Origin of the sequence: Collinsella sp. AM42-18AC (genome assembly GCF_003467965.1) — a bacterium.
GTDB lineage: Bacteria > Actinomycetota > Coriobacteriia > Coriobacteriales > Coriobacteriaceae > Collinsella.
The window spans coordinates 1-56,976 of sequence record NZ_QSFY01000015.1 but is presented as its reverse complement, the minus strand read 5'-3'; the positions used below and the strand labels follow the sequence as shown (position 1 = coordinate 56,976).

Genomic DNA, 56,976 nt, shown 5'->3' with positions numbered 1-56,976 from the left:
TTTATTCAGTCCAAGTTTCGGGGCGCAGTTCACAGACACCTTTGTGGTGGTTTATGCTTTTCCGGGTGGAAGGGAGCGAGCAATGGCGTCTGAGGGCTTTTTTGATCGGGTGTACGAGGTGGTCGAGCAGATCCCCGAGGGGATGGTCGCCACGTATGGTCAGGTGGCGCTGCTTGCCGGTCGCCCACGAAGTGCGCGGTACGTGGGGTATGCCCTGCATAGCAATCCGCGCCCCGGCGAGATTCCCTGTCACCGCGTGGTGTTTGCCGACGGTCGCATTTGCGAAGGCTTTGCCTTTGGCGGCCCCGATGCTCAACGTGAGCTTTTGCTAGGGGAGGGTGTGGCGTTTAAGGACGACATGCACGTCGATCTGGGCGCCTGTCGCTGGCCTGCCGGACTCTAACGGTTCTGCCGTGGCTAAAACCGCCACAAAGGTGCCTGTCCCCTTTGTGGTGTGGTGGTTTTAGTTTACCCGGGCTAACTTATGGAGAAGGTATGGCGGCGCATATTGACGCTAGAAAGTAAACCACGGTGAACTATATTGGTTTCAGCAACGGAGCAGGCAATAGGCGATGAAAAAGCCTGCCCTGTTGAGTTTGATTCGCATTCCTCCCCTCTGTGCGATTCAACGGTGTACTTCGGGAACAGGCCCGCTGGCAACTAACTGCCGGCGGGCCTGTTCCTGTTTGTCGGGGGAGTGCGATGGACGGAGCCGAAGCGGTCCGGCTCCAAAAAAGGCGGACGCCGTAGCGCCCGCCCTATAGCAATCGAAAGCTCAAGCCAGCAGATCGGTCTAGTACACCATGCCCATGGCGTCCTGAACCTCTGCCAGGGTCTGCTCGGCGATCTCGTTAGCACGACGGTTGCCCTCGTGCAGCACGTCCTTCACGTAATCCAGATCGTTCTCGTAGCGCTGGCGACGCTCGCGGATCGGTGCGAAGTACTCGTTGACGGCCTCGGTCACGTACTTCTTGAGCTGGCCGGAGCCGCCCATGCCAATCTCCTCGGCAATCTCGACCTCGGAACGGCCGGTGCAGATGGCGGCCGTCGAAAGCAGGCCAGACACACCGGGGCGGTTCTCGGGATCGAACGTGATCATGCGCTCGGAGTCGGTCTGGCTTTTCTTGATGCGCTTGGCCGTCTCCTCGGCGGTCATCGAAATATTGATGGCGTTGCCGTAGCTCTTGCTCATCTTGCGACCGTCCAGGCCCGGCAGCAGCGGGGTCTCGGACAGCAGCGCGTCGACCTCGGGGAACACCTTGCCGTAGCGGTTGTTAAAGCGGCGGGCGATGGTGCGGGTAAGCTCGATGTGCGGCAGCTGGTCGCGACCGACGGGCACCACGTTGCCCTTGCAGAACAGGATGTCGCAGGCCTGATGCACCGGGTAGGTGAGCAGAAGGCCGGTGAGCTCGTGGCCCGAGGCCTCCATCTCAGCCTTGACGGTGGGGTTGCGCGCCAGTTCGGCCTCGGACACCAGCGACAGGAACGGCAGCATGAGCTGGTTGGCTGCGGGCACGGCGGAGTGTGCATAGATCATGGTCTTGTCGGGGTCGATGCCGCAGGCAAGGTAGTCCATGACCATGTTGTACACGTTGTCCTGGATGTGCTCGGTCGTGTCGCGGTCGGTGATGACCTGGTAGTCGGCGATGAGCACGTTGGTCTTGGCGCCCATGTTCTGCAGCTCAACACGGCCCTTGAGGGTGCCGAAGTAGTGGCCCAGGTGCAGACGGCCGGTGGGGCGGTCGCCGGTGAGCATGGTGAACTTCTCGGGCGTCTTGGCCAGGCCCTCGCGAATGGCGTTGCTCTTTTGCAGCGCGACTTCGTAGCTGTTCTCGTTTGGCATGATTGCTCCTAACGTATGTTCATGGGTCAAGATGATAACGCGTTTATTGGAGGGGCGGTGCGTAAGTAGGCGAGGGGCGGGAGAGGGACGCGCGTGGTGCGGCATGTGCGATGGGTGCGGCGCGGCCGCGCTTGGCTAACGGTGCTTTGGCACATCCTCGGCAGCTTGCCCTAGAGCTTGTGGTGGCGCTCTTCTTTGCGCTCCTCGGCTGCCTGCTCCTCCAGCTTAAAGGCGGGGTCGTCGGGGGTGACGAGCTCGTCCTCGTGCGTGCGCTTGTTGTAATGGTGGCGTAGCACGGGTTCAAACAGGTGCAGGTGCTTGGCGAAGGCCGCCGAGCCAATGGCGAGCACGGTAAAGATGAGCACACGCATGGGCACTTCGACCTGGTTAATCGCGGCGGCGCCGGCCGAAAGCATGATGCACCAGGCATAGATGAGCAGCACGGCCTGTTTTTGGTTGTAGCCTTCTTGGATCAGGCGGTGGTGGATGTGGCCCTTGTCGGCCTGCCCAATGCTAATGTGGGCGCGCCTGCGGCGCACGATGGCGCTAAACGTGTCGATGATGGGCACGCCGGCAACGATGAGCGGGATGATAAGCGAGGTGAGCGCGGCGGTGCGGCTCACGTTGAGCAGCGAGATGGAGCCCAGTGCAAAGCCCAGAAGCAGCGACCCCGAGTCGCCCAAGAAGATGCTTGCGGGGTTGAAGTTGTAGCGCAAAAAGGCCAGACAGGCGCCAAAGAGCGCAATGGAGAGCGCGGCGGCGTCGATGCGGCCCGAGAGAACGGCCATCGAAAACATGGTGAACGAGGCGATGCCGCAGATGCCCGTGGCCAAGCCGTCGAGGCCGTCGATGAGGTTAATGATGTTGGTGAATGCCACCAGATAGATTACGGTGATGGGGTAGGCGAGCCACCCGAGCATGATTTCGCCGGGGGCAAACGGGTTGACGATGACGCCGATCCGCAGGCCGCCGATACAGGCGATGAGCGCGGCGAGGACCTGTCCGGCCAGCTTTTGCTTGGGCTTGAGCTGGAAGACATCGTCGATAGCGCCGGTCGCAAAGATGACGGTAAAGGAGAGTGCCAGCATGGGATAGCTAATGTGAAGGCGCGGGTGCGGCACCAGGACGGGTGGCCAGCCTAGGTGCCAGGTGCCTAAGATTTGCACAATGCAGGCAACGACCAGGCCCAAAAACACCGCCGTTCCGCCCAAACGCGGGATGGGCTTGGTGTTGATGCGGCGCTTAGAAGGATAGTCGACGGCATCGAGCTTAATTGCCAAGCGCTTGACCAGGGGCACCGCGAGGAAGGTCGTGATAAAGGCCGCCGCTGCCACGCATAGGTACGGTATGTAGCTCGGGGATGAAGCCATGAATCTAAAAACCGCCAAGCGTCGAAGGAAAAGGTCAGAAGAACGCCATGCGCAAAGGGCATAGCCGAACCATAATACTCGACCAAGGGGGGTGCATGTAATTGCACGCAGCGATAATCACGCGCTTACCAGATATTGGGATGTCGTCGATGGCTTGTCGGGATGCCGGCGGGAATCCATATGGACTGTAATGGTGATTTTCGGCAAAAGAAAACCACCCCCCACGTTACGAAAATGAACCCACCTAAAACAGGTGGGTGCCCTCATCGACCGTTCCAGCGTCCTTAACAACGAAGGATACCTGTACTAGGTACGACTGTGTGGGCTCCCTAAATAAACGCGACGGTTCACCCAGTTGCTCCGCGGGGGGCGGAATACCTACATCATAAAGCGGCACTTTGTGGATTCCAGTCTTGACATTACAAAAATCGTGTCGGACGATTACGGCGCCTTAGGGACGGAGTCGTCTACGCGGCCTGGCCCTTTACGTTTGAGCTGCTGAATCGTTGTTTTGGAGCATGTTTTTATGCCGACGTCGTTGACCGAACTTTTTTCGCCCGCCTGCCATTTGTGTCCGCGCCGTTGCGGTGCGGCGCGCGATGAGGGTGCGCGCGGCGTATGCGGTGCCGACGACACGCTCAAGGTGGCCCGCGCCGCGCTTCATATGTGGGAGGAGCCGCCTATCTCGGGCGAGGCCGGTTCGGGCACGATTTTCTTTAGCGGCTGCTCGCTCAAATGCGTCTATTGTCAGAACCACGAGATCTCGACCGGCAATTTTGGCCTTGAGATTTCACCTGAGCGCCTGGTCGAGATTATGCTGGAACTGCAGGATCAAGGTGCCAACAACATTAACCTGGTGACGGCGACGCACTACGCGCATCTGCTGCCGGCCGCGATTGCCGCGGCACGGGCGCGCGGGTTGGTCATCCCAATCGTCTACAACACAAGTGGCTATGAGCGGGCGAGTGCCGTAGCTGCCCTGGGTGACCTGGTCGATGTGTGGCTCACCGACTTTAAATATGCCGATGCCGGGCTTGCGCAGTCGCTTTCTCATATTAAGGATTACCCGCGCGTGGCCGTGTCGGGCCTGGCACAGATGGCGTGCGAGATCGAGCGCCGCGGGGGAGAGCTGGTGGACGAGGACGGGCTCATGAAGCGCGGCATCATCGTGCGCCACCTTGTGCTGCCGGGGCATGCGGATGACTCGTGCCGTGTGTTAGACCTGGTGTGGCAGACGGTGGGCGACGTGCCGATCTCGGTCATGAACCAGTACACGCCCAATGCGCTCATGCGCGAGCAGGGCGGCGACCTGGCACGCGCCGTGACGCGCGAGGAGTACGAGCAAGTGCTCGACCATGCCGACGACCTGGGCTTTACGACGATGTTCTGGCAAGAGGGCGGCGCGGTAGACGAGAGCTTCACCCCGGCCTTCGACACTACCGGCGTCCTCACCAGCGCAAAGTAGTGCGCTCGCCGATGATTTTTCTGGGACGGGGATTAAAAAATCATCGAGAGGATCGCCTGCTCGGAAAGTTGTCAAAATAGCCGCGCCCCAAAAAGACTGGTTATTGGGCGTTGACAGTTGGCGAGCCGTAGGTAAAATATCAACTTGTCCTGGGGACGTAGCTCAGTTGGGAGAGCGCTGCCGTCGCATGGCAGAGGCCGAGGGTTCGACTCCCTTCGTCTCCACCCTTGGATTTGATAAGCCGCTGACATTGTGTCGGCGGCTTTTTTTAAAAGAAAGGGCTGTACCATGGCCGAGCTTGAGTCCCAACCATTGTCCGAAGAGGAGCGCGCTGAGTTGGAAGAGCTCCGCGCCGAGAAGGCCCGCCGCGAGGCTCGGGAAGAGGCCCGTCGCGAGCGTGAGGAGCTGGCTGCCCTGCGTGCCGAGCGTGCGAAGGCCGAGGAGGCCGCTGCGAACGCCGCATCCGCATCGGCGCCCGCGCCCGCATCCGAGCCCGCTGCTGCGAAGCCTGCACCTGCCGCGCCCAAACCTCAGCCAAAAAAGGCCGCTCGTCCCAAGTCCGTCGAGCCCAAGCCGAGCCGTCACGAGATGACCTTTGCCCAGCGCATGGTTACCTCCAAGGAACCTACGGGCGAGAACGAGATCCCTGGCATGGCGCCGGCTCAAAAAATCATCATTGTCCTTGCCCTCATCGCGTTTGTCATCTTTATGGGCTACACGATCCTGACCAGTATGGGCCTGCTCTAACCGATTTACATCGGGCGTCATGTCCGAACACTCTGCCCTTGTCCAACCCTCAACCTCTGCACAACGCATCCGAAAGGTCGCCCCATGGCTTTGACCGACATCTCGTATCCCACCGACATTGCAATGCTCACCGATCTGTACGAGCTCACTATGGCCCAGGGCCTGTGGGAGAGCGGCAAGGCCAATGAACAGGGTTGTTTTACCGCGTTTTACCGCGACCATCCCTTTGGCAGCGCCTATGCCGTCATGTGTGGCACCGCCGAACTGCCCGAGCTGGTCGAGAATCTACGCTTTACGCCCGAGGACATCGACTACCTCGCCTCGCTTGAGGCCCCTGCCGGCGGCGCGATGTTTAAGCCTGGATTCCTCGACTACCTGCGTGATTTTCGTGCGCACGTAAACATCGACGCCGTCCCCGAGGGCGAGCTCGTCTTTCCGCGCGAGCCCATGGTGCGCGTCACCGGCCCCGCGCTGGAGTGCCAGCTGCTCGAGACGGCGCTGCTCAACATCGTCGGGTTCCAGACGCTTGTCGCCACCAAGACGGCGCGCGTGGTGCTCGCCGCCGACGGTCGCCCCGTGGCGGAGTTTGGCCTGCGCCGAGCCCAGGGTCCCGATGGCGGCCTGGCCGTTGCGCGCGCGAGCTACGTTGCCGGCTGCTCCTCTACGTCCAATGTGCTCGCCGGCCGCCGCTACGGTATTCCCGTCTTTGGCACACATGCGCACAGCTGGGTGATGAGCTTCGATTCCGAGCTCGAGGCCTTCCGTGCCTTTGCCAAGTCGAGCCCCAAGAACTGTACGCTGCTCATCGACACCTATGACGTGCGCGAGGGCTGCGAGCATGCCATTACGGTTGCCAAGGAGATGGAGGCGGTGGGCGAGCGTCTATCGGCTATTCGCATCGACTCCGGCGACCTCGCCAAGCTCTCCAAGTATGTGCGCGGTCGTTTTGATGCCGAGGGCCTGCCCTATGTGGGGATCTCGGTTTCTAACGATCTGGATGAGTACACGATTCAGTCGCTGCTCGACCAGGGCGCGCCCATCGACAGCTTTGGCGTGGGTACCAAGCTCGCGACCTGCTATGACCAGCCGGCGCTGGGCGGCGTGTACAAGCTTTCCGCCCGCCGTGCGAGCGAGGCAGATCCATGGACGCCGGTGGTCAAGCTCTCCGAGCAGCCCTACAAGCGCACGATCCCGGGCGTGCAACGCGTGCGCCGTTATTACGACGGCTTTGGCGGCCCGGTCTGCGACATGATCTACGACGAGGACCATCTGGCGGGGGAGGGCGCCGCGCGCGGCAATACCCTCGTGGCCGTGAATGATGCCGCCCTGGTGACTGACGTGTCCGAACTTGAGTATCGCGAGCTGCTGGTGCCGATCGTGCGCGATGGCAGTGCGGTGGCTCCGCGTGAGAGCATCCAGGACGCGCGCGAGCGCTGTGCTTGGGCGCTCGATCATCTGGACGCAGCTTTCAAGCGCTTCCTGTACCCGCAGACCTATGTGGTGGGCATGGAGCAGGGCCTGGCTCAGGTGCGCGACGAGCTCGTACGCAAGAACATGGCCGCGGCCTCTGCTTTTCCCTGGGCTCACTAATTCCTTGGGCGGTAGGGGCGAGTCACGCTCCCTTGGCCGCCAGCTCGGCCGTTCGCTGAACAGTTGATTGGTTTGACGTATGACGACTTCTTATAAAACGATGGTGGTAAAGATCGGTTCGTCCACGGTGGTGGGTGCCGATGGCAAGGTCAACCGCGCCTTTATCGGCGGACTTGCCGATCAGGCCGCAGCGCTGCGCAAGCTCGGCTGGCGTCTGGTCGTGGTGAGCTCGGGCGCTATCGCCTGTGGCTATCCCGTGCTGGGCTTCGAACGCAAGCCGGTCGGTGACCTGCCGAGCTTACAGGCCTGCGCCTCGGCCGGTCAGTGCATCATCTCGTCGGCCTACGACGAGGAGTTCCATGCGCGCGACCTGCTCACCTCGCTCGTACTGCTCACGCGCCACGACACGGCCCGCCGCACGTCCTACCTGCATGCGCGCGACGCCCTGCTGCGCCTCGTGGAGCTTGGCGTGGTGCCGGTCGTCAACGAGAACGATACCGTTACCGTCGATGAGATTAAGTTTGGCGACAACGACACACTGGCGGCGCTTGTGAGCTGCCTGGTTTCTGCCGATCTGTGCGTGACGCTCTCGGACATCGATGGTCTCTATACTGCCAATCCGCATGAGGACCCCACGGCCGAGTTTGTTCCTGTCGTGCATAAGATCGATGCCAAGATTATTGCCTCGGCGGGCGATTCTTCCACATCGGTGGGCACGGGCGGCATGATTACCAAGATCCGCGCGAGCCGCATCCTGATGACGGCGGGCATTCAGAGCGTGATTTGCTCGGGCGAGGAGCCCGATGCGCTCGTGCGCCTCGCCCGCGGCGAGAGCGTGGGCACGCTGTTCGATCCGCCGGCGGAGCGTCTGGACATCGCACCCCGCAAGCTGTGGATCGCACTGGGCGACAAGGCGCATGGCTCGGTGACGGTCGATGATGGTGCTGCGAAGGCGCTGGTCAGCCGTGGCTCTTCCTTGCTTGCGGTGGGTATTCGCGAGGTCGATGGCCAGTTTGCCGAGGGTGATGTGCTCGATGTGTGCGACCCGAGCGGTATGGTCGTCGCCCGCGGTATCGCCGAGGCCGATTCGGACGTGCTGGAGCTTGCCGCCGGCCGCCGCCAGGACCAGATTGCCAGCAACCGCCTGCTCGCAGACCTGGCCGAGAAGCCCGCGATCCATAGGGACAACTTGATAGTGTTTGCATAAAGAGAGGCAGCGCTGCGGCTCGTTTTGCCAGCAGTGCTGCCTCTCCTTTTCCGGCACTTGGGGACGTTCCTTATGTGCCGGCACTTTGGGACACTCCTTTGCTAGAAGATCTGGCGCAGGTCTCCGCGGTTGAGGGCTTCGTCGAAGAGGTGCTTGAACACCACGCTGCCGTGCAAGCCGTCGTGCTCGAACTCGTTGGTCACCCAGGCATGCGAGTTGCCCACGCGACTGAGCGTATCGAGCTGCATGCCCGAGTCCACGTACATGTCATCGAAGTACACCGCGGCCTGCAGGGGCACCTCGTTGCACGCCAGGCGCTGCGGGTCGTAGATCTTGTCCCAGCTTGTGTCTTCCATAAGCAGATCCATCGCCGGCTTGAAGGGCTTAAGTTCGGGCATCTGCTCAAACATCCACGGGAACATGGCCTCGCCGGTAAACATGAGCGGTCGCGTGAGCGTGTCGAACTCGGCACGACGGGCCTTCTCTTCTGCCGCGGCCCAGCGAATGGGCATGGTGTCGCCGTCGGCGTAGATGAACTCCTGAAGCGTCCAGTACAGCGGATTCGTGCGCGTGTTGGTGCGCTCGAAGGCGCGCATCAAAAAGCTGTCAGATACCGAGGCGCCGCAGGCCAGCGTGCCGTCGCCGTCAACAAAAGCATGATCGATAATCCAATGCATGCGCTCAAAGCTCGGCTTCATGCCAAAGTCGCTGCCCATGAGCTGTAGGCGTTCGACCGTCATCGGCGAGCCGTCGGGTAGCACGGGCTTTTGCTCCTCGAGGGCATCTGCCAGGGCCGCCACGCGCTCGACGTCGGCGGGGTAGCGGTTGTAATACTGCTGCGTCTTGGCGGCCATGCGCGGGAAGGTGTGCGCGTAGACCTCGCTTGCGCTCGCCGGTACGTGGGGGATGCCGCCGCAGGTAAAGCTTGCCGCCACGCCCTCGGGGAAGAGCGACAGGTAGCTCAGCGTCAAAAAGCCGCCGTAGCTCTGCCCGAGCGTGACCCAGGGCCTGCCGCCAAAGCCCACCAGGCGCAGGTACTCAAAATCGCGCACGATGGAGCTGGCGAGGTGGCGCTTGAGGAAGTCCGCCTGCGAGCGGGCAGCATCGGAGCCGGCCGCCTCGGCGCGCTCGCCCAGTGCGGCAATCGTGCGCCCGTCTACACAGCTGCTGCGCCCGGTACCGCGCTGGTCGGGCAGCACGACGCGGAAATGCTTGACGGCCTCTTCGATCCAGCCATCGCTTGTGGGCGACAGCGGACGCGGGCTCTCGCCACCGGGGCCACCCTGCAAAAAGAGAAGGAGCGGCAGGTCGTCGTTGATGCGGTCGGGTGCGCAAACCACGCGGTAGAAGAGCTTGATGCTCTCGGGCGCGCCGGCGATGGGTGTCGGTATAGCGCCGCGGCGCATGGTGCTGCCGACGGCCAGGAGCATCGGCTCCAGGCCGCGCCAGTCGAGGGGGACGTCGATGCTGTGGTCCTCGACATACAGGCCGGGGACGTGGTACGAAGTGATGAGGGCCATGTGAGTCTTCCGTTCGTTGCGGTGTTTCGGGTTGACCAATTCTACCGCCGCGGGCGAGGCCATGCGCAAATCGGCTACCATGGTTGCAAACTTCTAGGAGAAAGGGCCGCCCATGTCGGTCGATATAGCCACGTATGTCCACGATCTTGCCGTTGCCGCTAAGGCAGCGTCGGCCTCGCTTGCCACGGCGAGCGACGAGCAGCGCCAGGAGGCCGTGCGCGCCATGGCCGCAGCACTGCGCAACGGTGTCGACTCCATCGTCGCCGCCAACGAGCTCGATATGTCCGCCGCGCGCGATGCGGGGACCTCGGCGGGGCTCCTCGACCGTCTGCTGCTGACGCCCGAGCGCGTCGAGGGTATGGCCGCCGGCCTGGAGAAGCTCGCCGAGCTGCCCGATCCTGTCGGCCGCGTGCTCGACCACCGCGTGCTCGCAAGCGGCGTGGACCTCACCCGCGTGAGCGTGCCGTTGGGCCTAGTCGCCATGGTGTACGAGGCGCGCCCCAACGTGACGGCCGACGCCGCGGGCATCTGCATCCGCACCGGCAACGCCTGCATTCTGCGCGGCGGCTCGCTGGCCTATCACTCGTGTGCCATGATTGCCGAACTGCTGGCCGATGCGCTCGAGGCCAAGGGCTTCCCGCGCGAGGCCGTGTCGATGATCGAGTCTACCGACCGCGAGGCCACCGGCGAGCTCATGAAGCTCCGCGGCGTCGTCGATGTGCTCATTCCGCGTGGCGGTGCGGGCCTGATCCAGCGCTGCGTGCGCGAGTCGCTCGTTCCGGTGATCGAGACGGGCACGGGTAACTGCCACATCTACGTGCATGAATCCGCCGACTTCGATAAAGCACTCAACATTATCGTCAATGCCAAGACCCAGCGCGTGGGCGTGTGCAATGCTGCCGAGTCGCTGCTGGTCGACCGTGCCGTGGCCGATGCGTTTTTGCCCGCGGTCGTGGCCGTGCTGCATGACCACGGCGTGCTCATTCACGGCGACGAGGCCACGTGCGCCGCATGCGCCGACGCCGGGCTTGCCGAGGGCGATGACTACGTTGCCGCGACTGAGGAGGACTGGGGTCGCGAGTATCTGGCGCTCGAGATGAGCGTGAAGGTCGTGGCGAACGAGGACGAGGCCATCGCGCACATCAACCGCTACGGCACGATGCACTCCGAGGCCATCGTTGCAGAGGACACGGATGCTTGCGAGCGCTTCCTGGACGAGGTCGATGCCTCGGCCGTGTATGCCAACGCCAGCACGCGCTTTACCGACGGCGGCGAGTTTGGCCTGGGCGCCGAGATTGGCATCTCGACCCAAAAGCTCCACGCCCGCGGCCCCTTTGCCGCCGAGGCCCTCACCACCTACAAATACAAGCTCCGAGGCACCGGCCAGGTCCGTCCCTAAACCTACCAAAAAGGGACAGGTTTATTTTGGCAGGTTTTATCTGCGGTTTTGCCGGGCGACACGTTCGCCCGGCTTTTTTCTCCGCATAACTTTTTTGCCTTTCGGCTTGAGCCGCGGCGATATACGATAGTGACACCGTGTCCTAACATCGACTCACCTGGAGGTATTGCCATGTCCCAGACGCTCACCGCCGGAATCACCCGCGACCGCGCATTCGAACTGCTCAACGAGCACAACAAGGACCCGTTTCACATTACCCATGGCGAGACGGTTGAGGGCACCATGCGCTACTTTGCGCGCGAGTTCGACCCCGAGAACGAGGAGTTCTGGGGCATCGTCGGTCTGCTCCACGACCTGGATTGGGAGGAGCATGAGGACGACCCCATGAACCACACCATCTACGCTGCCGAGATTCTTAAGGGCGAAGGTGCGTCTCCCGAGCTCATTCGCGCCATCCAGACGCACACGTCGGACTTCAACACCTCGCTGCCCAAACCCGAGCTGCAGATGGAAAAGATCCTGTTTGCCTGCGATGAGCTCACCGGGCTGATCGGAGCCGCCGTCATCATGCGCCCGAGCAAGAGCGTCATGGACTTTACGACCAAGTCACTCAAGAAGAAGTTCAAGGACAAGCGCTTTGCCGCCGGCTGCTCGCGCGACGTGATTTCGCAGGGCGCCGAGATGCTCGGCTGGGAGCTCCCCGAGCTCTTTGACCGCACCATCGCGGCCATGCAGTCCTTCGCGCCCGACCGCGACACCTTCCAGGCCTAACCTGCCAAAAAGGGACAGGTTTATTTTGGTAGATTTTATCTGGGAAAACGCTTCCGTTGGATGTTATTCAGCGGAAGCGTTTTCTGTTTGACATGGTGAAGCTGGCGAATGGCGGCGCCTCGCGGCAGACAGCTGCGCTTCGCCGTATCCGTAACTCGGCAAACGCGACGCTACGACGCGTTCTTGATAATCCATGTTCCCAGTCCGGTCAGCAGCTGAACCTGCTTAATCGTTAGCCCTTGTTTTCGAAGCGCGAGAATCGCCTCATTGCGAAGTGGCTTGGAGGCGGATTTGAGTTCCGTCGGAGCACATCCTGCGACACTCTGCACGATTGCCGTGCCAAATTCGCATAGATCTTCCTCGCGAACCTTGGCTGTTGCGCTGGGGCGATAGGGAAGCGACGGCGTACTTTCCATGAGCCGAAGGTATGAGCGAGGTGTTGGGAATATAACACCGACAACGCTGCCGGTAACATGCGGCCGTGACCTGGCACTCATGAGATACTCGCGATGGCTGCTCCAGGGATATTCGTCGTATGCTGCCAGTCCCGCTTTTTGTGGATTCAAATGAATGTATCGAATTGCCTCGAGTAAATATACTTCTGACTTAATGGGCGAATCCCAAAACCGCTCCTGAAACACGTGGCCGATATGCCCCGTCCGCGCATTGTACCTGCCCGCATACGATACGGCTATCGCATGCATCGCGTCGCTCTTGCGGTCGTCCGGATCGTCGATGAGCAGATGAATGTGGTTTCCCATAAGGCACCAAGCGATAAGCTCGATATTGTGTTTGGGGAGGATCGCATCGAGGATCTGAAGCATGGCGATTCGGTCCTCGGCATCGTCAAACAGCAATTGCCCTCCGTTTCCACGCAACGTGATGTGGAAATAACCGGTTGGTGACTTTGAACGAGGTTTTCTCGGCATGGCCCCTCCTTTAGCTTGGATGGGCTGAAGATACCTCATTCGGGGGCTTCGGTTGTCGAGATTCAGTTCACCGACTATAGCTGCTACCTGCCGAAATATAATTGCGTTTTCAAATTGATGCTTTTTAATGGTAATTGAGTAAGACGGGCGCGCTTGTTGTGGATGCGGGCGTTGGTTACGTCGATCTGGACGGCCCTCGCGTGATGTCATCGCAAATGGGCTTCACGCATTTTTGCGGCGATAGAAAAATGGTCGGGCGCTCTTAAACAAAACGGAGCACCTGACCATTTACTGATTGTTTGTTGATGTTTGGCCAGATAGAACCTGCCAAAATAAACCTGTCCCTTTTTGGCAGGTTAGTTGAGGGCGGCTTGGGCTAGGCGGGCTTCGGCGGCCTCCTCGGTGACGCCCAATGCCACGGCGAACTCCTCGATGGAGCGGCGCTTGGCTTCCTTGAGTACACGCATATAGTAAGAGCTGGGCTTTTTATCGGCTTCCTCGGCCTGGCGAATGCGGTGCATCATGGTCTTTGCCACGCGGACCGTCTCGGGCGCGCCCAGCTTGAGCTGCTGCTTAAAGTGTGTCTCTTCAAGCGAGCTGTTGCGCTCGGTAAAGGTGTCGCACTCCAGCTCGTCATAGTGGCTCAGCAGATGCTCGGCATCTTGCTGAGAGATGGCGGCATGCAGACGGTCGGCCTGCGCCACGGGGTACATAAGGATCGTCTGCGCATGCCCCTGCTTGGCCTCGAGCAACAACATGGGCTGCGGCGTGTCGTCCCTAAAACCGACGACGGTGCAGACTCCCTGACCCGGATGAATGACGTGTTGACCGATTGAGAACATGCTACCTCCAACTTATACGAATTTACGTATGTCTAGAATAACACGCTGACGTGCGCAAATCCTCGCTTTATGCAGGAAAAGCACACAACTCTGATAGGTAAGAGTATTCGATAAAAGACACAGCTCATTCACACCTTTATGCATTTTCAACGCGTGCATAATCTGCAGGCAGACCGGCATCTTTGAGTGACTCCATACAAGCTGTAGTCAATTTTGTGCATATGCAATTTCGATTGGCTTTACCCTGCGACAGTGCCCCTCGCTTGTGATAGAGTGCTACAAACTCTGGCTTTTGCCCTACGAGTGACCAAGAGCTCGGGGGCTTTAACACAAGGAGGATCTATGCCCGAGAAGATTGAAGAGCTGGTACGCGCTGCGCTTGCTGCGGCCCAGGAGGCCGGCGACCTTTCCGCATTTGAACTTGACGATTGCGCTATCGAGCGACCGGCTGACACTTCTCATGGCGAGTGGACCTCTACCATGGCCCTGAAGTCCGCCAAGCTGGCCCACTGCGCCCCGCGCAAGATCGCCGAGGCCATCGTTGCCCATATGCCCGAGGACCCCGCGATTGAGAAGGTCGAAATCGCGGGCCCCGGCTTCATCAACTTCTACCTCTCCGTCGCCGTCAAGAATGCCATCTTTGGCGAGGCTCGCGAGAAGGGCATGGACTTCGCTAAGTCCAACGTCGGTGGTGGCCTGAAGACCCAGGTCGAGTTCGTTTCCGCTAACCCCGTCGGCCCCATGCACATCGGTCACGGCCGCTGGGCCGCTCTGGGCGACTCCCTTTGCCGTGTTATGGACCACGCCGGTTACGACATCCAGCGTGAGTTCTACATCAATGACCACGGCTCTCAGATGAACACCTTCGGCAACTCCATCAGCACGCGCTATATGCAGCTTGCCGACATCATCGCCAAGCAGGGCGTGGATATCGACGAGGCTCACAAGCTGCTGATCGCTGACCGCGACGCCTTCGTTGCCGATGAGAACGACGAGCATCCCGAGACCCATCCGTACCAGGACAACTTTGCCGAGACCCTGGGCAAGGACTCCTACGGCGGCGACTACATCATCGATGAGGCCGCCGAGTTCTGGCGCACCGACGGTGACAAGTGGGTCGACGCCGACCCGCAGGAGCGTATGGAGAGCTTCCGTGAGCGCGGCTATGTGAAGATGGTCGACAACATGCGCGACCTCTGCCACGCCGTCAACTGCGACTTCGATCGTTGGTACTCCGAGCGCTCGCTGTATGTGAAGGACACCGAGGGTGAGACCGCCGGCACCTCCGCCGTTGACCGCGCTTTTGAGAAGCTCGACAAGATGGGCTACCTCTATACCAAGGACGGCGCCCTGTGGTTCCGCTCCACCGACCTGGGCGATGACAAGGACCGCGTCCTGATCAAGTCCGACGGCGAGTACACCTACTTCGCCTCCGACGTTGCCTATCACTGGGATAAGTTCCAGCGCGTCGACCACGTCATCGACATCTGGGGTGCCGACCACCACGGCTACATCGAGCGCGTCCGCTGCGTCTGCGACGCTCTGGGTTACCCCGGCAAGTTTGAGGTTCTGCTGGGCCAGCTCGTCAACCTGCTGCGTAACGGCAAGCCTGTCCGTATGTCCAAGCGCAAGGGTACCATGGTGACCCTGCAGGAGCTCGTCGACGAGGTCGGCTCCGATGCCGCTCGCTACACGCTCATCTCCAAGAGCTCCAACCAGATGGTCGACTTCGATATCGAGGCCGTTAAGAAGCGCGACAACTCCAACCCGGTCTATTACGTGCAGTATGCTCACGCCCGCGTATGCTCCATCCTGCGCCGTGCCGCCGACGTTACGCCCGAGCAGGCTGACGAGATGGGTATGAAGGCCGTCGCCGCCAAGGCCATCGGCGAGAACGTTGATTACTCGCTGCTGACCGACCCGACCGAGCTCGCCCTTTCGCGCAAGCTCAACGAGCTCACCGACCTGATTGCCAGCTGCGCTCGCGACCGCGCCCCGTTCCGTCTGACGCACTTTGCTGAGGAACTCGCCGGCGACTTCCACAGCTTCTACGCTGCCTGCCAGGTTCTGCCGAGCGAGGGCCGTCCCGTCGACCCCGAGCTTTCGCGTGCCCGTCTGGCCGCTTGCGACGCCGTCCGCGTGACGCTCGCCCTGGTGCTCACCCTCGTTGGCGTCTCCGCTCCCGAGCAGATGTAACCTGCGGGTCATTTGACCGTGTAGGTTTGGTTTAACTGAGCCCTATAAGCCCGATCTCCTACGGAGGTCGGGCTTTTTTCGCAAACGCCGACGTATTGATGAATTTGGAACTGCTGGAAATACGAAACTATGCCGGTTTACTACGATGAATTGAGGAATTCTAACCACGCCGGCTTTTTGCTAAAAAGTGCAAGGCATCTACCTGCGGTTTTAGTTCAACAAGTTTCGGAGTGGTCGCGGTTGAGCGATTCATCGTAGTAAACCGCCATAGTTTTGGCGGAGGCAGTCAGATTTGTGGGTGGCAAACAAAGAGTGTCCCTTTTGACTAGTCGTTTAAGAACGTCCCCCCAATGACTAAGTTGCAGGTGGCGGCGGTTGTGTTACACTAACGCTGCGTAGTTGACGCAATCATCTCGATACAGATCAATGATGTCCGTCGTTTTGAACGGAACTAGACTGTTTAGCCGCCCTGAAGGTTTATGCAGGGAGCATGTGATCACAGGGCTTGAAAAGAAAGTTGAGCAAACACTGTGTCTGATCAACAGCAAGAAAACGAAATAACGACGACGCAGGCCGCTCCCGCTGCACCGGTTGCGTCGGACCAGGTCGCGGCGCCCGCGCAAGCCTCGGCTCCTGAGACGCCTAAGGCTGCTTCGACGCCTATGCCTGTAGCGGCTGAGAAGGCCGTGCCTGCAACTGGTGAGGAGGCTGCTCCGGCAAAGCCCAAGCGCATGCGCCGCACGGCCAAGCCTGCCGCTGACGGCGAGGAGGTCACCAAGCCAAAGCGCCGTACCACGCGCACGACGCGCGCCAAGCTCACCGTTGCAGCTGACTCCTCGGCGCCGATTTCCGATGAGGTCGCGCAGGCACGTGCGTTGGCGCAGATTAGCGAGGCTCAGGTGGTGCGCGCCCGCCGTCGTGCTGCCGAGCGCGAGGCCGCGGCTCTGACCGAGCTTGCAGCTCCGTCTGTGCCCGAGACGCCTGCCGCCACCGAGACTCCTGTCGCCGACCAGCCGACCGAGAAGCCGGTACCGCGCACACGCCGTCGCACGGCTGCTAAGGCCGAGCAGGTTGCTGAACAGGTAACCCCCGAGCTCACTGAGGCTTCGGTCCGTTCCGCGGCAGGGGAGGGCACATCGCCTGTTGAGCCCGCTGCGCCTGTCGAGGCCAGCGAAGTTCCCGTTGTCGATCCGGCTTTGCGCCCGCACCGTCGCGGTCGCAAGCCCAAGGCCTTTGTCGAGGCCGAGAAGGCCGCAGCCGCAGCCGCCGCCGCTCGGGATGCTGCGGCGACCGCCAAGTCCTCAACTGCTGCCGATGAACCCGTCCAGGATGCTACGACTTCCGAGGCCGTTTCTGCCGATGCCGAGCCCGCCGACGTCCGTCCCGGTCGCAGCCGTCGCACTGCTGCTAAGCGCACGTCCAAGGCTAAGGCTGCCAAGAAGGGTGCGTCCGAGGATTCCGCCGAGACGACCGCCGATGCATCGACTGATGCCGTCGAGCCCCAGGACGTCGAACAGCCTGCATCCGAGAAGCCCAAGCGCGGTCGCAAGAAGTCCGTTAAGGCCAAGGCCGCCGAGCAGCATGCTGATGTCGAAGCGCAGGTCGATTCCGGCGCCGAGGCCAATGACGCCGCTGCGGCCAATGTTGACACCACCGCAACCGATGGTGCCGCCCCCGCCGAGGGCGAAGACGGCGCTCGCCCCAACCGTCGCCAGCACAAGCGCAACGAGGAGCGCAACGAGCGCAAGGACGAGCGCAACAACGACCGTCGCAACCGCCAGCGCGATCGCAAGCAACGCAACAAGGAGCGTAATGCCGCTCCCACCGAGCCCACGCTTTCGCGCGAGGAGCTCGCTGCCATGAAGGTCGCCGAACTTCGCGAGAAGGCCAAGGAGTTCGAGATCGAGACGACCGGCAAGAAGAAGGCCGAGCTCGTCGAGGAAATCTACGTCACCGCTGCGAAGGCCGAGGGCTTCCGCGACATCAAGGGCATTCTGCAGATTCGCCCGGACAGCTCCGGCATCATCCACGCCCATGGCTACATGAAGTCCAACGACGACGCCTTCGTGCCCGCCTACCTCATCCGCTCCGCGCGCCTGCGCACGGGCGACGTCATCGAGGGCTCGCTGCGTCCTTCGCGCGGCGGCGACAAGCGCGCCGGCCTCGCCAAAATCACGACCGTCAACGGTCTGGACCCCGAGCAGATTCGCAACCGTCCCAAGTTCGGCGACCTCACCCCGGTCTATCCCAACGAGCCGCTGCGCATGGAGCACGGCAAGGACTCTATTACCGGTCGCGCCATCGACATCGTGTCACCGATCGGCAAGGGCCAGCGCGGCCTGATCGTGTCCCCGCCCAAGGCCGGCAAGACCACGATCCTCAAGAAGATCTGCCAGTCTATCTCGATTAACAACCCCGAGGTGCACCTCATCTGCCTGCTCGTCGACGAGCGCCCCGAAGAGGTCACCGATATGCAGCGTTCCATCAAGGGTGAGGTTGTGGCGTCGACCTTCGATATGCCTGCCGACAACCACACCCGCGTGGCAGAGCTCGTCATCGAGCGCGCCAAGCGCATCGTAGAGCTGAGTGGCGACGTCGTGGTGGTGCTCGACTCCATCACGCGCCTCGCCCGCGCCTACAACTTGGCGGCGCCTGCCTCGGGCCGCATCCTTTCGGGCGGCGTCGATTCGGCGGCACTGTATCCGCCCAAGCGCTTCCTGGGTGCAGCCCGCAATATCGAGAACGGCGGCTCGCTCACCATCCTGGCCTCTGCCCTCATCGACACCGGTTCCAAGATGGACGAGGTCATTTTCGAGGAGTTCAAGGGCACCGGCAACATGGAGCTTAAGCTCGACCGCGACCTGGCCGACCGCCGCATCTTCCCGGCTATCGACCCCGTTGCCTCCGGTACGCGTAACGAGGACCTGTTGGTCGACGAGCAGATGCGTCCGTTTGTCTTTGGTCTGCGTCGCATTCTTGCAGGCATGAACAACACCGAGCGCGCGGCCGCATCGTTTATTAAGGGTCTTAAGGGCACCAACACGAACCAGGAGTTCCTGGTGCGTTCGGCCAAAAAACACAGCGACTACGAGCAGACGTTCTAGGTTGTCATCCACGCGCAGCGATAGTCATCAATGCGATAAAGGGTCGGGGCTTTGAGCCTCGGCCCTTTTCCATAGCGCCGCTCCGCGCTTATTTTTGACCGTAAGACCGACGAGCAGCAGGTTTCCCGTTTCAATCCGACATCGTCGCTTGCAATCGACAGGGCGGTTTCGCATAATAGCTTTTAAGCTTCGCGACGGAAAACGCAGATGAAACGAACCATATACCGTTGCTTTGGGGCATAGCCCCGCTTCATCTTCTCTCGCGCAGCCAACTGAATGATGCGATTTGGGTGCTGGAAGATGGGGAGAGCTCATGGCTTCTTCTGATGCAACACAACGAGCAGTCCTTGCCGGACTTTCGTGCGGGATCGGCCTTGCCGCTCCCGTGGTTATGTATGCCGCGACGCTGCCGTTTTCGTCGGTGAACGAGACGGTCGTGGCGGGTGCGGTTCCCTTCGCCGTGGGCGCGGTGGCGGGCGTGGGCATCTATGCCGCCTCGCTGGGTATCTCCGAGTATCGTGCGCAGCGTGAAGAGCGTCTGTTCCAGCCCGATGCCATGGGCGGTGCCGCCAATCTCAATCAGCATCAAAGCGAGTTCAAGACCGCCTCGATTCCAGCTCAGCAGCAGGATGCGACTCCTTACGCTGCGACTTCTGCTTCTCAGGCTCAGTCGGAGCAGTCTACCTCGGCATTCCTTTCCGGCCTGACTGGTGCGTTCCAGCGCCGTCATGCCGATGATGGTGTCCCTACCATCGCTCGAGCCGCAGATGCTATGGACGAGGACGAGGCTTGGTCTATGATCGACAGTATGCTCGACGACGATTCGCCGGTGAGCTGCGACCCTGCACACTCGCGCGACGTCTATCAAGTCGCCATCGACGAGCTCACCAACGGCGGGCAGTCCGGCTCCTTCAATCGCGACGACATCGCCGCCGCGGCACGCGCCGTGTCTGGCTCCCAGGCCGCCCCTGCGGGCAGCACGGCGGCTTTCGTGGCACTCGTCGCCAACGCGGCAGCCAATAACGCCTACAGCGCTACCTCGGCGGACGCGAACGCTTCTGCCGATAATTCGTACGTTGATGAAGCCATGACCGCGGACGAGGAGGCCGTTGCCGCCCGCCGCGCCGCCGAAAGCTCGCTTTGGGGCGCTCCTGCCCAGCAGCAGGCGGCTGAGGCTGCGCCGTACAACGCAAACCTCGCCAGCATGCCTATCATCTCCGGTGTCGCGGACATCGATCTCGATGACCTCGATGAGCCTGCAGCCATCACCGCATCGATTGATGCCCAAGATCGCATCGACACCGGCGACCTTCCGGACGCTTCGCTCGAGGTTGATGTCCCCATGGCCGATTACTCAGGCCACGAGGACATGTGGGCCGCCGCCACCGCGATTCTGGATGAGATTGACGAGCCTGCTCCTGTTGCAGCCCCCGCTCCCGTCACTGCCCCTCAGCCTGCTGCCCCCGCCTATGTCGGCCGTCACAGCGCTGTGTTCCCCGAGGATACCGCCCGTATCTCGCGCGAGGGCATCGAGCGAGCCGAGGCTATTGCCGCCGGCATTATGGAAAATCGTCGTCACGAGCGCGTCAATCAGATCCTCGAGGAAGAGATCGAGCGCCTGCAGTCCTCTACCGCCAAGCGTACGGGCCGTGCCTATCTGAGCGTTATCGAGGGCGGTACCGCCAGCTTCGCGCCACTCCGCGCGGAGGCATAACTTCTGCATGGTTAAGATCAATCGAAAATGGGCGGTCGTGACCTGCCTGATGGCGCTCTTGATCTGGGGCAATTCGCTGGTTCCCGGCTCGGGGTCGGGCTCGCTGAGCCTAACGGTCATGGAAGCTATCCGCGATTTCCTGCACGGCGTGGGACTTCCATATGCATGGGTGACCAACTTTGTTGTTCGCAAGTGCGCGCATTTTACCGAGTATATGGTGCTCGGCATCCTGGCAACGCATGCCTTTGATTATGAGGGGCGGCGCACCTTTGACGTGCTGCTGCCCACGGCGGTGTTCCTGCTGCTGATTCCTTCGATCGACGAGACGATTCAGCTCTTTGTGCCGGGACGCGCCGGCATGATCACCGATGTGATGATCGACTGCTGTGGAGCGGCAACGGGCGTTGTGCTCCGATATCTCTTACGGCCGCTGATGCGCGCCAAAAAAGCCGCCTAGGACGTATTGTTTGGTCCTAGGCGGCCTTTTTTATTTGAGGGCTTATATGAGGCGTGGTGGCGTCGTTCCGTAGGTCGGATTTGCCGGGCGCGCCACGCCCTGTGGGTGCGTCTGCTACTGAAGCGCCTGAGCGCCCAGGGCCAAGCAGCCCATAATGCCCTGTTTGCCCTCGAGGCTGTTGTTGACGATATAGCTATCAATGTCGGCCATCTCGGGCGTGACGATGTAGCCGTTGAGCATCTCGGCGCACTTCTTGCGCGCGAGCGGCACGATGGGGGTGTGGTCGGCCACGCCGCCACCGATGACGATCTTCTGCGGTGCGTAGCACAGGATGTAGGTCATGAGCGCCTGCGCCAGATAGCCGGCGAGCAGGTCCATGGCCTCCGGGTCATCGGCCATCTCTCCGGCGCTCTTGCCACCCCAGCGCTTTTTGACGCCGGGACCGGCGATGAGGCCCTCGAGGCAGTTGTCGTGGAAGGGGCAGCCGCTGTGCTCGCCAATGGTGTCGCGCGGGTCGCGCGTGACCAGGATGTGACCGGCCTCGGGATGCATCATGCCGTGCACGAGCTTACCGCCCGAGAGCACGCCGGCGCCCACGCCGGTACCGATGGTCAGATACACCACGTCAGTGAGGCCCTGGGCGCAACCAAAGGTGACCTCGCCCAGGCAGGCGACGTTGACGTCGGTGTCGTAGCCGCAGGGAATATTGAGCTCGTTTTGGATGGTGCCCAGCAGGTCAAAGTAGCGCCATGCCGTTTTGGGCGTCTCCAGGATCTTGCCGTATTGGGACGAGGCAGGGTTGACTGCGGTGGGGCCAAAGGCGCCGATGCCCAGCGCGGCGATGTCCTTGTCGGCAAACCATGCGTTGACGGCCTCAACGGTCTCCTGCGGGGTCGTGGTCGCAATCTGCTCGCGTTCCAGGACCGTGCCGTCTGCATAGCCCGTGGCGCAGACCATCTTGGTGCCGCCGGCCTCGAGCGCTCCGATAAGCTGCTGCTCTGCCATAGTATTCCTCTCTGGACGAGTTGCTCCGTGACTAAAGTATAGCGCTCTAAAAAATAAATGAGGTCGCTATAAAAAGAAACCTCATGGCCCAACGGGTTCACGAGGTTTCTTTAGTGCCTTTAGTTACTGACCGTCCTTACCCGCGCGGGTTGATTTTATCACGTAGCGACTTGAGGTTCTCAAGCGCAGCGTTGAGCGTCTCGTCTCGCTTTGCAAAGTGGAAACGAATCAGATGGTTGACGGGCTCGCGGAAGAAGCTCGATCCGGGAACAGCGCCCACGCCCACCTTGGAGGCCAGGTCCTCGCAGAAGTCGAGGTCGCTGTCATAGCCAAACTCCGAGATATCCATCATCACGTAGTAGGCGCCCTGCGGCACGTTGTGCTCAAGACCGATGCTATCGAGCCCCTGACAGAATAGGTCGCGCTTGGCGGTGTAGAGGTCGAGGACCTCCTGGTAATAGCTGTCGTCGAATTTGAGGGCGGTGACGACAGCTTCCTGCAGGGGAGCGGCAGCACCCACGGTGAGGAAGTCGTGGACCTTTTTAATGCGCTCGGTGATCTGGGCCGGGGCGATGGTGTAGCCCAGACGCCAGCCGGTGATGGAGTACGTCTTAGACAGCGAACTGCAGCTGATGGTTCGATCGAACATGCCGGGCAGCGTGGCCATATAGACGTGCTCGTGGGGCGCGTAGACGATGTGCTCGTATACCTCGTCGGTAATGCAGTAGGCGTCGTACTTTTTGCAGAGGTCGGCGATTAAGGTGAGCTCCTCGCGCGTAAAGACCTTGCCGCAGGGGTTGGAAGGGTTGCACAGGACGATGGCCTTGGGATCGTTGTCGCGGAAGGCCGCCTCGAGTGTCTCGCGGTCAAAGTCGAACGCAGGTGGGTTAAGCGGCACGTAGATGGGCTCGGCACCCGAGAGGATCGTGTCGGCGCCGTAGTTCTCGTAGAATGGCGAGAAGATGACGACCTTGTCGCCGGGGTTTGTGACCGTCATCATGGCGGCCATCATGGCCTCGGTGGAGCCGCAGGTGACCACGATGTTCTCGTTGGGGTTGATCGGCATGCCCATAAAGTGCTCCTGCTTGGCGGCAAGCGCCTCACGCATGGCCTGGGAGCCCCAGGTGATGGAGTACTGGTGATAGAGCGGCTTGGGGTCGCTGGCGATGGCGCTCAGGCTGTTGAGCAGCTGCGCCGGGGGATCGAAGTCGGGGAAGCCCTGCGACAGGTTGACGGCGCCATACTTATTGGAGATGCGCGTCATGCGGCGGATGACCGAATCGGTAAACGTTGCCGTACGGTTGGAGAGTTCTTTCATGCTTGTCCTTTCGAGCATTTGCAGTGGGGCAAGTTTACTCCTATGAAACCGGTGGGAATTGCTCGAAATGGTCTCGAAAAACTCTTTTCAAAATTCTTGAAAATTGGGGCTTGCATCGCGTGGCGTTCCTTGCAATAATAGTCGAGCGCGAAGCGCACAGGACACGGTGGGTGTAGCTCAGTTGGCTAGAGCGACGGGTTGTGGTCCCGTAGGTCGAGGGTTCGAGTCCCTTTACCCACCCCAGTTCTTGCTTCGTGTTGATATCGGGTCGTTAGCTCAGTTGGTAGAGCAGGGGACTCTTAATCCCAAGGTCCAGGGTTCGACCCCCTGACGGCCCACCACACGATATCTCCTCTAAAGTCCGCCACAACGGACTTTAGCTTTGGGTCGTTAGCTCAGTTGGTAGAGCAGGGGACTCTTAATCCCAAGGTCCAGGGTTCGACCCCCTGACGGCCCACCAAAGCATGTTAAGACGGTCAGCAAAAGTTGGCCGTCTTTTTTGTTGACCTTTCATGGGGCCGAACCCGAAAGGGCGCGGAGCTGAGAAAACGCGCAAGCGTTTGCCAGCGCAGCGCGCAAGGCGCCTTGGCGCCGCAGCGGCCGCCTGCGCAGCAGGCTGACCCCCTGACGGCCCACCCAAAGTATGTTAAAGCGACTGGCTTAGGCTGGTCGCTTTTTTGTTGACCTCGCATGGGGTCGAACCCGTAAGGGCGCAGACGCTTTACAAGTCGAGCCTGCCCTGGGGGTCGGTGAATCCGTCTGTACCCTCCTTGAGCTTTTTCTCGTCTGCTTTCACGCGACGTTCGAGCTTCTTTGTATCTTCGGCAGGCGGTAGGTTCTCGGGTACAATTCCGCGGTCGATGAGGCTGCCACGCACGCTTGTGTTGTTCTCGATGTGCTCTTGCTTGATCTGGTCCAGACCGTACAGGTCGTGTTCCTCGGCGTTGAAGGCTGTCATCGAGTTCGTAAGGTCCTTTGCTTTGATGAGAACATCGGCTAGCCTGTCCGCCAATGCCGAGCTCTTGGATACGCCGAGCTGTTGCTTCATTTCCGCCGTGCTTCTGCCGCCGAATAACGCTTCATCGCCCTTCGACTTGATGATCGCGAATCCTTTGGAGTCCACGCCGCGTTTGAACGCAATACCCGAGAGCTGTTTCTCTGAATCAGATAGCGAGTGGCGCGCCTGCAAGCGCTGAATCTCTGCGAAGCGCTGCTCTATGAGCTCTTGGCGGCGCGTCTGCACGGCGAAGTACGCCTGTGCGAGCGCGATTTCTTGCTTGTTTGAATCTCCGTTCTGGGCGATTAAATAGCATGCATAGCGCGTAAGTTTGTAGTCTTTAACCGCGCGAGCGGCGACACCGGCAGTTACCATTTTCGTGGTGTCACGAAAATGGGAATCAACTGGAGTTTTGTTTGTTTCGCACGAGACTTTTGCCCTCTTAACAACTTCGGCAAAGTTCTCCCATCGAGTGTACCCCATGGGTTCCATTAAATCGCGTGCGAGCCAATACTCAACGCCGTCTTCCACATTGGCGTAGCTATCAAGTTTGACACGCCACTTCTCGATATCTCTACTGTCCATATCTCCTCCTCGCTGGCCTATTGTCTATGCGGGCTTTGCCCGCTCTGTATTCAGAATTAGGATACGCTGCCGTGCGGACACGAATGGGCCCCGTGCCACTTCGAGTTCACGGGGCCCATAGATATCGATTAGTTGTGTTTTGCTTTAGATAGGTGTCCAGTTTAATTCGCTCGATAGTGCGATCCGAGACTTTCGGTTCGCTTGCGCATGGCTTTGACCATTTCCTGTGCTAGTTGAATCTGCGATTGCAGGCGGGCGAGGGCTGCGATTTCGCTGTCATTGGCGTGTGGCTTGCTCAGCGCCGTTGCGTCGTCTTGCAGGCTTTCAAGCTGTTGCAGGGCCTTGGATAGACCCGCTTCGGTCCTGTTGATCATGCAGTAGGTACTCATTGTGCGTTTGAGGCAGCGGGTCAGGCGCTCGGCGTCTGCTGTAGCTATGCCATGCTGGGGGAGGGCGATATCCATCGGTGCGGCCGCCTCAGGAGCGTCCAGCGCTGCTTGGGCTGCCGATGCGCCCGCAATGCGCCCGAACACGATGCCATTGGCACTCGACAAGCCGCCGATGCGGTCGGCGCCGTGCATGCCGCCTGTTGCCTCACCGCAGGCGTAGAGGCCCTCAACGCCTGCGTACGCGGTCTTGTCGATTTTGATACCGCCGTTGGCGGCGTGGGCATACATCGCCACGCGCATCTCGTCGGTCGGCGCGATGCCGTGCTCGTCTTGCAGCCAGGTGGCAAAGGTCTGCACAAACTCGGGGATGTCCTCGCGGGGGAAGTCGTAGTGGAGCGCCAGGCCCTCTGCACCTGCCTGATCTATGACGAGGTCGATGGCGCGGGAGGCCAAGCGCGAGGTGAAAGGACCATATCCAGAGCGCTGCTCAAGCAGATCGTTTAGCTTGCCGTCGGCAATATCGACCGGCTGGTCTACATGTACGTAGCGCCAGGTTTTCTCGTTGAAGACCAGGTTGCGCTTGGGCTCGATGAAGCCGGGCATCATCTGCATGAATTCTATATTAGTAAGCGATGCGCCGTGCGCCAGTGCGATGGCCTGCGAGGAGCTGAGCACATCAGCCGACGTAAGGCCGCGCTCGAACAGGCCGCCTGTGCCACCGGCTGCGATGATCGTGGCCTTGGCAGCAAAGGGCACGATTCGATTTTCGGTAAGGTCGTAGAGCACGGTTCCGGTGATTCTGCCGTTCGTGTTCTCAACAAGATCGATAAGCTCATGGCGGGGGAGCAGGCGAATGCCGAGCGACTCGATCTGGGCCATACATGCGTCCTCAAGGGGCTTGCGGGTGAGGCCGCGCCACATGCGCGTCTTGTGGTCAAAGCAGGGAATAAACTGCTTTTGCTGAGCGCTCTCAGCGCTTTGCGGACGCTGGAGCTCAACGCCCAGGTCTTGCTCGAGCCATTCAATTGCCTGGGGAATGCCGTGCACAAACGTCTGGACAAGCTCGGGGTCGGCGACGCCGCCACCAACGGTCTGAATGGTGTCGATGAAGTCTTGTTCGTCGTCTTCGTTAACGGGTCCGATAAGCCCCAGGCCCCAGGTTCCGGGGAAGAAGCTCGATCCACTCATGGTCTTGCCGGCGCTTGCCACAGTGACGGCTGCACCCGTGCGTGCCGCTTCGATGGCGGCGCAAAGGCCCGCAATGCCAGATCCAATTACCAGTACATCAGTCGATTCCATCGGATTCCTTTCTCGTCCGGCGCATTGTCGCACGGGTGATCGGCAAAGGTATCGCAAAGACTCGGCAAATCGGTAAAGGGCAAATATGACAGGTGGGCGTCATGGACACTCTGACGTTCCATCTCGTCTCATCTCGTATTTCGCCCCAACTGATATATCGGCATTAGCTACCCTGCGACAGCGTAAACAAAAAGAGCCGCTACCTCGAAAGGTAGCGGCTCCAAAGCTCAACTGTATGAGCATCGCGCGGGCGCGATTAGGCCTTGAGGGCCTCCTCGACGGCGACAGCGCAGGCGACGGTGGCACCGACCATGGGGTTGTTGCCCATGCCGATGAGACCCATCATGTCGACGTGTGCAGGCACGGAGGAAGAACCGGCGAACTGGGCGTCGGAGTGCATGCGGCCCATGGTGTCGGTCATGCCGTAAGAGGCAGGGCCGGCGCCCATGTTGTCCGGGTGCAGGGTACGGCCAGTGCCGCCACCAGAAGCGACGGAGAAGTACTTCTTGCCAGCCTCGATGCGCTCCTTCTTGTAGGTGCCAGCGACGGGGTGCTGGAAGCGCGTGGGGTTGGTGGAGTTACCGGTGATCGAGATGTCGACGTTCTCGTGCCACATGATGGCAACGCCCTCGCGGACGTCGTCGGAGCCGTAGCAGTTAACGGCAGCGCGGGGACCATCGGAGTAGGGGATGGTCTCGACGACCTTGAGCTCGCCCGTGTAGTAGTCGAACTGGGTCTTCACATAGGTGAAGCCGTTGATGCGGGCGATGATCTGAGCAGCGTCCTTGCCCAGACCGTTCAGGATAACGCGCAGCGGCTTCTTACGAGCCTTGTTGGCGTTCAGAGCCAGACCGATAGCGCCCTCAGCGGCAGCGAAGGACTCGTGGCCGGCCAGGAAGGCGAAGCACTCGGTGTCGTCGGAGAGTAGCATAGCGCCCAAGTTGCCGTGGCCCAGACCGACCTTGCGGTCCTCGGCGACGGAGCCGGGAACGGTGAAGGCCTGGATGCCCTCGCCGATGATGGCGGCAGCCTCAGAAGCGGACTTGGCGCCACGCTTGACAGCGAGAGCGCAACCGAGGGTGTAGGCCCACTCGGCGTTCTGGAAGGCGATGGACTGGGTGTTGTTGACGATCTCACGCGGGTTGAAGCCCTTGTCGGTGCAGATCTGCAGAGCTTCCTCGAGGGAGGCGATGCCGTTGTCGGCGAGGCACTTGTTGATCTTGTCAGCGCGGCGCTCGTAACCTTCGAACGTAACAGTCATAGTTATTTCCCTCCCTTTCTACTCGTGAACCGGGAACACGCTGGCGACGGAGTGAGTCTCCTCGTCGGTGCGCGGGTCGATGTACTTGGCAGCGTTCTCCCACTGACCATAGTGGCCCATAGCGCCAGCGATGGCCTCCTCGGGGGTCTTGCCGGCCTTGACGGCGTCGGTGAACTTGCCGAGGTTCAGGAACTCGAAAGCGATGATCTCGTTCTTGTCGTTGAGAGCCATGCGGGTGACGTAGCCCTGAGCGAGCTCGAGGTAACGAGCGCCCTTGGCCTTGGTGCCGAACATGGTGCCGACCTGAGAGCGAAGGCCCTTGCCGAGGTCGTCGAGGGAGGCGCCCACGGGCAGGCCGCCCTCGGAGAACGCGGTCTGGCTGCGGCCGTAAACGATCTGCAGGAAGATCTCGCGCATAGCAACGTTGATGGCGTCGCAGACGAGGTCGGTGTTGAGGGCCTCGAGGATGGTCTTACCGGGAAGGATCTCGGAAGCCATGGCGGCAGAGTGGGTCATGCCCGAGCAGCCGATGGTCTCAACGAGGGCCTCCTCGATGATGCCGTCCTTGACGTTCAGCGTGAGCTTGCAGGCGCCCTGCTGAGGTGCGCACCAACCCACACCGTGCGTAAGACCGGAGATGTCGGAAATCTCCTTAGCCTGGACCCACTTGCCCTCCTCGGGGATGGGTGCGGGGCCGTGGTATGCACCCTTGGCAACGGGGCACATGTTCTCCACTTCCTGTGAGTACTGCATGCCTCTCCTCTCTATCGTGTTGGCGTCCCGTCTGGGGGTCGTGGCTGGCGATTGCCGGGCGACCCTTCGAAAGGGACATGACATGCAGCCCCTATAATACCGCGAAATGCACGGAATATTCGGCGAACGGCTCAGTTTTCGTAGCGAGAAGTCCGGAAGTTTAAATTGAAATGGTTTAACTCTATGTTCTGTGGTCGCGAACTTCCGTAGAGGGGGTTCGTCTTGGGCAAGCTTTTGGTCAGCTCTTGTAAGCGTTGCAGGGGCTGACCTGTTGCAACGGTGCCGTTCGCCGCCTATTTACTGCCTTTGGCCGCGCGAGTCTATTGTTTTGCGTGGATGTTTTGATGGCACGCTTCAATCGTGCTGTATTGGATGGCAAGCAGATCCCGGCGAAGGGAGCGCCATGCAGCGCGTTTGGAGAACGGTTACCGGCTTTTACCATGTCTGTGCCCGCGGTACAGGCAAGCAGCTCATCTTTGAGGGCGATGAAGACCGGTGGGAGTTTTTGGAGTTGATGCGCGACTGCTGCCGGGAGGCAGGCGTCACGGTTATCGCTTGGTGTCTTATGGGCAATCACGTGCATCTGGTGCTGGCAGATTACGAGGACGCGATGAGCGCGGCGATGCACCGGCTGCTTTTGACGTACGCGCGGCGGTTCAATAAACGCACGGGGCGCACAGGTCATCTGTTCCAGAACCGTTTTGACCGGCGCTCGCTCGATACCGACTGGCAGGTGATGGAGGCTATTCGCTCCGTACACGCCGATCCACAGGAGGCGGGCGTTGGCCTAATCGAGCGTTATCCCTGGAGCAGCTTTGCGGAGCATTTGCGCGCTTACGACGGTGACACGGCTGATGTCGCGAGGGGATTTTCTGATCCTTCTTGCGTGCTTGAGCTCTTTGGTTCTGCCGAGGGCTTTATTGCCTATTCACTTTCGACGCCCGACGGCGGCGAGCCAGCGCTGGGCGATATGAAAGAGACGGAGTGGGAACGCCACGCCTTTGCCGGCAAGATGGCTAAGGAACTCGGGGTTCCGCTTCGCGGGGTTAAAGCCGCACCGCCGGCGCAGCGCGATACCGTTATTTTTGGATTGCACGATGCCGGTTTCACGGTGCGCCAGATTGAGCGCTATACCGGGATTGGCAAAAGTACCGTCTCTCGTATTGTGCGTGCCCGCGCGCGGACGGCGATGCGGACTGGCGGAAACGTGATGTAGGGTCGCCTGTGCGCCGCAGATGGGGTCGTCCATACGCCGCAACAAGCGTTCAAAAGCTTGGTGCGGCAACTGCACTTCTTAATATGCTTAGAACAATCGCCATCTTGCATAAAATAAGGGCTCAGTCCGGGTTTGCCCGTGCCTACCCCCATCTGCGCCGTGCAAAAAATGGAGTTTTCAGCATCGCGGTACTGCCACTACCGTCGCAATTTTGCAACATACGGGCCCCGAAGCTATTTATGCCTGCCGATGCGCTCCCGAAGCTCATGTTTGCGCCCCTGAGACCACGATGCTTGTTCTAAAACGCACTATATATGCGCCTGGAGACGTTGATTAACGCTTTCGATGCGTATACACACAGCTTGGCGTGCTGAATACTCGCAAAAATGCACGCCGCTCCCTATGGGACCCGTCTGCAGCAGGCGCGAAGCGAATCGGAGCCCAGCTGGATGGGGCATGGGACGATGCTAGGCGTGCTCGTGGCCCTGCCGCAGGCCTTTGGTGCTGTGGAAAACGCCCGTGTTCGCGTCTGGCTGTGTGGTAAATGACAGACGGGGTGCCGGACGCGCGGACTTTGTGCGTTCGCGCTCATTAGAAAAAACAGAGCCGCCCGTATCGGGCGGCTCGGCAATCAAAAACCTTGGATTCGGGGCATACGCTACTGGTTTGCTTGCCCCTCGAGCATGCCGTCGAGGGTGCGCCAGGCGAGCTCGGCGCATTTGACGCGGGCGGGCATGTGCGAGATGTCCTGGAGCTGGGCGGCCTCGTCCAGATCTTCCAGGTCCTCCTCGGAGAGCTGTTCGCCGCGGATCATGGCGAGGAAGAGCCCTGCCAAGCGACGCGCTTCCTCGACCGTCTCGCCGGTGATGAGGTCGGCCATGATGTCGGCGCTGGCCTGACTGATGGCGCAGCCGTGGCCGGTAAAGGAGGCCTCCTCGATCACGCCGTTCTCGACACGCAGCTGCAAGGTGAGCTCGTCTCCGCAGCTGGGGTTGATGCCGTCGTGCTCGTGCGTGGGAGCATCCATCTCGTACTTATAGTCGGGGTGCGAGTTGTGCTCCATAAATGTGGTGGAGGTGTACAGATTACCCATTGAATGTGCTCCAAACGTGATGCAGGCCGGCGATGAACTTGTCGATGTCGGCCTTGTCGTTGTAGAAGGCCACGCTGGCGCGGCAGCAGGCAAGGTTCTCGACGCCCAGCCAGGTGAGCAGCGGCTGCGCGCAGTGGTGACCGGCGCGGATGCAGACGCCGTCCATGTCCATGATGCTCGCGACATCGTGCGGGTGGATGCCCTTGACATTAAAGCTCACGACACCGTGGTGGTTATCCCAATAGATTGAGCCGATGATCTGGACAAAGTCGAGCTGCATGAGCTCGCCCATCAGGTAGTGGACGAGTGCCTGCTCGCGTGCCTGGATGTTTTCGTAGCCCACCGTGTTGACGAGGTAGTCGAGGGCGGCGCCTGTGGCGAAGATGCCGGCGGCGTCCTGCGTGCCGGCCTCGAACTTCTCGGGGACGGGAGCCCAGACGGCGTCCTGCTCAGTAACCGAGTCGATCATCTCACCGCCGGTAAGCATGGGCGGCATGGCGTTGAGCAGGTCCATCTTGCCCCACAGCACGCCGATGCCCATGGGGCCCATGGCCTTGTGCGCACTAAAGGCAAAGAAGTCGGCGCCCAGGTCGGCCACATCGACCGGCATGTGCGGCAGCGACTGCGCGCCGTCGACGACCAGGTAGCCGCCGTACTTGTGCACGAGTTTGCCGAGGTTCTTGACCGGGTTCTCGACGCCCAGCACGTTGGAGACCTGTCCCACGGCTAGGATCTTGGTCTTGGGACCCACCTTGGCAAGAACCTCCTCGGTGGTGAGCTGGCCGGTCTTGGTGGGGTAGAGGTAGACGAGCTTGGCGCCGGTCTCGCGGCAGACCTGCTGCCACGGAATCAGGTTGGAGTGGTGCTCCATAATGGTGATGACGACCTCGTCGCCCGGTTCGAGCACTGTGGGCGCAAAGCTCTTAGCGACCAGGTTGAGCGACTCGCTCGTGTTGCGGGTGAAGACGACCTCGTTGGCCTGTGAGGCGCCGATGAGGTCAGCGATCTGCTGGCGGACCTTCGCGATGGCGTCGGTGGCCTCGACGGACAGCGAGTACAGGCCGCGCAGGGGGTTGGCGTTCATGCGCTGGTAGAAGTCGCGTTCGGCGTCGAGCACACAGGCAGGGCGCTGCGCGGTGGCGGCGCTATCGAGGAAGGCGATCTCGGGGTGCTGCTGGAACAGCGGGAACTGGCCCTTGTAGGGGTTGGTCTCGATGTCCACGGTGGGCCAGCCGCGCGAAGCCTCGTCGCTGGCGTCGAGCTCCATGGGCTCGGGGGCAGTACAGGTATCGCATTTAACGTGCTCGGTGTCGATCATGCGAGCTCCTCTTCAAAGTTGTCGATCAGGTTGTTGCCTAGGCGGACGACGGCGGCGCGGGTGCGCTCGTCGGTGGCGGAAAGCGCGGCGTCCTCCAGCTTGGCGCGGATGAACAGGTCCTCGGCGGCGTTTTGGTCAAGGCCACGGCAGGCGAGGTAGAACAGCTGCTCGTCGCGGACGTGACCGATGGTGGCGCCGTGGTTGCCGGCGACGTCGTCCTCGTCACAGAGAATGACGGGAACGGTCTTGTTGTCGACGCCCTTGTTGGCCAAAAGCACCGTCTCGCGTTCGGTGCCGGTTGCACCCTTGCAGCCGTGCACGAGGTCGATGGTGCCACGGTAGACCTTCTTGGACGTGCCGGTCAGCACGCCGTTGGCGTCGATCTCGCACTCGGTCTTGCGACCGCGGTGGCGCAGCTCGTAGTTAAAGTCGCGCACCTGCTCGCGGGCGCCCAGGTAATCGGTATCGATGGTCACCTTGGCGGTGTCGCCCAGCAGGTCGCCGGCAAGGCCGGTGGCGCTGGCGCCGGCACCCAGGACGGTGTGCTGCACGTTGACGCGCGCGCCCTCGTCCAGGAACAGGCCGGTGTCGTCGAGTGCGATCCAGCTGTCGTCGAGTGTCTGCGTGCAGGTCACGTTGACGGTGGCGTACTCGTGGGCGCACACGCGTAGCACGGAGCCCACGACACCCTCGCCGGTAACAGGAGAGTCTAGGGCAATATGCAGGTCGAGCGTTGCCTGCGGGCGAGCGACGACGTCGATGGCGGCGATGGCCGCGGCGGCATCGACACCGCTCACACGCACGGTAACCGTGGCGTGCTGGTATGCGGGCACATCGATGTCGATGCGCTTGGTAGCGTGCTCGGCCAAGTAGGCGTAGGCAGCCTCGCCCATGCCGGTTTCGAAGGCTTCAGCAGGGGAGAGCTCCTCCTCGAGCTTGATGGCGCCGGCCTGGTAGACGGAGGTGGCGGGCACGTCGAGCTCGGTCTCGGGCGTGATGCGGGCGCGGTCGGCGGCAGCACCGGGGGCGGAGGAGCGGCGCTCGGGGAAGCGCTCGGCCATGGCGTCCATGGCGGCGTCGAACGCGTCTGTCACGCCAATAAACTGCTCGCCCAAGCCTTCGACCTCAACGGCCTCCGCGGGAGCGGCGGCAAGCTCGTCAGAGAGCTCGAGCTTGGTCTGATTCATCTTCAGCCAGCCCCAAGTGGCAGCCGGCATCGCGTTGACCTGCTCAAGGGTGGTAGCAGCGGTGTTGGTTTCCTGTTTCATTATCCGATCGCTCCTTCCATCTCGAGCTTGATCAGGTTGTTCATCTCGACGGCGTACTCCAACGGCAGCTCCTTGGAGACCGGGTTGGCAAAGCCGTTGACGATCATGGTGCGGGCCTCTTCCTCCGAGATGCCGCGGCTCATCAGGTAGAACACCTTGTCGTCGCCGATGCGGCCGATGGTGGCCTCGTGGCCGATGTCGACGTTCTTGGCGCGGATGTCCATGGCGGGGATGGTGTCGGAGCGGCTCTGGTCGTCGAGCATGAGCGACTGGCAGCTCACGGTTGCCTTGGAACCCTCGGCCTTGGGCGTGGCCACGATGGAGCTGCGGAAGGTCTGAATGCCGCCGCTCTTGGAGATGCCCTTGGTCTCGACGGTTGCCGAGGTCTCGGGGGCGTTGAGCACGACCTTACAGCCGGTATCGAGGTTCTGCCCGGCGCCGGCAAAGGTGATGCCGGTAAAGCTCGACCGGGCGCGGCGGCCGTTGAGCACACTCATGGGGTAGAGGTAGCCCACGTGGCTGCCGAAGGAGCCACTGATCCACTCTATGTCGCCATCCTCGTCCACGCGCGCACGCTTGGTGTTGAGGTTGTACATGTTTTTGGACCAGTTCTCGATGGTCGAGTAGCGCAGGTGCGCACGCTTGCCCACAAAGAGCTCGACGGCGCCGGCGTGGAGGTTGGCAACGTTGTACTTGGGCGCGGAGCAACCCTCGATGAAGTGCAGGTCGGCGTCGTCCTCGACGATGATGAGCGTGTGCTCAAACTGGCCGGCGCCCTTGGCGTTAAGGCGGAAGTAGCTCTGCAGCGGGAAGTCCAACTTGGTGCCCTTGGGCACGTAGACAAACGAGCCGCCCGACCATACGGCGCCGTGCAGGGCCGCAAACTTGTGGTCGGTGGGCGGGATGAGCGTCATAAACTTCTCGTGGATGAGCGGCTCCCACTGCGGGTCGTGCAGGGCCTCCTCGATGCCGGAATAGACGATACCCATCTTGGACGCGGTGTCCTGCATGTTGTGGTAGACCAGCTCGGAGTCGTACTGCGCGCCGACGCCCGCCAGGTAGCTGCGCTCGGCCTCGGGGATGCCCAGGCGCTCAAAGGTGTTCTTGATGTCGTCGGGCACCGACTCCCAGTCGTGCTTTTGGTCGGTGTTGGGCTTGACGTAGGTGACGATGTTGTCCATGTCCAGGCCCTCGATGGAGGGGCCCCACGTCGGGTCGGGAAAACGATTGAAGATCTCGAGGGACTTTAAGCGCAGATCGAGCATCCACTGTGGCTCGTCCTTCTTGGCGCTGATCTCGCGCACGATGTCGGGCGTGATGCCGGCGTCGAGGCGCTCGAATCCCTCCTCGCCGTAGGTGAAGTCGTAGAGGCTGCGGTCGATGTCCGCGACCTCGGTGCGGTTCTTGGTCATTGCGTCGCCCCTTTACGCCTGCTGCTCGGCAGCGGCGGCCTCGGCCTGGGCGCGCTGCTCGGCGGCCTCGCGCTCGAAGGTCTCAAAGCCGTTCTTGTCGATCCAGGGGATCAGCGAGGCATCGTCCTCGCGCACGATGTGGCCCTTGACCATAACGTGGACGCGGTCGACATCCAGGTGCTCCAGGATGCGCGTGTTGTGCGTGATGATGAGCATGGAGCCGTCGCAGCTCTTGCGGTAGGCGTCCATACCGTGGCTGACGGTGGACAGGGCGTCGACGTCCAGGCCGGAGTCGGTCTCGTCCAAGATGGCGAGCTTGGGCTGCAGCAGCAGAAGCTGGAGCATCTCGACCTTCTTTTTCTCGCCGCCCGAGAAGCCCACGCCCAGCTCACGGTTGAGGTAGGCGGTATCCATGTTAAGCTCGGCCGCGAGCTCCTTGACGCGACGACGGAATTCCTTGCCCTTCATCTCCAGGCCGGGGCGGCCGGCGATACTGGCGCGCAAAAAGCTCGACAGTGGCACGCCGGGGATCTCGACAGGGGCCTGGAAGCTCAGGAACAGGCCGGCGCGCGAGCGCTTGTCGGTGGTGAGCTCGGTGATGTCCTGGCCGTCAAAGACGATGCGGCCGTCGTTGACCGTGTAGACGGGGTCGCCCATGACCAGGTGGCCAAGGGTGGACTTGCCGGCGCCGTTGGGTCCCATCAACACGTGGGTCTCGCCGGCGGCGACGTTAAGGTTGACGTTGTGGAGGATGGTCTTCTCGTCCACGGAGGCGGTCAGACCTTCGATGGAAAGCAGCGGATTTGTGCTCATGCTGTCCCTCTCTGTATATGGTGTACTCATGGGTGTACGAAACCCTAGGAATCTTCTCGGAATAAAGTTACTATGGGTTCGGCGTTAGTCAAGGGAAAACCCGACTAATCCACTCGACTTTTCTAGATGTGGGACAAAATAACCTGTTGTGTTTGTCCCACTTACTTAAGATTTGGGACAAACAAACCTGGTTATGTTGTCCAAGATGCGATGGGAGGGTAGGTATGCTCATTTCTTCTAAGGGCCGCTATGCCCTCCGACTGATGATCTATATCGCAGCGCTGGGCGACGCCGAGGGCAAGATCGCTCTGCGCGAGGTCGCCGACCGCGAGCGTATCTCGCAAAAGTATCTGGAGCAGCTGGTTCGTCCGCTCATGAAGGCGGGCCTACTTAAGAGCGTGCGCGGCAAGGGCGGCGGCTACATGATGGCCAAGGACCCGGCCGAGGTGCGTGCCGGCGACATCCTGCGCGCCGTCGAAGGCAGCACGGCTCCGGTGGCGTGCGATGGCATCGACAACAGCTGCGCCCGCAGCGATCTTTGCTCGACCGTCAAATTCTGGCGCGGTCTGGACGACGTGATCGAAAAGTACGTCGACGGCGTGACGTTGGCCGACCTTGCTGCCGTCCCCGAGATCAACTTCGACATTAAGCTGTAGGGCTGCAGATGGTATCTCTCGACAAGGTGTACAAGCAAATTGAGATTTTTGCTCGGGAATGTGACGCCGAGAGGGTTGTGCTGTTTGGTTCTCGTGCCCGCGGTGACAACTTGCCTAAGAGCGATATTGATATTGCTGTAGCAGGTTGCCGGGATTTCGACCGTTTCTCATATCTGATAGAGGAGCGTCTTGATACTCTTTTAGATATAGACGTCGTCAATCTGGATGAGTCCTTATCGCAGCAATTGCTCGATGAAATTGCCAGGGATGGTGTGATTCTGTATGAAAAAATATGAGAACTTTGCCAGCGCCTTGGCGAATCTTGAGGATGCACCCAATCAGGATCTTAGCAATGATTTTGTTCAGAGTGGATTGATTAATAAGTTCAACCTTCAGTTTGAACTGAGCTGGAAGCTCCTTAAACGTCTGCTCGAGTATGAGGGCGCCACGCTTGCTGCATCGGGGTCTCCTCGTGCCATCTTGAAGGAAGCCTACCGATTCTACGACTTTATTGATGAGGCGGCATGGCTAGATATGCTCAGAGACCGCAATACGAACGTCCATATCTATGACAACAAGCTCGCTCAAGATTTGATTCAGCGTATCTTAAACGTCTATATCCCCGCTTTCTGTCGGTTGAGAGACGGGCTGATGGGACGCTACGGCGATCTTCTTCTGGTGCCCGACGACCAGTTTGTTTAATTCCTTTAGATTTCGCGGATTTCGCGGAGGGTTGTTGCCGTTTACCGAGGGGTTGTTGTGCAACAACGGGTGAGCTGCAATACTTAATTCTATCTTTGCAAACTGCACTTTAACTACACCAATGCAGGGAGGATCTTATGCAGCCCAAGCATTCTGCTATTGTCGCGGGCCTGACGCTGGCGCTTTCGTTTGGCGCCGTTTCCGCGCCGGCACCCGCCGCTGCCGAGGAGCCCACGCCGGGCGTTGCCTCGGATGCGACCGATATCGATAAGGGTCTCTATACCCAGCAGTCCTTCTCGGGCGTGCTGAGGTCGGTCCAGGGCGTTTCGTTTGTTAACGTGACCCCCGAGATGAAGTACTTTACCAAGTACGAGAGCCACGGCAACTATAACCAGGGCTTTTCGTATGGCGACGGCTATAACGCGCTGGGTTATTACCAGTTCGACCGCCGATGGTCGCTCATTCCGTTTATGAAGCAGGCCTACAACTACAACCCCGAAAAATACAGCATGCTCAAGGATGCGATTGATCGAGGCAGCGAGATTTCCAACGCGAGCAATGCCATGTACGAGAACGGCCAGCTCACCGAGCTGGGCCATATCGCGCAGGATGCCTTCCAAGGTGCTTATAACACCGACCCTGTTGAGTTCTCGGCTCTGCAGGATGCGTATGCGTACAACTCGTACTATGCGGTGACCGAGGCGTGGCTCAAGAGCGGCCTGGGCATTGATATTTCGGGCCGTGCCGATTGCGTTAAGGGCATGGTGTGGAGCATCACCAACATGTGCGGCACCGGTGGTTGCAGGGACTTCTTCCGTTGGGCAAACCTTTCTAACAGTATGACTGATCGCGAGTTTGTGACGGCGCTTTCCAACAGTGTGGTCAATAACGTGGCGACCAAGTATTCGAGCCAGCCCCAGTATCATGAGGGCTGGAAGAACCGCTACCGCAACGAGCTGAAGGACTGCTTGGTTTATATCGCCGAGGACGAGGCCGCTGCCGCTGCGACGCCCGTGCAGCCCGAGCCCACGCCGGCGCCCTCGCCGACGCCTGATTCGAATGACGACTCGAGCGACGATGCCAACGATGACAGGATGGATTCGCCCTCGACCGATGCTGACGGTGATGGCTCTGCTGGTGGCACTACCAACAACGGCTCTACCTCGAACGGCTCCGTTTCGAACGGCTCTGCTGCGGGCGATTCGTCTTCAAGCTCTGCAGGCAATACGGACAGCGACGCTTCTGGTTCGACCGGCGCTGGCACCTCTAACTCATCCACCGGCTCGAGCGATTCGTCCGTTGGCACCGGCTCTAACAACGGCTCCGGCTCTGACGCAACCCCTGGTTCCGATGCTTCCAAGGATGACTCGAATAAGGCGCCGGACGCTCCCGTTGCTTCGCCGGACAAGAAGCCTTCTATCTCCGTGCAGCTTGGTTCTACGCTGGGCTCTTCGCTGATGGCTGGTGTCAATAACGGCTCGACCCAGAACAAGGACAACTCTGATCAGGTTTCCACGGAAAAGACCGAGGCTGCAAAGGGCGACTCCAAGGACAAGGCTTCCGAGAAGACCGAGTCCGATAAGGGTTCTAGCTCTGATGAGAAGGGCGACAAGTCCGCTCAGGAGAAGGACGATGGCAAGAAGTCTGAATCTGAGGCGAAGGACGAGAACAAGGACAAGACCGAGGACGGAAAGCAGCAGGGCGAGGACAGCGGTAAGGGCAGCTCCGACAACCAGGTCCAGGAGCAAAATGACTCCAAAACGGTGACTACCACGACCACGACGACTACAGCTACCAAGTCCTCGGGCGGCAACATGCCCAAGACGGGCGATCTGATTGTGATGGCGAGCCTTGCCAGCGCGAGCTTGGCCACACTGGGCGCTACGTCTATCGTAAGTGGTAAGCATAAGCTCGATCAGCAGAAGAAGGCTTCTGGGGAGGACGGCTCGGAGGAGTAGCCTCTCGGTTGCCAGATAACTAAAGAATCGGGACGGGGTCCGGTGCGAATGCGTCGGGCCCCGTTTTGTTGTGCAACGATTAGTTGTGCCCCCTCACACCTCTTGTTGCTACCGTTGCCCGATATGTTTGCGCGGCGATATCGGTACATGCGATGCGGTCATTACAATTGGCATCGTGTTGCGATTTAGGGGGAACGTTTTGGTGTCTGAACAGGCAAATAATGGTTGTGCTGCCGGCTTTGGCGTGCGTTTGATCGGCTGTGCCGACGATGCGGCTTTGCCCATTGGCGTGCGCGACTATGCGGAGGCTCTTGGTTGCTGCACGCTGGTCGACAAGACCATGTTTATTGCCGATGTATTGAACTGCGACGCGTCCGTTGTGGTGTGCTGTCGACCCGAGGGTTTTGGCAAGAGCATGAACTTGTCGATGCTCAGGGCTTTTCTGGAGCGTCCAGCGGTCGGTCGCGCTGGTCAGCTTTTGTTTGGCGATGCTCAGATTTGGGATGCGGACGGCGGGCGCTATCGGGATGAGTACGCTTGCTATCCGGTGATATCGCTGGACTTTTCTGGCGCTGCGAGGCGTGGCACCGATGTTGCCGACGTCGTGCGCGATGCTCTTTCGGACGAGTGCGCTCGCCTGCTGGCGCTTTTGGAGGCTCCGGATTTAGCTCGAGACAAGGTACGTCACATCGAACGCGTTGCGCGTGGCGCGGCGAGCGAGGATGAGGTCGCCTCGGTGCTTGGCGTGCTCATTGAGCTGCTGGAGATGGCCTGCGATGAGCAGGTTGTATTGCTCGTTGATGGGTACGATGCGGCATGGTTGGGCCGTGCAAGCGCGAGGGGCGCTTCCGGTGCTGATCCGGCAGGGCTATTCGATCGCGTGCTGTTCGACGCCATTGTCGCTGCGCGCGATTCGTTGCGGCTGACGTGTCTGATGGGGGAGTGTCCCGGTCCTGCCGAAGCGGCGCTTTCTTTGCATGGCTGCTCGTATTGTCTGACGACGCCGCTTTCGACCTGGTGTGACCGTTGTTTCGGCTTTTCGGATGCCGAGGTCCAGGCTCTGTTGAATCATGCTGGGTGCGGGGAATACCTGGATGATGCGCGTGAATGGCTCGAGGGGTATCGGTTTGGTAGGGCCTATTGCTCGAGTCCAGCGCGTGTGATCGGTTTTCTGGGCCGAGGCTGCACGGCGCCTGTGCGCGCCGATCTGTATGCGTATGCGGATTGCCTGAGTAGGGTAGTTGCCGGGTGGAATCTCGACCGCCTTTCGGTCTTATTTGATTTGCTCGAGGCCCATGGGTGTGCTGAGGTCCCGCTTTGCTTGGGCGCTGTGGGGCTAGAGGCCTCGTCTGACGATGGCATGTGGACAGCGCTGTATCTGTCCGGTTTTCTCACGACGGATATGACTGAGGAGCCAGAGCATGGCGATTGTCTCCGTGCTTTGCGATTGCCCAATAACGAGCTTCGCCAGGCCTTGCGTCTAGTGATTATTGAGTGGTTTGAGTGCGCTGCAGAAGACATTCGAGACGTCGATGCGTTTCGCGACGGGCTGTGCCATGGGAACGAGGATACCGTGGGGCGGGCGCTAAGCCGCATCTTGGGAGATGCGGGAATCGGTGCGACCGACCCAGATACACCGCTGCCATATCACCTACTCTTGCAAGGACTCTGCTTTGGATTGCCGGGCTATGCCAATCCTGCTTCGAGGCGAAAGTGTGGCGCGGATCGCTGGGACATCCAGGTTTTTCCCACGGGCGCCGTGTTCGACATAGCCGATACGATCGGTATGCTCGATGAACGTCCGCTGATAACGATCAACATGATGTATGACCCCGGTGTGGATGCGCTGGGCCTGGAATTGCTGGCCGTGCAGGCGCTGCTCGACATAGAGCGCGACGGCATCGACGAAATCCGTGTGCCACGCCCCGCCATTGGACGCATGCGCTGGGGCTTTGGCTTTGACGGGCAGCGTGTGTCCGTGGTGTGCCAGCGGTTATAGGGGATGGCGAAAGCCCTTTACTACTCCGCGTCCTTCATGGGCGGCATGGGCTTCCAGTTGGGATCCTTGATGATCTTGCGGGCGTCCTTCATGCCTCGGCGCAGCGCCGGAATGCCGGTCTTAAAGCACTTGTCGACCGCGGTCAGGCGAATGAATTCCTTGCAGAAGGTCGCGGCATTGCCCAGGCGGAACAGCATGGGGTGATAGTCGCCATAGATCTGCATGTAGCGGGCCAGATAACCGCGGTTGCGCATGATGTAGTAGCGGTTGGTGTCGCTCGTGGAGTTGAGCTGGCGCTTGCCGGCGATATCCCAGTTGGAGACGGCGCGGGCGCGCTTGAGCACCACGTCGGCGACCACGGCGGCGGGGAAGTGCTGGCTGGCTACGTAGCCGTAGCAGGCATCGTCGCCGTAGATAAAGAAGCGCGCGTCGGGCAGGCCAATCTTGTCGACCACGCGGCGCGAGAACATGCCGCCCTCAAAGCACAGCTGGTTCATGGCGCGATAACCCTCTGGACCCAAGTCCCACTTGGCGACTGGGTTGGGAATGCCGAGCGAAAGGATGAGTTGGTATTGCCAAAAGAAGGCGCCGCCGTCAAAGTCTAGGCGCGAACCCTGGATGACATCGTAGCGGTCGGTCCACTTGGCAAGACGCTCGATGCCTTCGGGGATGACGAGCACGTCGTCGTCCATCACCCAGAACCACTGGGCGCCCAGGTCGTAGGCGCATTTAGTGCCGGCGGAGAAGCCGCCCGCACCGCCGCCGTTTTCGAGCTGCGGGGCGTAGATGACACGGTCGGTGCCGCCCTGCGCGTCAGGCTGCTCGGTGTCGATGCCCCACAGGTTGGCCAGGCGCTCGTTGAATGCGGTGCACATGGCCTCGGTCTCGCGTGAATTCTCGTTATCGACAATCACGATGCGCCAGGGCGCGGCCGTGAGCTCGGTCATAGAGTCGAACAAGTTGGCCAGGAGTTCCTGGCGCTTGTACGTAACGACGACGATGGCGAGCTTATCGATGGGGGCGGGGAGGGTTGAAGGCATGGGGCAATATATCCTTTCACGCGCGGCGGGCGAGCGCTGCACGGAAGCTATCGAATACGTCCTTGGGACTGTCCTATTGTAAAGGCTCGGCGCACCTTAGCGGCAAGCTTTGAATAAAACGCAGGAACCTGCCATGGGCCCGCCGCATGATGTGGGGCTGCTTTGCCCGCAAGAGGCTCCATAGATTATATAAACGCCCGCTGGCGCGCTGACCCTTTGATACCATGAAACGACAGGTATTTCCTAAGGAGCACATTTGTCTACTAACGCCTCTGGCAGCCCTGTTCTGTCGCTGCTTATTCCCATTTACAATGTTCAGCGCTACCTGCGCGAGTGTCTCGATTCCGCCCTGGCGCAGACGCTCAAGGATATTGAGATCATCTGCATTAACGACGGGTCGACCGACAACTCGCCGGCGATTATCCGCGAGTATATGGAGCGCGATGGGCGCGTCAAGATGATCGACAAGGCCAACAGCGGCTACGGCGACTCGATGAACCACGGACTGGACATGGCACGTGGCAAGTACGTTGGCATCTTGGAGTCCGATGACTTTATGGCGCCCGACGCACTTGAAAAGCTTGTCTCGACCGCCGAAAGCAATAATGCCGACTTTGCGAAGGCGAACTTTGATTTCTACTGGTCTAAGCCCGAGGAGCGCCGTTCGCTGCACGAGATGTTTAAAGCCAAGGACTGCGGCAAGTCGGTACACCCGAGCGATACGACGCAGTTCTTTAAGCAAAAGCCGTCGATTTGGTCGGCCGTGTACCGTCGTGATTTTCTTGAGCGCAACGGCATTAAGTTCCTGCCGACTCCGGGGGCATCCTTTCAGGACACGTCATTCGCCTTTAAGGTGATCGCGTGCGCCGATAAGGCTGTTTACCTGCATGATGCCGTGTTGTCGTATCGCCAGGACAACGAGAATTCCTCGGTCAATTCTTCGGCTAAGGTCTTTTGCGTCAATACCGAGTATGCCGAGATTGAGCGTTGGATTCGAGAGGATTATGCCCGTGATCACGCAAGTGATGACGTCGCGCGCATGCTCAAGTTCAATCAGCTCATTAAGTACGATTCGTACATGTGGAACTACGTGCGCCTGGCGCCCAAGTTCTATAAGGAGTTCCTGGTGCAGATGGCCAAGGAATTTCAGGCGGCCTTGGACGCGGGGGAGTTTTCGCTTGACGACCTCAAGCCGTGGAAACGCGCGAATCTCGCTGCCATCCTCAAAGATCCTGAGGGCTGGGTTGACGAGCATCCGAGTTTTGCGACGGATGGTGCCTTGGGGCGTGCTAAGTATTACGCCTCGGTTGGAGGCCCGGGCGTGGTCGCCGCCTTCCTCATCGAATCGCTGAGGGGGTAGGTCGGCATGGGAGAGGCCTCGTGTCCTAAAGCTACGATTGTCGTCCCCGTTTACAACTCTGCGCGCTCCATTCAGCGATGCGTCGATTCGCTGTTGGCCCAGTCCGAGCGCTCGATTCAGGTTGTTTGCGTCAATGACGGTTCGACTGATGATTCGTTGAACGTGTTGCACCGGATCGCGCAGGCCGACGATCGCGTACTGGTGATTGACCAGGAAAACGCGGGCGTCTCGTGCGCTCGAAATGCCGGTATCGATGCCGCCGAGGGCGAGACCGTCTTCTTTGTGGACGCTGACGATTACATTGATGCCCAGACGGTCGAGCGCGTGCTGCATGCCATGGAGTCTGCAGATGCCGAGGCCGCCGTTTTTGGCGGCGTCTGTGAACCTGCCGACGCTGCCCCCAAACGCGTCCAGCAACTCATGAGCCCCAAAGCCGGTACCTTCGGCGCCCGTGATCCCCAACTGCTGTTCCATTCGAATGCGCAGCCCTATGCCTGCCGTGCGGCTTTTTCGTGCGAGCTGCTCAATCGCGAAGGCATTCGCTTCGCCCCCAGTTTGGCTTTGGGCGAGGACGTCGTCTTCCAATTTGCGGCTTATGCGCTTGCCCGCAAGACCGTCGTCATGCCGGACAGGTTCTACCACTACGTGATGGAGAGCGAATCGGCGACGCACGAGTTCAACAGTGCCGAGGCTCGCGCCAAAAAGCTTGACGCCCACATGAGGATGCTCGAGGAGGTCTTGGAGGACTGGGCGGCCTACGGTCTTTTGGACCTGTGCCCCGGCGAGCTGATAACTTGGTTTTTAGACCTCATTGTGTTCGACCTGGCGCGCTTGGATTCCGATGACTTCCGTCGCGTGGCGGCTCGCGTCAACATGGACCTCACGACGTTTTTGGGAACGGAGTGGGCGGATATGCCTGCTAAGGGCGCCGTTCGCCGTGTTGCCCACAAGCTCGTTGCGGCGACCTCGGGCGTTTCGATGGCAGACGCCACACTGTTCTATCTTTCGACTCGCGGTCTCAAAGCCTGCCTGGAGCGTTTTATCTAATTCCAGGCGCTGCCGCCCGCCGCAACTCGGCTGCTAAAATAACCCTGTTACACGCTATTCAACAGGAGGTTCTCTTGCAGAACTCTGATACCCCTAAAGTTTCGCTGCTCGTTCCCATTTGCAATGTCGAACGCTACCTGCGTGAGTGCCTCGATTCTGCTGTGGCTCAGACGCTCAAGGACATCGAGATCATCTGCATCAATGACGGCTCAACCGATAGCTCGCCAGATATCATCCGCGAGTATATGGAGCGCGACCCCCGTGTAAAGATGATCGACAAAGCCAACAGCGGCTACGGCGACTCGATGAATCGCGGCCTGGAGATGGCATGCGGCGAGTACGTGGGCATCCTTGAATCCGATGACTTTATGTTTGAGGATTCGCTCCAAAAGCTGGTCGCCAAGGCCGATGCTGAGCACGCCGATGTGGTAAAGGGCGACTTTTACCTGTATTGGTCCACGCCCAGCGAACGCCGTGAGCTGTTTGGGATCATCGACGAGCATATGACGGGCGCCGCGTATCGCCCCGTCGATCGCCCGGGCATCTTCTACCGCAAACCTTCCATTTGGTCGGCTATCTATCGACGCGAGTTCCTCAACGACAATCAGATTCGGTTCCTTCCCACGCCAGGTGCCTCGTATCAGGACGCCGGCTTTAACTTTAAGGTTTGGGCTTGCGCTGAGCGTGCCGCGTTTATTACGGACCCCATTTTGTGCTATCGCCAGGATAACGAGAAGAGCTCGGTTAATTCGCCCAACAAAGTGTTTTGCGTGTGCGACGAATATGCCGAGATGCAACGTTTTTTGGACGAGCGTCCCGAGCTTAAGGCTCAGCTCCAGGGCATTTTAATGCGCATGAAGGTCGATACGTATCGTTGGAATGATGAGCGTCTGGTCGATGAATTGCGTGAGCAGTTTTGGAAGAAAGCCTCGTCCGATCTCAAGGCCGATTGGGATGCCGGTCGCTTTGACCTGTCGCTGTTTGATCCGCGTGGCGAGACCGACTTGCGCCTGATGGTCAAGTCGCCCCGCGCCTATATCGATTCGCGCTTTGAATTTAAGAAGCCCGGCAAGCTCAATACGTTTAAGCACTACTTTAAGATTGGCGGCCTGCCGCTGGTCTGGCGCGTGCTGACGTATCAGCGCACCTACGGCGACAACCCGCACCCTGATGACGTTCCGGCCGCACTGTAGGAGCGAGTGATTATGGTTACCCCCAAGATTTCCGTTGTCGTTCCCATCTATAAAGTGGAGGAGTGCCTGGCCTGGTGCCTGGACTCCCTGCTTGCGCAGGACATGCCCGATTGGGAAGGCGTGCTGGTCAACGATGGCTCGCCGGATGGTTCGCGCGATATCGCGGCCGCTTATTGCGAAAAGGACGCGCGCTTTACGCTGGTCGATAAGGAGAACGGCGGCCTGTCGAGCGCCCGTAATGCAGGCATTGCTGCGTCCACGGCGCCTATCGTCGCGTTTTTGGATTCCGATGATCGGTTCACGCCCGATGCATGCCGCGTGATCGTCGATGCCTTTGAGCGCGAGGACTGCGACGTTTTGACCTTTGGCGCGAATCCGTATCCGCTGGAGGCGGGGTATCCGTGGCTTAACTATGCACTGAGTCCACGCGGTGTGTCGTTTGAAGGCTATAGCTCTGACCTGCTGTTTAAGGAAGCATCTCGCCCCTTTGCATGGCGCACCGCCTGCAGGCGTGAGTTTTTGCTGGGTAACGAGATCGTGTTCGACGAAACCGTTAAGTATGGCGAGGACCAGGTCTTCGATTTTGCCGTGTACGGTCGTTCGCACAAGACCGCGCTTATTTCGAACAAGCTGTACGACTACCGCGTGGCGCGCAAAGGTTCGCTCATGGACACCATGCGCTACGACGACGAGACACGTCTGCTGGAGCACGTGAAGATTTACTCCGCGGTGCTGGCTGACTGGCAGCGCGACGGTCTCGATGCTCAGCATGCCGATGACCTGGCGTACTTCCTCTGCGACCTGGTGCTGTACGATGCGCTCAGGTTGCTGGGTTCGGACTGCGGCAAGGTGTTTGCTGCCGTTGCCACGGCACTTGCCGGTTCTGCCGTGGGCAGCGATGCTGCGCTCGCACAATGCGCTCCTTCTGTTGCTGCTATGGTGCGTGCGGCGCTTACCAGCAAGGCCCCCAATGCCCGTGGGTGCAAAAAGCTCATGTTCGATTACGACGTCTTGAGGTTTGGGCGCCTGGGTGCCTGTAAACGCATGGCAGCGAACGCCCTGGGAAAGCGAGAGGTGTAGATGAGTATCAAGCGTTTGGCGCTTTGCCGCAGTCAGGGCCGTCTATTTGTGCTGCTTCGTTTTGCCGGTCAGGATGTCGCCGCGCTTATTGAGCGGGAGGGTTCTCAAGCGTTTGCCCATGCGACGACGAGCGGTTCTTGTGTGCCGTCGCTGGCACTCCCGGTTGACCATGGCCGTGTGCTGGCGCTTTGCCCTTCCGTTGCCGATTACGAGTGCGAGCTTGCCGTCTTGGTGCTTCCGTTTTTGGATGGTACGTCGATGGATGTCGTTTTTGCATCCGGTGGTCAAAGGTTGGGCGCCATTCGTCTCGATAGCCGCGTGGCCAAGCTGGAATCCAAGATTAACTACAAAGCAAAGCCTGCGCTGTGCGCGCTTATCCGCGATGCGCAGCGTGGCGAATGCTGCGGTCGCTACGAGATCGATGCCATTCGCTATTTGCCGGCAGACGACGGCGCGGTGTGGCGCTTTGAGGTCAAGTGGGCGGGAGACCCCCAGTGCGCGCCTGAGCTCCAGATCTTCGATACGCATATGAATGCCATCGATGCTACCGTGCATGTGTTTGAATCGCAGGTCGATGTGCCGCAGCAGAACGGATGCCACGTCAATAAAACGTATCTGAGCGTTGAGATGCCTCAGGTTATACGAGATTTTGTCGCGATTGCGAGCGATCCCACGGAGCAGATTCAGAGTGGTTTTTGCGCTATGGATGGTCGCCTGTACAACGGCATGGTCGACGACAGCTGGAACCGCATGAAGGACGCGCGTGCAGACGACGCGGCTTATCGACGTTGGTTTGAGCAGCATCGCGCAAAGCCGGGCGATTTAGCGTGCCAGCGTGTCGCTTCGGTGGCTTTTGCCTATAGACCACTCGTGAGCATTGTGGTGCCGTGCTATAAGACTGATCGGGTCTACCTGCGCGAGCTGCTGGACTCGGTACTAGCCCAGAGCTATGACAACTGGGAATTGTTGCTTATGGACGCCTCGCCCGAATGGGGTGCGGTGGCCAATCTTGCGGCTGCCGCCAATGACGAGCGCATCCGTCGCATCGAGCTTCCCGGCAACGGCGGCATTGTGGTCAACACCAACGCAGGTATCGAGCAAGCGACGGGCGACTACATCGCGTTCTTGGACCACGATGACATTCTGGAGCCGGACGCGTTATTCCAGTATGTTTCCGCGCTGAATAAGGCGGCCGAGGGCGAGCGCCCCCAGGTCCTGTTCTGCGACGAGGACATGTTCCAGAAAACGGGGGAGTGGGGCCAGCCGGTCTTTAAGACCAAACTCAACGTCGACCTGCTCTATAGCCATAACTGCGTGACGCATTTCCTGATGGTAGAGAAGACGCTTATCGATCGTATCGGCACGTCCCCAGAAGACGTTGCGGGTGCCCAGGACTACGACCTGACGCTTCGCTGCCTTTCGGCGGACGCGCGGTTTGAGCATGTTGCGCACGTGCTGTATCACTGGCGCGTTCATCCGGGATCGACCGCCGACGGATCCGCCGACAGCAAACCGTATGCCATCGAGGCTGGGCGCCTGGCTCTGCAGCGCCACTTTGACTCGCTGGGCGTTCACGGAACGGTCGAGGAGACCGAGACGCCGTTTGTCTACCGCATGCGCTATGCGCTGCCGGAGCCTGCGCCACTGGTGAGCATTGTGATTCCCACCAAGGACCATGTTGAGACGCTCGATGCTTGTGCGATGTCGATCGCCCAGAAGGCCACGTATGCCAACTACGAGATCGTCTTGGTGGAGAACAACAGCGAAGCCCCGGAGACGTTTGCGTATTACGAAACCCTGCCGGAGCGCGTGGTCGCGGCATCTGAGGGCAAAGGTAGCGCGCGCGTTGTGTACTGGCCGGGCGAGTTCAATTACTCCCAGATCATTAACTTTGGCGTGGAGCATGCCAAGGGCGACTATCTGCTGCTGCTCAACAACGATACCGAGGTCATAAGCCCCGACTTTATCGAAGAGATGATGGGTTATCTGCAGCGTCCCGATGCGGGCGTGGTGGGCGCCAAACTCTACTTTGCCGATCATCTGGTGCAGCATGCCGGCATTGTGGTTGGGGTGCGCGGCGCACTTGCCCATGCCAACCAGGACTTCTCGGCAAAGCGCGAGGGCTATCTTGCTCGTGCCGTACGACCGGGCAGCTTTAGCGCCGTAACAGGTGCCTGTCAGATGGTCCGACGCGACGTATTTGAGCGGGTCGGAGGCTACGACGAGGAATTCGCCGTCGGCTTCAACGACGCGGACTTTTGCCTTCGTGTGTGGGAGGCGGGCTACCGCACCATCTTTACGCCCTATGCCGAGCTGTATCACTACGAGTTCACCTCGCGCGGCAGGGAAGAGGCCAACGAGGAAAAGCTGCGCCGCTGGAAGCGCGAGCAGGCACTGTTCATGCGGCGCTGGCCTGAGTTCTTCCTCGATGGCGACCCGTGGCTCGGACCAAACCTATCCTCCGACAGTGAGTACTTCTCGTTTTAGTGCGAAGTAATGCCAAGTTCCGGCAAAGTATCTTCAAGAGCCGCAAGAGCGGTGGGGTTCAAGTACTCCTCGTTCAAGCAGCTCTTGTCATATCGAAAACGTGTGTCTCGTGAGCATTCGATGAGTTCTGCAGTAAAGAACTTCTCCCAGCTAAAGAACTTTGAGCTTTCGATATGTTCAGCGGGGTTAAGCAGCATGTCCTTAATGTGTTTGCTGTTGAATATTCCCGACTTCAACACGAGCCATTCAAACGATTCCGGTAGGAATAGCTTGATGTTCTTTCGGCGCAATAGAGCAGCTGCTTCCGCAATTTCTGGTCCAAAGGCGGCGCCGTCGGCAATCACGAGGATGTCGTTTTCCGGTGCGTCCATAATGCAGTTGCAAATGTTTGATTTTCCTCCCGCGCTGATGCACTTAATGCTGCTCTTTTTGCATAGCAAACTGAAGAATTCGTAGCCCGAATTTGTGTCCTCGACGATGACAAGCTCGGGCCTCTCGCCTCTAAAATCAGTATCACCGTAAATACGATATGTAGAGGTGTAGACACGAGAGTAAACGGGATACTTCGTTGTGGTTCGGTTGGTGTTCTTAAGACCGTAGATTTCATCAACGCTATAGGGCAGTTGACGCAGTGACTCTCTGGCGACGATTACGTAGTAGTTTGAGCTACGTTTTGCTTCATGGGCAAATTCTCTTGATCGAACAAAAGTATTGCCCTCATCAATAAAAACAATACTGCTGGAAATTTCTTGGAGATCTCTGCGCCAATATTTTCCAGATATTGTTTTACAGGGCACTTTGCAACTTACTGTTACGCCGCTTTGTGCCCCAAGATCTTCGTGAGCTGCCACCATTTCAAGCAAAGTTGTCTTGCCTGTAGCACTGTTGCCTTGGATGATGGTCAGATTTCGATTGATGGTCAGTTTAAACTGAACTCGGTTATTTTGAATAGTTACCTTGTATGATCCGCGCATCAGGAGTTCTCCCTTAGGCATTTTCCAGCTATGGGGACAAGGTCAAACATCGTGTGAACGACATCGCCTGTGTTCGCAATGGCAGCCGTGAATTTGCCGTTTCCGAAATCCATTAAATGGTAGAGATTGATTGTTAGATCCTTTTGCGCGGCGATCCTCAGAATCCAGTAGGCGCAATTATCACCGCAATTTGAGGCGTTATATATATTCTGCGGCATAAAGTACATAAGCAGTAGTGTTTTGGTGCCGCTGGATAGTTTCTCGGGAGGAATGACGCCTAGAATCTTGGTATCGATTGCATTGGGGCCTACCACGGTGCCTTTATCGATGGATTTAATGACCCTTTGGGCAAAGGAGTCTTGAAACCACTGGGGCGAATAGACGTTATCGAAGTAAACCGACGTGTTGTAGATAACGTTTTCCATATCACCATAGTGAATTGTTAGCACGTTAGCTCCTTCGGCTTGCTGATTTGGCATTTAGTGAGATTGATTATATCGCAGCACATTAGGCGGGCGTTATCGGCCCGCGGTAGATGTGATTGATGACCAAGGTTTGTATTTTGTTGCTTTATTAATCAGTTCACTCGTTTAATCAGTTCGTTCATGCGCTAAGTTTGCCTTAGGAGCTATTCAGCGTAACGATTGAGGTGTGGCGACTCATATTTAAATTGCAGTCACAAAGACACCTTTTATCGATTTCCCGTTGAAATACTGAATTGATAGTTTAAAAATAACTTAAGAGAGCCTTAAATCTCGGAGAAAGGATGTCGTATGAAAAACCTTCGAGAAAGATGGCGCGGACTAACAGTGCTGGGAGTTGTTGCATTTGCCGCTGCCTGCATGACGGTTGCCCCGGTGCCCTCATTTGCTGATATTGCTGGCGGTGGCGGAGACGGTGGACCGATTACGGAATGGTGTTCCGACGGTCGTCCGAAGACTGGACTCGTTCGGTGCGAGGACGGCAACCTTCGCTATTTCGATCCCGAAACTGGCGCCATGGTCACGAACCAGTGGCATAACGAATACGAAGCTGTCTGGTACTATTTTGGCGCTGACGGGATCGCGGTGTCGGGCTGGCAGTCTATCGGTGGGGACAAGTATTACTTCTACCCCGAAAGCCATGATATGGCATACGGCCGAGTTCAGATTGACGGCAAGAACTACTTCCTGAACACCCCTGGTGCCAACGCCGATGGCCGCATGCAGCATAGCGGCTGGCTCTATGACTCCATCTATGGAAAGTGGTTCTATGCGACCTCCAGTGGCGAACTGCTGACCGGTTGGCATAATATCGGTGGAACTTGGTATTATTTCGACGAGTATGGTGTCATGCTGACCGGCTGGATCAACGTTTCGGGGACGTGGTGCTACGCCAACGCTTCCGGTGCGATGGCCACTGGCTGGCTCAACATCGGCGGTACGTGGTACTACCTCGACGGTTCGGGCGCCATGGTCGCTAACAGCTGGCGCAGCCTCGGCGGCTCCTGGTACTGGTTCGGCGACTCCGGTGCAATGGCCACTGGCTGGTTCTTGGCAGGCGGCTCTTGGTACTATGCGAGCGGTTCGGGCGCCATGGCAACCGGCTGGCTCAGCAATGGCGGCACGTGGTATTGGCTCGGAGGTTCGGGCGCTATGGCCTCTAACTCTTGGGCTAACGTTGGTGGAGTTTGGTACTGGTTCGACGATTCCGGCGCGATGGCCACCGGCTGGCGTCAGGTCGGCGGCGCCTGGTACTACTTTAGCGGTTCCGGCGCTATGGCCCACGACGCCTGGGTCGGCGACTACTACCTCCAGTCTTCCGGTGCCATGGCTACGAATGCCTGGGTTGGCTCCTACTATGTCGGCGAGGACGGCAAGTGGATTCCGGGCTACGGTTTAGTTTGGTACAAGAGCGGTAGCCATGTTTACCATACGCATAAGTGCCGTACCGTTGGCAAGGACGCAAAGGGCTATTCGCAGATCTCTATCCAGGAGGCCCAGAGGCGTGGCGCTTCACGAGAGTGCAAAAACTGCCAGCAAATTGGCTAGTACATTACTGAGCTAGTTTTGATTGAGGCCCCGTTGCCCTGAGGTGACGGGGCCACTGCGTGATTGGATACTGTGCTGCTATGAAGAAATGGTCATTCGGGGTGCTGGTCTTTTCGGGCCTTGTTTCTTTGGGGCTCCTTTTGGGTTCGCCCTCGATGTTATACGCCCTTGATTTGAATAACACTGACGAAGGTCCCGCATCTAACGTTGCTATTGCTTCTGTCGAGTCAGGCGTTGATGTTCAGCGCGAATCGACCTTCGCTGTCGAGCAGAACTCTCAGATGGATAATGAGATCCCTTCTGAGGTTTCGAATCAAATTGTTTGGCATCAGGGGTGGATATCACCCGAAGAAGGGGCTGGTTTTTGGCGTTGGGGCTTGTCCGACGGAACGATCGCTGTTTCTTCTTGGAGACATATAAACGGTAGCTGGTACTGGTTCGACGACGAAGGTCGAATGGCTCAGGATGGATTGGTCCAAGTCGGGGGTGCGACTTATGGATTCTCCTCTTCGGGTGCAATGCGTGTCGGCTGGTACCTAGATTCTACGGGCTCCACTTTTGCTTGGCGTCATTTCTCCAGTTCTGGCGCCATGGTAAAAGGCTGGCTTTCAGACGGCAACAACTGGTATTGGCTGGATGATGAAGGCAAGATGGTCCACGACTCGATGCTGCAGATCGGGGGAGCTACGTATGGATTCTCCTCTTCTGGCGCAATGCTTATCGGATGGCATCTTGATGCTTCCGTCTGGCATTATTTTTCCGGCTCTGGCGCCCTGGTAAAGGGCTGGCTCTCGGATGGGGGCCGTTGGTATTGGCTTGATCCTGCGGACGGTTCTATGGCCACCGGGTTGAATGCATGCAATGGAACCCCTTATATCTTTAACGGATCGGGGGCCATGCTCTCCTCCCAGTGGGCGCTTATTGACAACAACTGGTATTACGCTGACTCCAACGGCTTGCTGCATGGAGGCTGGTTACTTCTAGGGAATTCTTGGTATTACCTGGATCCAGGAAGCCATATTATGCTCACGGGCTTTGTGCAAGTGGGTACATCCTCCTATTTCCTTACGAGTTCAGGTGCCATGGCAACAGGCTGGGCACTTGCTGATAATACTTGGTACTACGCCGCATCAAGCGGAGCAATTCAACGAGGGCGATGGATAAAGTCCGGAAGCGCCTGGTATTACCTTGATGAGGTGTCCGGCGCAATGCGTACTGGTGAATATACGGTAGGCGACACGCGCTATTATTCTTATGATTCTGGTGCGATGGCATCTTCGTGCTGGATCAACTTGAGCGACGGTATGTCATGGGCGAATTCGTCTGGAGCACTGAGCGAGCCGTTGCCTACTTCATCTGATGGATCTCCCGTAATCGCCGATCGTGCCGACTTGTCTTCATTGCCAGGTGCAATTCATATTGGAGACGCAGTTTTCTATGCGGACGCAAACGGTGTCGTTAATGTGGCATCTGGTTGGATTATGTCGAATGACGCTTCTGATGAAAACGGTAATACTTGGTACTACGCATCTTCCAATGGTGTCCTTAAGTCTGGTTGGCAATATGTCAACGGTGCGTGGTATTGGATGGACCCTTCCACATTCAAGATGAAAACTGGATGGCTTAATGACGGCGGTACGTGGTACTGGCTCCAGCCTTCGGGTGCCATGTTTGCTAATGGGTGGCTGAAAATCGATGGCGTTGACTACTACTTCAATGCAAGCGGTGCATGGTTGAATACGTCTGGTTCTGTTTTGGGGGTCAATAGGTCCAGCCTGGTCAATTGGCTTATGAGCCACGAAAACGACGGCTATTACCGTGGAACACGCTATGATACGCATCTTAGCCAAGAATCATGCATGTATCCAAAGGGTGATCCTCGTTGGGACGGGTATACCGGTATGAACTGCGGCGGATTTGTATCGCATGCATATATGAAGGCGGGCGGTAATTTAGCTCCCATTGCCGCTGAGCAGAGCCATTCGCCTTGGAGTGGGGGTCCCGGAAGGGGCGGCTGCGTTAACGCGTATCGTTGGTATGGCTACGCTATCGATACATGCGCGAACGTGACTTATTTCAACTCTATTGATGAGTTGTTGCGTAGTGGTTTGGCTCGTAAGGGGGATATTGTATTTTTCAATCCTTACAATCCATATGCGGACGATAGTCATATCGGTTTTTTCTGGGGCAATTCGCCGAGCGAAAACTTGTTTTGGCATAGTGACGGTTATGGAAACCGTATTTCTGGTTTGACTGCTTTGGGTCCATCGAAAGTAATATTGATTCGTTAGAATTCCGAGTTGTAGGGGACTCTCTGGGCCCCCTGCCTTTTTGACATCTAGTTTGAAAGCTAACTGATGTCGGCATTCTTTGGGCAAAGAGTAGGGACCAGGAGTCCTTGGTTTCACCTTGCTGGGAAGTTCTTGTTTACATTGTGGTATTGCGTGCAGTTATTTGTCGTCCTAGATGGCGCCTTGTCCAGTTGGATGTTCGGAAATCTTTCACAGCCATGCTGTAAGCTAGACGCAAACAAGAACGAATGACGAGGTTTACATGAGCAAACATCTTAAGTTATTTTCGGCATTGTTGGTGCTGATGGTCCTTGCGCCCATTTCTGTGTTTGTTTTTCCCTCGAACGCGGAAGCTGCGCGGTCCCTAGTTGAGAATTCCTGGCGTTATGAGGATGGACAATTGGTCGCAGAGGATGCTTCTTCCGAAGAAGATGGAATAGCCTTATTGTCCATGGACATTCTTCCCGATGGGGCTACGGCGCAGGGCATCGATGTCAGTGAGCATCAAGGACGTATTGACTGGAATGCTGTTAAGGCTTCTGGTATCGATTTCGCTATACTGCGTGTTGGATTTGGCGCTCCATCTTGGGGCGGTCGAGTTGACTATCAATTTAATCGAAATATTTCTGAGTGCGAGCGACTCGGAATTCCTTACGGCGTCTATATCTATTCATATGCTTTTGATAATCAACAGGCAGCCGATGAGGCGTCCATGGTGATTGACTGCCTATCGGGGCGCAATCCTAGGCTACCGGTGTATTACGATCTTGAGGACAAGACAATTATTGCAGATGGCCGTCAATCCGGAATTGCATCTAGAGCTCAGATATTCTGTAATAAGATTTCTAGTGCTGGATATAAGCCAGGCATTTATGCAAACCTAAATTGGTTTAACAATATATTGACCGACCCTGTATTTAAGAGCGGTTCTTGGGATCATTGGATTGCTCAATACAACTCCCAATGTCACTATACCGGCAGTTACAGCTTTTGGCAGTATACAAGCCGCGGAAAAGTTTCTGGTATTAGCGGAAACGTTGATATGAATTACGCGTATGTTGATGTCTCTCTTTATTACTGGCAGTTAAAAGAGGGCACTTGGTATTACGCAACCTCTGACGGCAAAGCGTATACCGGATGGTTGTGCCAGGGTGGCACCTGGTACTGGCTCGAGCCCGACGTGGGCGGTGCCATGGCTACCGGCCTTCACGAGTGCAACGGCTCCCTGTACTGGTTTAATTCGTCCGGCGCGATGTCGACCGGGTGGGTCCTCGACGGCGGGACCTGGTACTACGCGACTGGCTCCGGCGCGCTGGCGCGCGGCCCCGTATCCGTCGGCGGCGTGCCCTACTGCTTCGACGCCCGGACGGGTGCCATGCTGACGGGCTACCAGACGGACGCGCAGGGCGTCCGCCGCTACTTCGGCAGCTGCGGCCCCCTTAACGGCTGGGGCCTCGTCGACGGCTCCTGGTACTGGTTCGCTGACGGTATCGCCTCGACCGGCTGGCTTTACACCGGCGGTTCCTGGTACTGGCTCGACCCCGACGCGGGCGGCGCCATGGTGACGGGCCTCCACGCGTGCAACGGCTCAGCGTACTGGTTCAGCGCCTCCGGCGCGATGGCGACCGGATGGGTCCTCGACGGCGGGACCTGGTACTACGCGACTGGCTCCGGCGCCCTCGCCTCCGGCTGGCTCAACCTAAACGGTGCGTGGTACTGGCTCGATCCCTCGACGCACGCCATGGCCACGGGCGTTCAAACTATCGGATCATGTGAATACATATTTAATAGTACCGGCAAGATGATGGCTAATTGCTGGTCAAACGGTGATGGGTCTTGGATGTATCATTCGTCATCCAGCGGCGCAATTGACCTTAAAGGCATCATGACCGATTCGGGAATCCAGCTGATTGACGACGACGGTAATGCCAGAACTGGTTGGATTGAGAGTCAGGGTGCTCGATATTATTGTTCTGCTAGTGGAGTAATTCTGACTGGGTGGCAGCAAATTGCTGGGTCTTGGTATTACTTTAACCCGGATGGTCGAATGGCGACCGGCTGGCTTAACGATGGCAGCAACTGGTACTGGCTGGATTCCGCTTCTGGCGCGATGAAAACGGGATGGCTTTCCCTTGGGGGCACATGGTATTACCTTGATGTCGCACGTGGGGGAGTAATGTTGAGTAACGGTTGGTATTGGATCGGCTCTACTGACTACAAGTTCAGTTCATCCGGCGCAATGGTGTTAGCGCCGGGCGATTTTAGCCGCTAATAGTCA

44 protein-coding genes and 4 tRNA genes are annotated in these 56,976 nt (G+C 59.0%); 29 read left to right on the top strand and 19 right to left on the bottom strand.

The features are described from left to right. Positions 1-82 precede the first annotated feature (82 nt). On the top strand, positions 83-403 hold the full coding sequence (locus DW913_RS08690) for an MGMT family protein (protein WP_117798247.1): 321 nt from the start codon (positions 83-85) through the stop codon (positions 401-403). Positions 404-793: 390 nt separating this feature from the next. Here DW913_RS08690 and trpS read toward each other — a convergent pair whose 3' ends face one another. Continuing rightward, positions 794-1,843: a tryptophan--tRNA ligase gene (gene trpS, locus DW913_RS08685; protein ID WP_089572045.1), complete on the bottom strand. Its 1,050-nt coding sequence runs from the start codon at positions 1,841-1,843 to the stop codon at positions 794-796. 170 nt (positions 1,844-2,013) lie between these two features. Continuing rightward, entirely contained in the window at positions 2,014-3,213 is a 1,200-nt protein-coding gene (locus DW913_RS08680) for an MraY family glycosyltransferase (RefSeq protein ID WP_117798246.1), read from the bottom strand. A gap of 526 nt (positions 3,214-3,739) precedes the next feature. Between DW913_RS08680 and DW913_RS08675 the strand changes: the two genes are divergently transcribed. The 5 genes from DW913_RS08675 (at position 3,740) to proB (ending at position 8,222) form a co-directional block, all read left to right on the top strand. Then, positions 3,740-4,678: a radical SAM protein gene (locus tag DW913_RS08675; protein ID WP_117798245.1), complete on the top strand. Its 939-nt coding sequence runs from the start codon at positions 3,740-3,742 to the stop codon at positions 4,676-4,678. A 151-nt stretch (positions 4,679-4,829) separates the two neighbouring features. Then, positions 4,830-4,902 (top strand) — tRNA-Ala (locus DW913_RS08670). Positions 4,903-4,966: 64 nt separating this feature from the next. Continuing rightward, positions 4,967-5,425: a hypothetical protein gene (locus DW913_RS08665; protein WP_117798244.1), complete on the top strand. Its 459-nt coding sequence runs from the start codon at positions 4,967-4,969 to the stop codon at positions 5,423-5,425. 84 nt (positions 5,426-5,509) lie between these two features. Next, positions 5,510-7,015 (top strand): nicotinate phosphoribosyltransferase, encoded by a 1,506-nt coding sequence (locus tag DW913_RS08660; RefSeq protein WP_117798243.1) that lies wholly within the window; start codon positions 5,510-5,512, stop codon positions 7,013-7,015. 79 nt (positions 7,016-7,094) lie between these two features. Next, positions 7,095-8,222 carry a glutamate 5-kinase gene (gene proB, locus DW913_RS08655; protein ID WP_117798242.1) on the top strand — a complete coding sequence of 376 codons (1,128 nt, stop codon included), beginning with the start codon at positions 7,095-7,097 and terminating at the stop codon, positions 8,220-8,222. A 101-nt stretch (positions 8,223-8,323) separates the two neighbouring features. Here the strand turns inward: proB and DW913_RS08650 are convergent, their stop codons facing one another. Then, a complete protein-coding gene (locus DW913_RS08650; RefSeq protein ID WP_117772983.1) occupies positions 8,324-9,742 on the bottom strand; it encodes an alpha/beta fold hydrolase in 1,419 nt (472 codons plus the stop codon). Positions 9,743-9,854: 112 nt separating this feature from the next. Here DW913_RS08650 and DW913_RS08645 point away from each other — a divergent pair, with 112 nt between their 5' ends. Both DW913_RS08645 and DW913_RS08640 read left to right on the top strand, forming a co-directional pair. Beyond that, complete coding sequence (locus DW913_RS08645; protein ID WP_089572033.1) at positions 9,855-11,141, top strand: glutamate-5-semialdehyde dehydrogenase; 1,287 nt, start codon at positions 9,855-9,857, stop codon at positions 11,139-11,141. Between the two features lie 171 nt (positions 11,142-11,312). Continuing rightward, entirely contained in the window at positions 11,313-11,912 is a 600-nt protein-coding gene (locus DW913_RS08640; RefSeq protein WP_117798241.1) for an HD domain-containing protein, read from the top strand. 170 nt (positions 11,913-12,082) lie between these two features. Here the strand turns inward: DW913_RS08640 and DW913_RS08635 are convergent, their stop codons facing one another. Continuing rightward, a complete protein-coding gene (locus DW913_RS08635; protein ID WP_158552035.1) occupies positions 12,083-12,841 on the bottom strand; it encodes a transposase in 759 nt (252 codons plus the stop codon). A gap of 356 nt (positions 12,842-13,197) precedes the next feature. Next, on the bottom strand, positions 13,198-13,683 hold the full coding sequence (locus DW913_RS08630) for a CarD family transcriptional regulator (protein WP_089572030.1): 486 nt from the start codon (positions 13,681-13,683) through the stop codon (positions 13,198-13,200). Between the two features lie 342 nt (positions 13,684-14,025). Between DW913_RS08630 and argS the strand changes: the two genes are divergently transcribed. The 4 genes from argS to DW913_RS08610 all read left to right on the top strand — a co-directional run bounded on the left by argS (position 14,026) and on the right by DW913_RS08610 (position 21,154). Further along, positions 14,026-15,879: an arginine--tRNA ligase gene (gene argS, locus DW913_RS08625; protein ID WP_117655689.1), complete on the top strand. Its 1,854-nt coding sequence runs from the start codon at positions 14,026-14,028 to the stop codon at positions 15,877-15,879. Between the two features lie 530 nt (positions 15,880-16,409). After that, entirely contained in the window at positions 16,410-18,983 is a 2,574-nt protein-coding gene (rho, locus tag DW913_RS08620) for a transcription termination factor Rho (RefSeq protein WP_369832278.1), read from the top strand. A gap of 313 nt (positions 18,984-19,296) precedes the next feature. Further along, positions 19,297-20,697 carry a hypothetical protein gene (locus tag DW913_RS08615; protein ID WP_117798240.1) on the top strand — a complete coding sequence of 467 codons (1,401 nt, stop codon included), beginning with the start codon at positions 19,297-19,299 and terminating at the stop codon, positions 20,695-20,697. Between the two features lie 7 nt (positions 20,698-20,704). Continuing rightward, entirely contained in the window at positions 20,705-21,154 is a 450-nt protein-coding gene (locus tag DW913_RS08610; RefSeq protein ID WP_117798239.1) for a VanZ family protein, read from the top strand. Positions 21,155-21,268: 114 nt separating this feature from the next. Here DW913_RS08610 and DW913_RS08605 read toward each other — a convergent pair whose 3' ends face one another. Continuing rightward, positions 21,269-22,159: an ROK family protein gene (locus DW913_RS08605; RefSeq protein ID WP_055252294.1), complete on the bottom strand. Its 891-nt coding sequence runs from the start codon at positions 22,157-22,159 to the stop codon at positions 21,269-21,271. 136 nt (positions 22,160-22,295) lie between these two features. Beyond that, a complete protein-coding gene (locus tag DW913_RS08600) occupies positions 22,296-23,477 on the bottom strand; it encodes a pyridoxal phosphate-dependent aminotransferase (RefSeq protein ID WP_055252293.1) in 1,182 nt (393 codons plus the stop codon). A 166-nt stretch (positions 23,478-23,643) separates the two neighbouring features. On the opposite strand from DW913_RS08600, the gene DW913_RS08595 reads away from it, so the two are divergent. From DW913_RS08595 to DW913_RS08585, 3 genes are all read left to right on the top strand, one after another. Beyond that, positions 23,644-23,720, top strand: a tRNA-His gene (locus tag DW913_RS08595). A gap of 22 nt (positions 23,721-23,742) precedes the next feature. Beyond that, positions 23,743-23,818: transfer RNA gene (locus DW913_RS08590), tRNA-Lys, on the top strand. Between the two features lie 43 nt (positions 23,819-23,861). Beyond that, a tRNA-Lys gene (locus DW913_RS08585) sits at positions 23,862-23,937 on the top strand. A gap of 261 nt (positions 23,938-24,198) precedes the next feature. On the opposite strand, the gene dinD is transcribed toward DW913_RS08585, so the two are convergent. From dinD to DW913_RS08565, 4 genes are all read right to left on the bottom strand, one after another. Continuing rightward, positions 24,199-25,059: a DNA damage-inducible protein D gene (gene dinD, locus DW913_RS08580; RefSeq protein ID WP_117798238.1), complete on the bottom strand. Its 861-nt coding sequence runs from the start codon at positions 25,057-25,059 to the stop codon at positions 24,199-24,201. A 161-nt stretch (positions 25,060-25,220) separates the two neighbouring features. Next, on the bottom strand, positions 25,221-26,747 hold the full coding sequence (locus DW913_RS08575) for an FAD-dependent oxidoreductase (protein ID WP_117798237.1): 1,527 nt from the start codon (positions 26,745-26,747) through the stop codon (positions 25,221-25,223). 256 nt (positions 26,748-27,003) lie between these two features. After that, positions 27,004-28,008 (bottom strand): GGGtGRT protein, encoded by a 1,005-nt coding sequence (locus DW913_RS08570; protein ID WP_117640944.1) that lies wholly within the window; start codon positions 28,006-28,008, stop codon positions 27,004-27,006. A gap of 18 nt (positions 28,009-28,026) precedes the next feature. Next, positions 28,027-28,761: an iron-sulfur cluster assembly scaffold protein gene (locus DW913_RS08565; protein WP_006235554.1), complete on the bottom strand. Its 735-nt coding sequence runs from the start codon at positions 28,759-28,761 to the stop codon at positions 28,027-28,029. 403 nt (positions 28,762-29,164) lie between these two features. Between DW913_RS08565 and DW913_RS08560 the strand changes: the two genes are divergently transcribed. Next, the gene (locus DW913_RS08560) at positions 29,165-29,977 is read left to right on the top strand and encodes a transposase (RefSeq protein ID WP_117798236.1); all 813 of its coding nucleotides are present in this window, start codon (positions 29,165-29,167) and stop codon (positions 29,975-29,977) included. Between the two features lie 658 nt (positions 29,978-30,635). On the opposite strand, the gene sufU is transcribed toward DW913_RS08560, so the two are convergent. The 5 genes from sufU to sufC are packed head-to-tail and all read right to left on the bottom strand — an operon-like array spanning position 30,636 to position 35,881. Beyond that, positions 30,636-31,070 (bottom strand): Fe-S cluster assembly sulfur transfer protein SufU, encoded by a 435-nt coding sequence (gene sufU, locus DW913_RS08555; RefSeq protein WP_117758331.1) that lies wholly within the window; start codon positions 31,068-31,070, stop codon positions 30,636-30,638. After that, on the bottom strand, positions 31,063-32,388 hold the full coding sequence (locus DW913_RS08550) for an aminotransferase class V-fold PLP-dependent enzyme (RefSeq protein ID WP_199411429.1): 1,326 nt from the start codon (positions 32,386-32,388) through the stop codon (positions 31,063-31,065). Before DW913_RS08550 ends, sufU begins: the two co-directional genes overlap by 8 nt. After that, positions 32,385-33,656 carry a SufD family Fe-S cluster assembly protein gene (locus DW913_RS08545; protein WP_117798235.1) on the bottom strand — a complete coding sequence of 424 codons (1,272 nt, stop codon included), beginning with the start codon at positions 33,654-33,656 and terminating at the stop codon, positions 32,385-32,387. Before DW913_RS08545 ends, DW913_RS08550 begins: the two co-directional genes overlap by 4 nt. Continuing rightward, the gene (gene sufB, locus DW913_RS08540) at positions 33,656-35,068 is read right to left on the bottom strand and encodes a Fe-S cluster assembly protein SufB (RefSeq protein WP_022094821.1); all 1,413 of its coding nucleotides are present in this window, start codon (positions 35,066-35,068) and stop codon (positions 33,656-33,658) included. The genes DW913_RS08545 and sufB overlap by 1 nt, the downstream gene beginning before the upstream one ends. A gap of 12 nt (positions 35,069-35,080) precedes the next feature. Next, positions 35,081-35,881: a Fe-S cluster assembly ATPase SufC gene (gene sufC, locus DW913_RS08535; RefSeq protein WP_117798234.1), complete on the bottom strand. Its 801-nt coding sequence runs from the start codon at positions 35,879-35,881 to the stop codon at positions 35,081-35,083. Positions 35,882-36,105: 224 nt separating this feature from the next. On the opposite strand from sufC, the gene DW913_RS08530 reads away from it, so the two are divergent. The 5 genes from DW913_RS08530 (at position 36,106) to DW913_RS08510 (ending at position 41,196) form a co-directional block, all read left to right on the top strand. Further along, the gene (locus DW913_RS08530) at positions 36,106-36,537 is read left to right on the top strand and encodes an Rrf2 family transcriptional regulator (protein WP_099431873.1); all 432 of its coding nucleotides are present in this window, start codon (positions 36,106-36,108) and stop codon (positions 36,535-36,537) included. Positions 36,538-36,545: 8 nt separating this feature from the next. Then, entirely contained in the window at positions 36,546-36,833 is a 288-nt protein-coding gene (locus DW913_RS08525) for a nucleotidyltransferase family protein (RefSeq protein ID WP_117655961.1), read from the top strand. Continuing rightward, positions 36,820-37,239, top strand: a complete 420-nt coding sequence (locus DW913_RS08520; RefSeq protein ID WP_117758329.1) for an HI0074 family nucleotidyltransferase substrate-binding subunit — start codon at positions 36,820-36,822, stop codon at positions 37,237-37,239. The genes DW913_RS08525 and DW913_RS08520 overlap by 14 nt, the downstream gene beginning before the upstream one ends. A gap of 137 nt (positions 37,240-37,376) precedes the next feature. Beyond that, the gene (locus DW913_RS08515) at positions 37,377-39,197 is read left to right on the top strand and encodes a hypothetical protein (protein WP_117798233.1); all 1,821 of its coding nucleotides are present in this window, start codon (positions 37,377-37,379) and stop codon (positions 39,195-39,197) included. A 202-nt stretch (positions 39,198-39,399) separates the two neighbouring features. After that, positions 39,400-41,196: an AAA family ATPase gene (locus DW913_RS08510; RefSeq protein WP_158566228.1), complete on the top strand. Its 1,797-nt coding sequence runs from the start codon at positions 39,400-39,402 to the stop codon at positions 41,194-41,196. 20 nt (positions 41,197-41,216) lie between these two features. Here the strand turns inward: DW913_RS08510 and DW913_RS08505 are convergent, their stop codons facing one another. After that, positions 41,217-42,236 carry a glycosyltransferase gene (locus DW913_RS08505; RefSeq protein ID WP_117798231.1) on the bottom strand — a complete coding sequence of 340 codons (1,020 nt, stop codon included), beginning with the start codon at positions 42,234-42,236 and terminating at the stop codon, positions 41,217-41,219. Between the two features lie 256 nt (positions 42,237-42,492). On the opposite strand from DW913_RS08505, the gene DW913_RS08500 reads away from it, so the two are divergent. The 5 genes from DW913_RS08500 to DW913_RS08480 all read left to right on the top strand — a co-directional run bounded on the left by DW913_RS08500 (position 42,493) and on the right by DW913_RS08480 (position 49,403). Further along, positions 42,493-43,596, top strand: coding sequence for a glycosyltransferase (locus tag DW913_RS08500; RefSeq protein WP_117798230.1), 1,104 nt, complete (start codon positions 42,493-42,495; stop codon positions 43,594-43,596). Positions 43,597-43,602: 6 nt separating this feature from the next. After that, positions 43,603-44,643, top strand: coding sequence for a glycosyltransferase (locus DW913_RS08495; RefSeq protein ID WP_117798229.1), 1,041 nt, complete (start codon positions 43,603-43,605; stop codon positions 44,641-44,643). 74 nt (positions 44,644-44,717) lie between these two features. Further along, positions 44,718-45,836, top strand: coding sequence for a glycosyltransferase family 2 protein (locus DW913_RS08490; protein ID WP_158566226.1), 1,119 nt, complete (start codon positions 44,718-44,720; stop codon positions 45,834-45,836). A 12-nt stretch (positions 45,837-45,848) separates the two neighbouring features. Next, entirely contained in the window at positions 45,849-46,916 is a 1,068-nt protein-coding gene (locus DW913_RS08485) for a glycosyltransferase (RefSeq protein WP_117798227.1), read from the top strand. Continuing rightward, a complete protein-coding gene (locus DW913_RS08480; RefSeq protein WP_117798226.1) occupies positions 46,917-49,403 on the top strand; it encodes a glycosyltransferase in 2,487 nt (828 codons plus the stop codon). Here the strand turns inward: DW913_RS08480 and DW913_RS08475 are convergent. Further along, complete coding sequence (locus tag DW913_RS08475) at positions 49,400-50,377, bottom strand: translation initiation factor 2 (RefSeq protein WP_117798225.1); 978 nt, start codon at positions 50,375-50,377, stop codon at positions 49,400-49,402. The genes DW913_RS08480 and DW913_RS08475 overlap by 4 nt on opposite strands. Next, a complete protein-coding gene (locus tag DW913_RS08470) occupies positions 50,377-50,826 on the bottom strand; it encodes a DUF4869 domain-containing protein (RefSeq protein WP_035138642.1) in 450 nt (149 codons plus the stop codon). The genes DW913_RS08475 and DW913_RS08470 overlap by 1 nt, the downstream gene beginning before the upstream one ends. 324 nt (positions 50,827-51,150) lie before the next feature. Here DW913_RS08470 and DW913_RS08465 point away from each other — a divergent pair, with 324 nt between their 5' ends. From DW913_RS08465 to DW913_RS08455, 3 genes are all read left to right on the top strand, one after another. Continuing rightward, complete coding sequence (locus DW913_RS08465) at positions 51,151-52,407, top strand: hypothetical protein (protein WP_117798224.1); 1,257 nt, start codon at positions 51,151-51,153, stop codon at positions 52,405-52,407. A gap of 80 nt (positions 52,408-52,487) precedes the next feature. Further along, positions 52,488-54,698: an N-acetylmuramoyl-L-alanine amidase family protein gene (locus DW913_RS08460; protein ID WP_117798223.1), complete on the top strand. Its 2,211-nt coding sequence runs from the start codon at positions 52,488-52,490 to the stop codon at positions 54,696-54,698. Positions 54,699-54,960: 262 nt separating this feature from the next. Next, entirely contained in the window at positions 54,961-56,970 is a 2,010-nt protein-coding gene (locus tag DW913_RS08455) for a GH25 family lysozyme (RefSeq protein ID WP_117798222.1), read from the top strand. Positions 56,971-56,976 lie beyond the last annotated feature (6 nt).

What these genes read in the sequence shown, in the direction of transcription:
- DW913_RS08565 (WP_006235554.1), bottom strand. Translation starts at nt 28,761, where the DNA reads ATGCAGTACTCACAGGAAGTGGAGAACATGTGCCCCGTTGCCAAGGGT.
- DW913_RS08675 (WP_117798245.1), top strand. Translation starts at nt 3,740, where the DNA reads ATGCCGACGTCGTTGACCGAACTTTTTTCGCCCGCCTGCCATTTGTGT.
- DW913_RS08520 (WP_117758329.1), top strand. Translation starts at nt 36,820, where the DNA reads ATGAAAAAATATGAGAACTTTGCCAGCGCCTTGGCGAATCTTGAGGAT.
- trpS (WP_089572045.1), bottom strand. Translation starts at nt 1,843, where the DNA reads ATGCCAAACGAGAACAGCTACGAAGTCGCGCTGCAAAAGAGCAACGCC.
- DW913_RS08610 (WP_117798239.1), top strand. Translation starts at nt 20,705, where the DNA reads ATGGTTAAGATCAATCGAAAATGGGCGGTCGTGACCTGCCTGATGGCG.
- DW913_RS08690 (WP_117798247.1), top strand. Translation starts at nt 83, where the DNA reads ATGGCGTCTGAGGGCTTTTTTGATCGGGTGTACGAGGTGGTCGAGCAG.
- sufC (WP_117798234.1), bottom strand. Translation starts at nt 35,881, where the DNA reads ATGAGCACAAATCCGCTGCTTTCCATCGAAGGTCTGACCGCCTCCGTG.
- DW913_RS08480 (WP_117798226.1), top strand. Translation starts at nt 46,917, where the DNA reads ATGAGTATCAAGCGTTTGGCGCTTTGCCGCAGTCAGGGCCGTCTATTT.
- dinD (WP_117798238.1), bottom strand. Translation starts at nt 25,059, where the DNA reads ATGGACAGTAGAGATATCGAGAAGTGGCGTGTCAAACTTGATAGCTAC.
- DW913_RS08630 (WP_089572030.1), bottom strand. Translation starts at nt 13,683, where the DNA reads ATGTTCTCAATCGGTCAACACGTCATTCATCCGGGTCAGGGAGTCTGC.
- DW913_RS08475 (WP_117798225.1), bottom strand. Translation starts at nt 50,377, where the DNA reads ATGCGCGGATCATACAAGGTAACTATTCAAAATAACCGAGTTCAGTTT.
- DW913_RS08615 (WP_117798240.1), top strand. Translation starts at nt 19,297, where the DNA reads ATGGCTTCTTCTGATGCAACACAACGAGCAGTCCTTGCCGGACTTTCG.
- DW913_RS08645 (WP_089572033.1), top strand. Translation starts at nt 9,855, where the DNA reads ATGTCGGTCGATATAGCCACGTATGTCCACGATCTTGCCGTTGCCGCT.
- DW913_RS08530 (WP_099431873.1), top strand. Translation starts at nt 36,106, where the DNA reads ATGCTCATTTCTTCTAAGGGCCGCTATGCCCTCCGACTGATGATCTAT.
- DW913_RS08660 (WP_117798243.1), top strand. Translation starts at nt 5,510, where the DNA reads ATGGCTTTGACCGACATCTCGTATCCCACCGACATTGCAATGCTCACC.
- DW913_RS08635 (WP_158552035.1), bottom strand. Translation starts at nt 12,841, where the DNA reads ATGCCGAGAAAACCTCGTTCAAAGTCACCAACCGGTTATTTCCACATC.
- DW913_RS08575 (WP_117798237.1), bottom strand. Translation starts at nt 26,747, where the DNA reads ATGGAATCGACTGATGTACTGGTAATTGGATCTGGCATTGCGGGCCTT.
- DW913_RS08605 (WP_055252294.1), bottom strand. Translation starts at nt 22,159, where the DNA reads ATGGCAGAGCAGCAGCTTATCGGAGCGCTCGAGGCCGGCGGCACCAAG.
- DW913_RS08600 (WP_055252293.1), bottom strand. Translation starts at nt 23,477, where the DNA reads ATGAAAGAACTCTCCAACCGTACGGCAACGTTTACCGATTCGGTCATC.
- DW913_RS08505 (WP_117798231.1), bottom strand. Translation starts at nt 42,236, where the DNA reads ATGCCTTCAACCCTCCCCGCCCCCATCGATAAGCTCGCCATCGTCGTC.
- sufB (WP_022094821.1), bottom strand. Translation starts at nt 35,068, where the DNA reads ATGACCAAGAACCGCACCGAGGTCGCGGACATCGACCGCAGCCTCTAC.
- sufU (WP_117758331.1), bottom strand. Translation starts at nt 31,070, where the DNA reads ATGGGTAATCTGTACACCTCCACCACATTTATGGAGCACAACTCGCAC.
- DW913_RS08560 (WP_117798236.1), top strand. Translation starts at nt 29,165, where the DNA reads ATGCAGCGCGTTTGGAGAACGGTTACCGGCTTTTACCATGTCTGTGCC.
- DW913_RS08495 (WP_117798229.1), top strand. Translation starts at nt 43,603, where the DNA reads ATGGGAGAGGCCTCGTGTCCTAAAGCTACGATTGTCGTCCCCGTTTAC.
- DW913_RS08485 (WP_117798227.1), top strand. Translation starts at nt 45,849, where the DNA reads ATGGTTACCCCCAAGATTTCCGTTGTCGTTCCCATCTATAAAGTGGAG.
- DW913_RS08570 (WP_117640944.1), bottom strand. Translation starts at nt 28,008, where the DNA reads ATGACTGTTACGTTCGAAGGTTACGAGCGCCGCGCTGACAAGATCAAC.
- DW913_RS08545 (WP_117798235.1), bottom strand. Translation starts at nt 33,656, where the DNA reads ATGAAACAGGAAACCAACACCGCTGCTACCACCCTTGAGCAGGTCAAC.
- DW913_RS08680 (WP_117798246.1), bottom strand. Translation starts at nt 3,213, where the DNA reads ATGGCTTCATCCCCGAGCTACATACCGTACCTATGCGTGGCAGCGGCG.
- proB (WP_117798242.1), top strand. Translation starts at nt 7,095, where the DNA reads ATGACGACTTCTTATAAAACGATGGTGGTAAAGATCGGTTCGTCCACG.
- argS (WP_117655689.1), top strand. Translation starts at nt 14,026, where the DNA reads ATGCCCGAGAAGATTGAAGAGCTGGTACGCGCTGCGCTTGCTGCGGCC.
- DW913_RS08515 (WP_117798233.1), top strand. Translation starts at nt 37,377, where the DNA reads ATGCAGCCCAAGCATTCTGCTATTGTCGCGGGCCTGACGCTGGCGCTT.
- DW913_RS08525 (WP_117655961.1), top strand. Translation starts at nt 36,546, where the DNA reads ATGGTATCTCTCGACAAGGTGTACAAGCAAATTGAGATTTTTGCTCGG.
- DW913_RS08460 (WP_117798223.1), top strand. Translation starts at nt 52,488, where the DNA reads ATGAAGAAATGGTCATTCGGGGTGCTGGTCTTTTCGGGCCTTGTTTCT.
- DW913_RS08455 (WP_117798222.1), top strand. Translation starts at nt 54,961, where the DNA reads ATGAGCAAACATCTTAAGTTATTTTCGGCATTGTTGGTGCTGATGGTC.
- DW913_RS08550 (WP_199411429.1), bottom strand. Translation starts at nt 32,388, where the DNA reads ATGATCGACACCGAGCACGTTAAATGCGATACCTGTACTGCCCCCGAG.
- DW913_RS08665 (WP_117798244.1), top strand. Translation starts at nt 4,967, where the DNA reads ATGGCCGAGCTTGAGTCCCAACCATTGTCCGAAGAGGAGCGCGCTGAG.
- DW913_RS08640 (WP_117798241.1), top strand. Translation starts at nt 11,313, where the DNA reads ATGTCCCAGACGCTCACCGCCGGAATCACCCGCGACCGCGCATTCGAA.
- DW913_RS08650 (WP_117772983.1), bottom strand. Translation starts at nt 9,742, where the DNA reads ATGGCCCTCATCACTTCGTACCACGTCCCCGGCCTGTATGTCGAGGAC.
- DW913_RS08465 (WP_117798224.1), top strand. Translation starts at nt 51,151, where the DNA reads ATGAAAAACCTTCGAGAAAGATGGCGCGGACTAACAGTGCTGGGAGTT.